This is a genomic window from Fructilactobacillus sp. X7R7C1 (assembly GCF_059901065.1).
Window position 1 is genome coordinate 288,358 of record NZ_JBWXVF010000002.1, and the last position, 57,671, is coordinate 346,028.

The window sequence follows — 57,671 nt, forward strand, 5'->3', positions numbered from 1 at the left end:
TAATGCAGTTGATCGCGCAATTCAGCTGCCCGCTCATACTCCATGTTATTTGATGCCGTATTCATTCGTTTAGTCAGTAGTTGTCTAGCAGGTCCCACACTACCGTTTAAAAATGACTTGATTTTCTTGATTTGAGCATCGTACTCTGACTTAGGTACTTTCTTAAAGCAAGCCCCCAAGCACTGTCCCATGTGGTAGTACAAACAAGCTCGTTTTTGATACCCATTACAACGTCTGAGTGGATACATCTTTTGTAAGAAATTCAAGGTTTCATCTGCAGCATAGACGTTTGGATATGGTCCAAAATAATATCCACCATCATTTTTAACGGTATTAGTAATCAACATTCGGGGATCACGTTCATTAGTAATTTTAATGTAAGGATACCCACTGTGTCCTTGCTTTAAACGAACGTTATAATAAGGCCGATGCTTCTGAATCAAAGTGATTTCAAGTAAAAATGCTTCTTTGTCATTTGAAGTAATGATTGTCTCAAAATCAGCAATGTTTCGCACTAATTTGGCTCGTCTCCCATACTGAGTACTCTTGAAATAAGAGCGAACTCGATTCTTTAGGTTTTTTGCCTTACCAATATAAATAATTTTGCCATCTTTATCTTTCATAATGTAACAACCGGGTTGATCCGGAAGTAACGTTAATTTTCGTTCAATTAAATCAGATGCCATAAACTCCCTCCTTTCCGATAAATACTACTGTTACAATTATAATGAATTAGTTACAGTTTGTATAACAAACTGACATGAAATGATTTTTTTGCTATGATGAGTTTAAAGGAGCGATCGATATGGGACTAAAAATTAGAAGAAATGAAGATCTTGATGCCATGTTCAGTAAATTCGCTAAAGAGAATCCGAAAGATCCTAACCGTACCAAGTTTTTGAATCATAAAAACAAAGAAGACCAGCGCGAATCAAAAAAGAATAAAATATTAGATCAAGACAAAACCAAATAAACACAAAATCAGCTGTTCTCACAGCTGATTTTTTATTACTTAATTTGTTGCTCAATCCAGTTCCAAATTTGATCTGCTCCGACCTTGGTTTTAGCAGAGAACATTATCAGCGGTTCATCTGCTTCAAGCTCCAACCCTTTTCGCAACGTCTGTTCTTGTTTCTTGATCTTACTTTTAGGAATTTTATCAACCTTAGTCGCTACATAAAGCACGGGAATTCCATAATACTCTAACCAATCACGCATCTGAATATCGTACTCACTCGGGGCGTGTCTACCATCAATTAAATTGATCACTCCCCGGAGCTGTTCACGTTCCGTTAGATAAGTCTCAATCATTTGAGCCCATTTTTCCCGTTCTGTTTTAGAAACCTTCGCATAGCCATATCCTGGAACGTCAACAAAATAGAGTTCATCGTTAACGCGATAAAAATTCAAAGTTTGAGTTTTTCCCGGTTGGCCAGACGTATGAGCGTAATCCTTCCGGTTAATCAACACATTCGTTAGTGAAGACTTGCCAACGTTAGATCGACCCAAAAAGCCAATTTCTGGATATCCAGTAGTGGGATACTGTTTGGGATCAACTGCACTCATTACTAGTTCAACATCATTTACGTCCATTATTATCTCCGTTTAATTACTTTGTTTCGCTTTTTAAGACCATCTTTGGTTCTTTACCACTATTTACTGAATCTGGGGTAACAATCACTTCTTTAACGTCATCACGACTTGGAAGTGAATACATAATATCTCTCATCACACTTTCAATCATAGAACGAAGACCACGAGCACCCGTATTTCTAGCAATGGCTTTTTTTGCCATGGCCTTAAGTGCAGCGTCTTCAAATTTAAGTTGGACGCCCTCGAGTGATAAAAGCTTTTGGTATTGTTTTACTAACGCATTTTTAGGTTGAGTAAGAATCTTAACCAGATCATTTTCGCTTAACTTATTCAAAGCAGTCAAAATTGGAAGACGACCGATAAACTCTGGAATTAATCCAAAATTCATCAGGTCCTCAGGAATTACTTTTTGCATAATATCTTCATCAGCAACGTCTTGGGTCTCATGATTATCAACCCCAAAACCAATTGTTTTATCACCTAAGCGTCGTCTAACAATATCTTGAATTCCATCAAAAGCCCCACCAACAATAAACAGAATATTCTTCGTATTAATCTTAATAAACTCTTGGCTCGGGTTCTTTCTACCACCTTTTGGTGGGACATTAGCGGTCGTTCCCTCTAAAATCTTTAAAAGAGCCTGTTGAACTCCTTCACCAGATACATCTCTTGTGATTGAAACATTTTCGGCTTTTTTAGCAATTTTATCAATCTCGTCAATATAAATGATTCCCTTTTCAGCCCGATCAACGTCATAGTCAGCGTTCTGTAAGAGTTTCAAAAGAATATTTTCAACATCTTCTCCAACATATCCAGCTTCAGTCAACGTCGTAGCGTCAGCAATTGCAAAGGGAACGTTTAAAATTTTAGCAAGTGTTTGGGCCAGATAAGTCTTCCCCGATCCAGTTGGTCCAATCATCGCAATATTACTTTTCTGAATCTGAGCATCATCATAAGCATGTCGTTCTTGGTTACCATCTTCACTTTCATCATTATCTTCAGAATCATTCAAAGCCTTAATTCTCATATAATGATTAAAGACAGCCACCGCTAGCGTTTTTTTGGCTTCATCTTGACCAATCACATACTCATCAAGTTTTTTAACAATTTCACTTGGGGTAAGCACATTGATGTCTTCAGCATTGGTCTTGTTTAATTCATCACTCATGATCTGTTCACACAAATCGATACATTCATTACAAATATATACACCGGGTCCAGCAACAATTTTTTTTACTTGGTCCTGTGACTTTCCACAAAAGGAGCAAGTAATGGTCTCATTTTGATTTGAATCATCATACATGGTATCTCTCCTTTTTGTTAATTCGTTGTTAATTCGTCTCGTTGCCTGCAATTTGAAACTATACCATACTAATAGAACCTTTTAAAATAATTTGCTCTACAAAAAAAGACCCGCTCTAACAAGCGGATCCCATCTTGTATAAATTATTTCTTATTTTCTTTACTGGAATCCTTTTTTTCAGAAGCCTTCTTGGTAGTTGATTTTGGTTCTTCTTTAGCACTGTCAACCACAATGTCAACGGCTTTTTGAATACCAATATCATGTTTTAACATGTCATCAGATAATGCATTACGAACGGCTGTTTCTTCCATTCCGTATTGTTTAGCGAGGTTGCTAACTTCTTTTTGAATGTCTTCTTCACTAGGATCAATCTTTTCAGCTTTAACAATTGCTTCTAAGACCAAATTAGTTTTAACTCGACGATCTGCACCATCAGCAAATTGCTTCTTTAAGTCCTCTGGCTTAGTACCAGTGAGTTTGTAGTACATTTCAGCGTTAATACCCTGCTGCTGCATTCCAGCTAAGTACTGGTCCATCTGACGTTGAACGTCATCATTAATCATAACTTCTGGAATATCTTTAACACTAGCATTATCTACTGCTTCACTAATAGCCGTATTTTCCTTGGCATCATGAGCGGCTGATTCTTTTTGTTCCTTAAGTTCTTTTTTAACTTTGTCTTCCAATTCAGAAAGAGTATCAACATCTTCATCAACATCTTTAGCAAAGTCATCATCAAGCTTAGGAAGTTGTTTCTCTTTAACTTCATGGAGTTTAACCTTAAAGGTAGCTTCTTTGCCAGCTAATGACTTTTCTTGATAATCCTTAGGGAAGGTAACTTTTACTTCGACATCATCGCCAGCCTTTTTTCCAATCAATTGATCTTCAAATCCTGGAATGAATGATCCTGAACCAAGTTCAAGAGAATAGTTATTTGCTTTTCCACCTTCAAAAGGCTTGCCATCAACAAATCCCTCAAAATCAATGGTAACAGTGTCACCTTTTTTGGCAGGACGATCAACTAGAACAAGTTCAGTTTGAGATTGACGCATTTTATCAATCTTAGCATCAACGTCTTTCTTGTAAACTCGAGTACTTTCCTTTGGAACGCTTAGTCCTTTGTATTGACCAAGTTTAACATCAGGTTTGACACTAACAGTAGCCTTTAAGACCCAAGGCTTCCCTTTTTCAATTGAATCAACACTAACGTCAGGTTGACCAACGGGTTCAATGCCAGCGTCTTTAATTGCTTCACTGTAAGCATCTGGTAATAACAAATTCAAAGCATCTTGGTATAAAGCTTCTTCACCATACATTTGGTTAAATACTTGTCTTGAAACTTTACCCTTACGGAATCCAGGAACTTTAATATTTTTCTTATTCTTTTTGAAAGCTCGATCTAATCCTTCTTTAATCTTATCAAGACCAATTTCAAAAGTTAATTCCCCATCATTGGTACCTTTTTTCTTCCAATCTGCCATAACATTTCCTCCAACATGAAAAATATTTACACACTTTTCCAAGTAATAGTATTCAAATAATATTCTAACTTAAGCGTCCTCAAAAGTAAACAGCGACGCTAAAACGGCCATAGCAATAAAAAAGAGATTGAAGACATTGTCTTCAATCTCTAAATAAAAATACTAATTAATCATCGATTTCGGTAACAACACCGGCACCAACGGTATGTCCACCTTCACGAATAGTGAACTTAGTACCCTTTTCAATGGCAACTGGCTTAGTTAAGTCAACATGGAAAGTAACGTTGTCTCCAGGCATTACCATTTCAGTTCCCTTGTCTAATTCGATAACACCAGTAACATCAGTGGTGTGGAAGTAGAATTGAGGACGATAGTTTGAGAAGAATGGGGTATGACGTCCACCTTCTTCTTTGGTTAAGATATAAACTTGACCAGTGAACTTCTTGTGGGTTTGAATTGAACCAGGTGCTGCAAGAACTTGTCCACGAACAACTTGGTCACGATCAATACCACGAAGTAATGCACCGATGTTGTCACCGGCTTCACCCTTGTCAAGAGTCTTTCTGAACATTTCAAGACCAGTAACAGTAGTCTTCAATGTGTCAGGAACTAAACCAACAATTTCAACTTCGTCGCCGACTTTGATGCTACCACGGTCAATACGACCAGAAGCAACAGTTCCACGACCAGTGATGGTAAATACATCTTCAACAGGCATTAAGAATGGCTTGTCGTCATCACGTTCTGGAGTTGGGATGTATTCATCAACAACATCCATTAATTTCATGATGTTTTCTTCTTGTTCTTTGTCACCTTGAAGTGCTTTCAAAGCTGAACCACGAACAACCGGAACATCGTCACCATTGTAACCATATTCTGAAAGCAACTCACGAATTTCCATTTCAACTAAGTCGATCAATTCGTCGTCATCAACCATGTCAGTCTTGTTCAAGAAGACAACAATGTGGTCAACACCAACTTGTCTAGCAAGCAAAATGTGTTCACGAGTTTGTGGCATAGGACCATCAGTTGCGGCAACAACAAGAATGGCACCATCCATTTGGGCAGCACCAGTGATCATGTTCTTAACGTAGTCAGCATGTCCTGGGGCGTCAATATGTGCATAATGACGCTTTTCAGTTTCGTATTCAACGTGGGCAGTATTAATAGTAATACCACGTTCCTTTTCTTCTGGTGCAGCATCGATATCAGCAAAGTCTTCAGCCTTAGCCAAGCCTTTTTCTGATAATACTTTAGTGATTGCTGCAGTTAAAGTAGTCTTCCCGTGGTCAATATGGCCGATAGTACCAATATTAACGTGGGGCTTTGTTCTTTCATAATGTTCTTTTGCCATTTATGAAACCCTCCTGTCATTTTCGTAAGATAAACATCAACAAAACGCCAATGTCTCTTTATTATTAATTATACTACATTTCCCCTAAAAGGCAAAATTGTCACCTTTTTGGGAATTCACTTTCATATTATATCCACTGACAAATTATTTGTAAACCAGATATAGACAATTTCTTAAATTACTTTAGTAATAAATTCATGATTTTATCAATTTTCACTAACCAATGATCAATTGATTTCATTTTTTCATCATCCACTACCATATTCGGATTAATGATATGCCGATGAATAGCGGTTACCCATTCATCAGGTTCCTTAATCACATCATCAATAAACGGATACAAAATCTGAGCATCATATTCGGCCGCGTTAGAAATTTGCTGATAACGAATTGGATCATTTTGTCCATAGCGTTCCCTAATTTCCTTTTGCATTGCTTGATACGCACTAGAATCCAATTCATCAACAAGCTGTGATGGTGTTAAAGTATACGTTTTTCCATCCATCCAAATATATTTAACTGGTTTATCATACTTTAACTTAGCTAAATTATTAAGTAACTGATTTCTCCATACCGGATTGACATCTGGATCTACTAGGTTAAACTGTGCACCCTTCAAATATTGCTTATACGGGAGTTCTTCAGCCTTTTCCATTATGTCGCGCTGCTTGATTCCCGTTTGTCCACCCATGTGCATAAAATGCTTCAAGTTAGCCCGGTTAGATTCAGCTTGCTCATAGTCATTGATTCTCTCTAAAGATTCGATTTTGCTTTTGACATCATCCTTATCTAATACATCAATTGAATCAACAATTATTCGTAATGGGATAAACTTCCGGTTTTTTAAGTAAATATTTATTAATAATTTAACGTCATTTTCAACAAAATAATTAAAGTTATCTTCTAATAATCGATATGATTCAACGTACTTTTTTTCATTAAAGAGCGAGTGTCCCAACAAATCAATCACATTGTAATCGTCAACTTCATCATACAAAGCCAACAATTCCTGTGAACTTTTCTGATAATGTTTTTTCCTAAAGTCTGTTTGTGCTTTTTTTAATCTTGCCTTTTGATGATCATTCAATCTATTATCCTCACATAAGAAAACAAAAAAATTGAGCCGGGGCTCAACTTCTTTAGTCTTCTTGATCGTTTTTATTGTTAGCTTTTTTTCTTCTATGGTGTTGATTGACTTCCATAATAACTGGAAGAATCACTGGTCTTCTCCCAGTCTTTTTGTATAGAAATTGTCCAAGATCTTCTCTAACATCCTGTTTTAAATGACCCCAGTCAAACTCCTTGTTATTAAGGTTATTCTGGACTGCTTCAGATACAATACCAGCTGCTTCTTTAAGCAAGGATTTATCAGAATTAACGTAAACAAATCCCCGAGCCATGATTTTGGGCTCTGAAATAATTTTCTTCTTCTTGCGGTCGATAGTAACAACTGCCACGAAGACACCATCTTCCGATAACACTTTTCGATCTCGTAATACAATGTTTCCAATGTCTCCGACACCAATCCCATCAATCATGGTGTCAGAAGCTGGGACAGCTTCTGACAAAAACATGTTTTCACCATCAAACTCAATTACATCACCTTTAGCGGGTAAAATAACGTGTGATGGTTTCATCCCAACTTCCTCAGCTAGCTCTTTTTGTGCTTCCATTAATCGATATTCACCTTGGATTGGAATTAAGTAATCAGGATGAATTAAATTAAGGAGCAGTTGAAGATCATGCTTGCTGGCATCCCCTGAAATATTCTTTTCATCAGCAATGCTCGTGACCTCTCCACCAGCTTTATAGATCATATCGCGAGTCTTAGCCCATGGAGTGTCCATTGCACGGGATGGACTGGTAGCAATCAAGACCAGGTCACCTGGCTGAATATCAACGTCTCTGTCTCGGTTATCAGCCATTCTTTGAAGTGATTCCATTGGTTCACCGTTCTTACCGGTTTGTAGAATCAAAACTTCATGCGGATTCATTTGCTCTAACTCTTTTGCAGATTCAATAAACAAATCGTCAGAAGGTAACGTTAACTTGCCAAGTTTCAACGCAGTATCAATAACCTCTTCTAGACCCTTGCTGGTTAGATAAACTCTCCTACCTGACTTAGACGCAGCGTTTAATACTTCTTGAATTCTTAAAATATTATTAGCAAGACAAGCAACGATCACACGACCCTTCTGATAGTGAAAAGTTTCATAGAGATAGTCTCTGATCTCTTTCTCGTCAGTACTCTCTTCCGGATTGTCAGCATTTCTTGAGTCACTTAAAAGTGCCAACACGTGTTCTTTACCAATATCAGTAAGAGCTGAATAATCCGTTTTGTACCCGTCAGCAGCAGTCTGATCAAATTTAAAATCACCAGTATAAACAATGTTTCCGAGTTCAGTACTAATCACGATCCCAACTGAGTCAGGAATTGAATGAGTGGTATCAAAGAAACTAACCGTGCCATCCTCAAATACAATTTCGCTTTTACTATTAATGACGTGGAAATCATTAAATTTCTTAGTCTTCTTATTATCGGCAACCGCCAACTTTGCCAAACCAATCGTTAACTCCGTTCCAAACACGGGAACGTTAAATTCACTTAAAAAATATGGAAGTGCACCAATTGCATCTGCGTGACCGTGGGTAAGAAAAACCCCGACAATTTTATCGGCGTTATCCCTTAAATACGAAAAATCTGGGATTACAAAATCAATTCCTAACATTTCGTTTTGAGGGTATTTTAGTCCACAATCCAAAATAAAAATACTATTATCATTAATTTCAATGGCATAAAGATCCTTGCCATTTTCTCTCACTCCACCCAGTGGAATGATTTTGATGTTCTTTTTCATAATTACTTGTTCCTCTCAAAAAATTACTTACGATTAAAATTAACTATTTTATGCGAAGCTTGGCCTCTAAGCGCTCATGATATCTGTTAACAGTGTAACATATTTATATTAAGCACTAAATTATTTATGTATAAAAAAAGAGCGGAAAAAATCCGCCCTATTAAAATCAAGATTAACGACGTAATCCTAATTCCTTGATTAATTTACGATAACTTTGTACATCATTGTTACGTAAGTAAGCAAGAAGATTTCTTCTGTGACCGATCTTCTTCATAAGTCCACGTTGTGAATGAAAATCCTTTTTGTGGGTCTTCATGTGTCCATTAATTTCATTAATATCAGCAGTCAGTACAGCAATTTGTACTTCTGTCGAGCCCGTGTCACCATCGTGTTGAGCAAACTTTTTAATAATATCGTTCTTTTGTTCTTTAGTTAAAGCCATTATTACATTCCACCTTTCTAATCTAATCCCTCAATCTGAGTAATACGTCAGTGACTCGCAAAACTAAGATTAAGTTACTTATTTAATATAACCTAAAAGAAAGCGTTATTCAAGTTATCATTAAAAAATTAGTCTTGTTTTTAGTGCTATTGCAATTAATCAATGGATTTTGTATAATTAGGAACGTCAAAAGATGTGAATAATTGAATTTATTTCACAAGGTGGAGGTGAACTTAATGCCAGTAATTAAATCTGCTATCGAACGTATGCGAACTAACGAAGAAGCTAGAAAGAAAAACGCATCTCAAAAGAACGAAATGAGAAGTGCAATCAAAAAATTCGAAAAAGCTGAAGCTTCTGGTGCCGATGATTTAGATAGTGTATACCGCAGTGCTGTTGCAGCAATTGACCATGCAAAATCTAAGGGTCTTATCAAAGCTAATAACGCTAACCGTAAGAAGTCTCATTTAGCAAATAAACTTGCTAAAAACGATAACTAAAAAAAGAATCCGATTAATCGGATTCTTTTTTTATACTCTGATTTAGTTTAACGGCAAACATTTCAAACAACAATTCTGGATCAATACTCGTACTTTTCAGTTGCTCTTCAATTTCTACCAAACTAATATATGCATCTCGTAGATATTCTCTAGGATACTTGCGATTGTTCCTGATTGCTAATTTTACTCGATACGGATGGACCCGTAAAGAACTTGCTAAATTCCCCTGACTATAGCCAAAATAATCTAAAATTTTAACTTGCAGTAATAATCTGAACTGACTAACTAAAATTGCATTGATTTGAATTGGCTCATGCTTCTGAGAAATTAAATCATGATAAAACTCGATTGCTTGCGTTGTTTTACCACTCATTAAATAATTAATTAAATCAAAAACGTTTTGATCCATCGATTTTGATACTAACGAATCGACCGCATCAAGCGTTATTTTTTTATCATTGATTTTGTATAAAAAGAGTTTATCTAATTCATTCATAACACTAGCCAAATTACCCGAAGTTCGAGAAAGAAGTTCTTCAAGTGCATTTCGATCGATCGAATATCCACTGTTCTTAATCTTACTTTGCACTAACTGCTTAATTTCCCTTTCAGAAAACCGATTTAAGTCGATTACTTCCGCACGTTTTAAAAGCTCCTTACTAACCTTTTTTCTAGCATCTAACTTTTGATATGGAGCAAAAAAAGCCAAAGTTGTTTCATCAGGAGCATTCTTCAAATAATTTATGAGTTCTTCTGAATGATGAACGGTTTTGCTTTTATTTTTTTCACCGGTTAAAAAATACGGATTCTTAATGAAGACTAGTCGTTTTTTTCCAAAAAAAGGAATTGACATCGCATCATTTAGTGCAACGGAAAGCGATGTTTCTTCCATATCATAAGTAGCAAAATTCATTGTCCGTTCATCATTTGGGATCAGAGACTTTAGTTTCTTTTGAATTATATCGATCCAATAATCATCATTTCCAAGGATTAAATAAATTGATTTAGGATCACTATCAATCTGATTAACTTGTTCTACGACACTCAACGACGTGCCACCTTCCACTTTGTTTCAAATTTTCCAATTTTGTTATTATTTTTGAATTTATATCTAATCATACCATTCTTTTTGGTACTGATAATTGCAACATGTTGTTGGTTCATTGTATCAATAGTTTCCTGATTTGGATGATTATAACGATTATGACGACCCGCAGATATCAGAGCAACTTTAGGATTAATTGCCCTGATAAATCTAGGATCGGATGAAGTCCTACTTCCGTGATGACCTAGCTTGATCACATCAACTCGCAAATCAGGATATTTTTGGATAATCTTAAGTTCTTCCTCTCGGTTCAAATCACCCATAAAAATCCACTTCAAACCGCCAATTTTACCAAAAAGTACCATGGAATCTTGATTTTCACCAGACCCACTTTTCATCGGATGAACAACTTGAAATGGGGAATTTTTAATTCGATTTCCAGTCTTGGCATCAAGCAACTGAAACTGTCCTTGATACGGTCTAATTCGCCTTAAAAAGCTTTGATTATTAGTCATCCCCCACGGAACATAAACCCGATCAACCTTCATTTTACTTAAGAAGGCCGGCAAATCACCAACATGATCAGCATCTTGATGACTTAAACAAACATTATCAAGTTTTGAAATCCCAATGCTTTTTAAATATTGGATTGAAGTATCATTGGCTTGATAAATTTTGGCCCGCTTCTGTTTGCCAAAGAAATTAGGCTTTCCACCAGTGTCAATCAACGTAATCGAACGATTAAATGGCTCTCTAACAAGAAAACTATCCCCTTGATCAACATCAAATGCATCAACTTCTCCATTCATTGGAAAATGAATCATCACAAAACCAATGCTAAAAAATAACACTAAAAGAATCATTCGCTTCATAGTTACTTTTTCAATGAGTAGTAAAGAAATTATTACCATTAATAAAACGATCCATACGTTTAGTTTCCCGATCACCAAATTTCCTGGAAGCCTTGAAAGAAAATTTAAAAGCTGGTCAAATGTCTTTAAGGTTGTATCAATTAATGAAACAATCAAATCAAATTTTAAAAATGACAGCAAATATCCAATTAACACAATCGGAAATATAAAGGTTGAAAAGAAAGGGACAAATAACAGATTGGCAAACAAAGATAATGCATGCCATTCATACATATGATACAAAATAATCGGTAAACTAATTAAGTTAAGTAGGATAGTTTGTTTTAAAAACCCACAGTTTTTCGTCAGGATTAACCCAAGTGATAATAAATATGAAAGCTGACACCCAAACTGAAAAATAAACAATGGATTAATCAGCAAGTTGATCATCACCGCACTGGACCAGATATCTAAGGGAGATATGTCAAGATACACTTTATCTAGACCCAAGCGTTCTTCGGCCATTATAATTGCCCGAAGTAAACTAGCTCCTGCACCAGCAATTACAAAGTAAAATGGAAGAAAAATGATTAAGAATGAATTAACCTGCTCCCTTCTCAATCGCAAAGTCGTCATAATCCACGTAATCAAACCAATTAAATAATAAACGTGCATCCCCGAAATTGTGAATAAGTGGATGAGGCCCAAGCGTTGGACCCCGGTCAGTTCTTCTCTAAAATCACTACTCCGACTTCCATAAATGATACCCAAAACGTACATCCGTAGATGTTTAGGTAATTGATCACACGTTTTAATCATTTGAAACCTTAAGTCGTGAACCCGATCACCTAAACCTTGATTGCTACAAATCTGACGGTATTTAATTTGATCACATTTAATTTCACTCACAATTCTCTTAGCGCGATTAAAACTCTTGGAGTCAAATTGAGCAAAATTGGGTGGTGAATCAATCAAACTAAGTTGGCCATCAATCATAAATTCGCTGGTGTGATTAAGATGAAGCAAAGCATCTTTTTCACTCTTATTTTTTACAAACCCATAAATTAATACCCGCTGTTTTAGCCGGGGAATTTCTACAACTCCACTATACGTATCTCCATGAAGCTGTAATTCATCTGGATGGACCTTAGCTATCCAAATCGAAGTCGTTTCTGTCTTAGGTATCACCCTAACTTGTCGGTTAATGTGATTTTGCCAAATTCCAAAAAATATCAGTGGAATTAGCAGTGAGATGACACTTTTTGAAAAGAAACGGGGAATTCTTAAAAGAAAGATACGAATCAACCATAAAATTAATAAAACAATTCCAATTACGTGATTTCCAAAAAATGCGAATGCACCAAGCACCCACAAAATGGATGTAAAAACCAAAAAATTCTTTTTAATTATTTATCGACGGATAAGAATGATTCAAACGGTAGATTATTAACATCATTTTGATTAACATCAACTTTTTCTAAAGAGACATGTTTCATGTCCAATAACTTTTTAGCATACTCACTGTTATGATAATTTCTTAAATACTTGATTTTAATGATCCCGGCCTGAAGTAACATCTTTGTACACTGCAAACAAGGTACATCAGTGACGTATAACTCAGCATTATCAGTTGACTCACCAAACTTAGCACATTGTAGAATGGCATTCATCTCGGCGTGGATTGTTCTTTGACAATGACCATCTACTAAATAACACCCTTCGTCAATACAATGGACATCTCCTGATACTGAACCGTTATATCCACAAGCAATTACTCGCTTATTTCGCACCAATACCGCACCGACAGATCGTCGATTGCATGTACTTCTGGACGCAACTAACATCGCTTGCAACATGAAATATTGGTCCCACGGAATCCTCTTCTTTTTCATAACTGTCATCACCTTCACTAGAATAGTTAAATCTAGTATACCAATATTTATCTATCACAGTTGCTTCAAACAGTAATCGAACTTTTCAAATTTGCAACGGTCTTATCACCAAATCCAGGAACGTTTTTCAAGTCCTCAGGCTTTTTAAATGGGCCACTTTGTTTCCGATAAGCAATTATTTTATCAGCCTTCTTATCACCAATCCCATTTAGCTGTTGAAGTTTAGCTTTATCTGCTTCATTAATATTAACCTTTCCGCTATCAGAACCCTTATCACTTCCAGCCGAATTGCCTGATGAATCACTAGCAACTTGATTGGTCTTTGGTAATCCATTAATTTCTCCACGAATTGGGACATAAACAACCTGTTGATCAGACAATTTTTGCGCCAAATTAATGTGTTTAGCATCCGCTGAACGATTAAAACCACCTGCTAATTCAACTGCATCAGAAACACGCATGTTTTTACCAACCTGATAAACTCCTGGTTTATTAACTGCTCCCTTTACATCAACATACACTTGTTGGTGATCATCATTCCCATTGCCTGCCGAATTCTCTGCGGTTGATTTAGTAACGTTTTTTCTGCGATTTGCTTTGGCTGTTGTTTGCAAATTAGTACGTGGTGCTTGCCCGCTACTATTTTGAGATGCAAAAACACAATATCCCAGCAGTCCTACCACAATAATTATCAATCCTCCAATAATTCTGTACTTGTATTCCTCAATAAATTCATATAACTTATCCATCTTTCTCTCCTTTCACATTTAAATACGAAAAAAACACAGCTTTTAGCTGTGTTTTTGATTTAAATAATTCAAAGCGTCATCAAAAGATGTGACCGGAACAATTTTCATTTTAGGGGCATACCTTTTGGCAGTTGCTTTAGCCACTTGGTAATTAGTCTTATGACCTTGCTCCATTCTCAAAATTGGCTCAGTCGGTTTAACGTATGGACAAAAGAAAACCTGTGCGCCACTCTTATTAGCAGCAATTATTTTCTTATCCACTCCACCAATTTCGCCCACTTGACCATTGGCGGCAATCGTCCCAGTTCCTGCAATTCGTTTGTAATCGTAATTCGTATGTTTTAATTCACTATATACTTGCAGGGCAAACATCAGACCACCAGAGGGTCCACCAATTTTTCCTGGGTTAATATTGGCCTTAGGATCAGTTTTAACACTCATATCATCAATCATTCCGATTCCAATCCCATAAAACCCCTTGACCAGTTGTTTCTTTGTGCCGATCGCCTGTTTATCTTTTCCATTCCGTTTAAAAGTAATTTTAAGTTGCGCATGCTTGGGTAAACTTTGAATGTACTTTACATATTCGGGACCCTTATATAATTTTTTTCCATTTATTGATTCAACCAAATCACCAGGCTTCAATTTATTGGCGAAATCGGATTGCGGATAAACGTTTAATACATACACACCATGATAACTTTGCTTAATTTTACCATGAGCTTTGTGGTAGCCAACATAAATTGCATTATTGATAGCCGTCTTCATATAAATATCTTGTACGTTATCATACTCTTGATTACTTTGATTTCCCATCACATCTGACGTTTTCTCAATTGAAACATGGGGATTCACTTTTGAATACAAGTAAGTGATTGGTCTAGCCTGCGACATTGAAACTGCAGTGATCATAAACTTATTCTTCTTATTTGGTTTAATTCCTTGAATTTTAACCATTGGTTGAATGTTAACGGCTTCACCAGGCGCTTCAATCAAAGCATTAAGCGGCCAAAAAAGGAACCACAATATAAAAATAATGATCCCTAGGAAAATCAAAAAATATCGGTTATGTTTAATCCATTTCCAGATTGTCTTCACTGATTTCTCTTCTCCTTTAATGCCTCACACACAACGTTAGGAACAAATTTTGATACATCTCCACCAAAATGATTAATCTCTTTAACCATTGAAGACGAAATCAATTCATAATCATGGTTGGCAAACAACAACACGGTCTCAATTTGCGAATCCAACATTTGGTTTAAACTAGCAATTTCCTGTTCGTTTTCAAAGTCTTTAGTATCCCGAATCCCTCGGATCAGGATATTGGCATGTTCTGCTTTTAAGAAATCAACCGTTAAATTAGAATAGACCTTAACAGTAACGTTTGAATAGCCAGCCACACACGTTTCAACCATTTCTTTCCGTTCTTTAGGGGTAAACAAACCCACTTTACTCGAATTGTCGCCAATGGCAACGACAACTTCGTCAAATAGTTGCGTTGCTCGCTTAATAATATTCAAATGTCCATTGGTAATGGGGTCAAAGCTACCCGGATAAATGGCTTTTTTCATAATTTTTCCCTTTATATTAAAATTTGATAGATTGATATCACCGTTAAACCATAATCTTTTTGTTTAATGAGGCGATAGTTTTTAACATCATCAGACATATCAGTTTGATTGTCAGTCTCACAGATTACCATCCCATTATGACTTAACAAACCACTATTGCTAATTTCTTCTAGTTGTTTAACCATCTGTTGCTTTTTATATGGGGGATCCAAGAAAATATAGTCAAAGAAATGACCTTCTTCTTTCAATTTAACCAGTGCTGATTCGGCATTCATCTTCCACACAGAAAAATCAGCAGCATTCGGATCAATCGCAACGTTCTGTTTAATAGTTTTATACGCAGCATACTGTTTATCAATTAAAACGGCATGATCCATTCCCCTAGAAATGGCCTCAAGGGAGACGGCTCCTGATCCGGCATATAAATCCAGAAAATTACCGCCATCAAAGTATGGTCCGATCATGTTAAATAACGCTTCTCGCACTTTGTCGGTTGTTGGGCGCGTCCGATTCCCAGGGACTGGTTTAATTTTACGTCCTCCAAATTTTCCTGAAATTATTCTCATTTTTGTTTCCTACTCTTCAACGTTATTTTCAGCATTAATCTCACCAAAAGTAAGTGCCAAGTCAACGGTTTTAGAGACACCAACCTTTTTAACAAACCTAAGTTTACTAATTTCTTGGATAGTCGTATCTAAATCAAAACTATCAACAAAAATAATAACATAATGCATCTTTTTCGATACAAATCGAATATCACCAAATCTCTTTAGGTTTTTAATTTGACGAATCGAGTATGTTGAAACAATCAATTCCGTTCGGTCAGTTAATTTGGCCATGATTTCACCTTACTTCACTTTTTTATTACTACGTTCTCTTTTTTCTACTCTACTAATATAAAGGACTAGTCCAAGACAAATGGAAAGTGCCATTATACTTGAACCCCCGTAACTGATAAATGGAAGTGCAACTCCAGTTAAAGGAATCATACCGACCGCACCACCAGCATTAAATAAGGTCTGAATAAAAATGTAAGCTGCAGTTCCATAACAAATCGTACTATAAAAGGTATCGTTAGTTCGACTACCAACTGCGATGATTCTTAAAACAAGATACAACAAGAGTCCCAAAACAACTAAAATACCAACGATCCCAAGTTCTTCGCCAATAACTGCAATTATAAAATCAGTATTTGGCTCTGACAAGTAACCCATCTTTTGAATACCGTTACCAATCCCGACACCAAACCAACCACCGTTACTAATTGCATAATAAGAATTCACCAATTGATGCCCGGTAGTCTGAATGTACTTAAAGGGGTCGGAAAAACTAATTAATCGTTGAAACTGGTAACTATGAAGATGATCTAAAATTCCATCAAAGGGTTTAATCCAAATCCTAAAACCTAAAATAAAGATGCCAATTACAACAATCCAAATTCTTGAAGCCTTAAAGTTACTTCCGGCTGCCAGAATCATCATTAAAATAATGAATAAGTTAATTGCAAAACCACCGGTATCAGGTTGGAAGAAAATTAAAACGAGCATGATAATTGGAAGTAAACTTGGCTTAGCAACAGTTCTAAACTCTTTAAATAACCCAACGTTCTTAAAGAATGGTCTTTCGTGTGCTAAAACATTTGCGTAATACAAGATGAATAACGGCTTACAAAATTCAGCCGGTTGAATACTAACTGGTCCAATTCTGATCCATCCGGCTGCCCCATTCGTACTAGTACCAAAAAACTTCAAAAACACTAAAACAACGGCCATAAAAACCATTGCTAACACATAGAACTTTAAGTTACCCTCAAGCAATTTACTTCTTAGCCTTGAAAAAAACAACAGAACAATAAAACCAACAAACACAAATATCGATTGCAGAATCAGATAACGAAACGCCATATTAGTATGAGCGCTTAGCCCTTCACTAGATGAAAAGACCATGACAATTCCAATCAAACTCAGTAATAGGTACGGTACCATAATGTACCAGTCTAGCTGTTTTAAGTATTTAATCATATTAATCTCCAACTGAATATGTAAAATCCATGAATTAATACCTCTCATTATACTAGTATCACCAAATAAAAAAAGACTATTTAGCAATGGTTAAATAGTCTTAATTATTTTAATTAATTGTGACGACGCTTCTTAGCTGCCTTTTCACGTTCATTAGTATTTAAAATTCTCTTTCTCAATCTGATATGATCCGGAGTAACCTCACAAAGTTCATCCTCATTTAAGAATTCAAGTGATTCTTCAAGGGTCATATGAACTGGTTCCTTAACCTTCGCAATATCTTCGGATCCAGCCGCACGAACGTTGGTCTGATTACGACCACGGGTAATATTAACCGAAATGTCATTATCTCGTGCGTTTTCACCAACAATCATACCTTCATAAACATCAGTACCAGGATCAGTGAAAATCTTACCACGGTCTTGGACAGCCATGATGGCATAAGTAGTCACTTTACCGGAATTAATTGAAACCAAGGTCCCATTACGACGACCAGGATTCCAATTTTTGATAGCTGGAAGGTATTGACTGAATGAATGGTTCATAATTCCGTATCCACGAGTCAATGACAAGAATTGGGTGCTGTATCCAATTAACCCACGTGATGGAACTAAGAAAGTCATTCGAACCTGACCATTTCCAACGTTTTCCATGTTTTTCATCTCACCTTTACGTTGTGACAAGGTATCAATGATTGAACCAGAATATTCTTCTGGGGTATCAATTTGAACGGATTCAAATGGCTCACACTTAACTCCGTCAACATCCTTATAAATAACTTCAGGACGAGAAACTTGAAGTTCATAACCCTCACGACGCAAGGTTTCAATCAAGATTGAAAGATGAAGTTCCCCACGTCCAGAAACAACCCAAGCACCTGGATCATCAGTGTCTTCAACTCGAAGAGAAACATCCGTATGAAGTTCCTTCTTCAGACGATCGCCAAGTTGACGAGCAGTCAGATACTTCCCGTCTTGACCTACAAATGGTGAAGTATTGGTTCCAAAAGTCATCCGAAGGGTTGGTTCGTCAATTCTCAAAACAGGAAGTGGTTCCTGCTTATCAGGGCTAACAACGGTTTCACCAACGTTAATGTCTTCCATTCCAGAGACAGCAATTAAATCTCCGGCCTTAGCCTCATTGATCTCAACCTTTTGAAGACCAATGAATCCCATCAATTTAGTAACACGGAACTTCTGAGTGCTCCCATCAAGTTTCATGAGAACAACATTATCCCCAACCTTGATCTTACCTCTGAAGACACGGCCAATCCCAATTCGACCAACGAAATCGTTATAATCAAGCATTGCAACTTGGAATTGTAATGGATCGTCTGAATTATCGATTGGTGAAGGGATGTTTTTGATAATGGTATCAAAAACCGGCTTCATAGTGTGTTCCTGCTTTGAAACGTCAGGATCATAACTTGAAGTTCCGTTCATAGCAGAGGCATAAACTACTGGGAATTCCAGTTGTTCTTCATCAGCACCTAATTCAATGAATAAATCAAGAACTTCATCAACAACTGCTTCAGGTCTTGCACCAGGCTTATCAACTTTGTTGATTACAACGATTGGAGTCAAATGTTGTTCCAAAGCCTTCTTTAAAACAAAACGGGTCTGTGGCATTGTTCCTTCGGCTGCATCAACAACCAAAAGGACACCATCAACCATTCGCATGATACGCTCAACTTCTCCACCAAAGTCGGCATGTCCTGGAGTATCCAAAATGTTAATTTGTTTGTCGCCATATTTAACGGCAGTATTTTTTGACAGAATGGTAATTCCACGCTCACGTTCAATCGCGTTAGAATCTAACGCACGATCTTGAATCTCAGTGTGATCATTCAATGTGTCAGATTGCTTTAATAATTCATTAACCAAGGTCGTCTTACCATGATCGACATGGGCAATGATGGCAATGTTTCTAATATCGTCTCTTGTTTTCAAAAATGTTTCCTCCTCAAAAAAGCAATTCAAAAATTTGCAATTTGATAAGTTAATAACCCAACTTCGATAAAAAAGCTGTGAGTCCATCACAGCTTTTGATTAACGCTTCGTCGAAATTTTCAGAATATCTTTTTGCGCCTTTTTTGTCGCTAACAAAACTGTGTTTGATGATAGCATATTTATGGGCTTGCCGTCAATAGTAGAAACGGTCATCCCAAGCGTTTCAGCAAGAACACGACCAGCAGCAATATCCCAAGGCCTTAAATGCGAAATATAACCGATTGTCTCCCCGCAAAGAGCAGCAACGATTTCGATCCCAGCACTACCATAAATTCGATAACCAGAACTAGCCTCTGCAATTTCTTGCATATGATAAACATCCCTAATAACAAGCGGACCACTCATTCCAATCAATCCATCTTCAAGATAACCGTTAACTGGAGGATTCATTGTCTCAGAATTAACATAGATACCAATATCAGGGCCACCATGATACAACTTGTTATTTATAACATCATAAATGAACCCGAGGGTTGGTACGCCATCGACATAATAGGCAATCATCATTGCGAAGTGATTACGTTGCTTTACAAAATTCATCGTTCCATCGATTGGATCTACAATCCAAACCTGTCCGTTTAAATTGTCAATTTTGTCACCTAAGCCCTCTTCACCGAGAACTTTACTGTCAGGTTTAAGTGCTTTTAGCTGTTTTACAAAAAACTTTTCGTTGTCTTTATCAATGTTTGTAACTAAATCTTTCCTTCCAGTTTTTTCATCTACGTCTAAATGACCATTTAATCTTTCCATGACAAACGCACGTGCGGTTTTTAAGATTTGGCAAACATCTTGATCAATTTTATTTAAATCATCTACTGTTGTGATGGAAATCATTCCTTTCGCTTAATGGTCTTTAAATCCGAGTTTTCTTTTGCTAATTTAATAACATGGTACACATCTAAACCAGACTGCTTTTCAAAATCTCTTTGTAAATTATTTTGTTCGACTCTTGCCGGATTAATCTCACAGAAGCGTCGATAACTATCCATTAGCTTCTTTCGATTAACTCCCTTATTATAAGCCATTTCAATATTTTCAAAGAAATGACAAACATCAATTAATTCTTTTCGACTCCAATCATCAACAATGGGATAAGAATAACTATCATTAGTTTTTCGAGGCATTTTTTCCTCCATTAATCACGGCTGCAATAATATTATTGGCCCATTCAACGTCAGAGTTTAACTTTTTTTGTTCGTCCTCTGAAAGCTGAAGTCGAATCGATTGAGCTGCTCCATTTCGATTAATTAGTTTGGGGCTAACATCCAGCTTTAGCTCATCTTTTTCTTTATCAACATTTACAACTGAACAAATTAACGATTGGCCCTCATACATCGAAAAAAGTAGTCGGACAATAGCCTTACTTTGGATCATTTCATTAATAACAACCCCCTGATCATCAATCACTTCCTGAACTTGAGTAATGATGTCACTACTATAGTTGTTACTATCATCAGCCAGGTATGAAAGCAAGGTTGCAGGACCAATGTAAACCCTACTCCACGCGACTAAATTATTAGTATTTAATCCTAAGACATTGACATTAATATCATCAGCACTAACGTCAAAATTCCTCTGGAGCTCATTCTTTAGTAGCATTTCTTGGGGAAGAGTTCCAACGCCAATGATATTTTGATTATCAAGTCCAGAAAAACTTGCTGCAAAATACGTAAAAACTTCATCATGTGGGGCATCAATCACTATTTTACCGCGAAATCCATTTGAGACACAGTCATTGATTAAATTCCTTAGTTTATCAATTTTCGGTCTCAAGTCTTCTGCAATTTGAGTAGCATCCGTCAACTTGGGATTATAGAAATCAATGTTTGGCAAATACAATAATGCATCGAAATTATTTAATTCTGGCTTACTTGCAATCTGGATTGACAAGTTATGACACATCTTACTAGAAAAGACGGTTGATCGAACTTGTTCACTGTCGTCTACTTGGATAGTAACGGGAAAGTCTAAAACAATTAAAGCGTTCAAAAGTGATAAGATCCTGGTTATGCTTCCTTTAATTAATATTTTTGGTTGCATTCCAATTCCTCCATTCTTTGTTTTTAAAGAATTTATTAATTTTTTGCTTGTTAATAAAATACCATTTCAAATTTCTTTTTGCACATAAGAGTAAATTAAAATACTGAAATACCATGAAATTAACTGGTTTTGCGATTTATGATAAAATAACTGGTAGAAGTTGACATGAATTAGGAGGTAAAACGTTATGTACTTAATGAAAGACATAACTCGAGAGGGAAATCCTGTGTTACGGGAACAAAGTCAACCCGTTAAATTTCCACTTAGCGATGAAGATCGTAAATTAGGCGAAAAAATGATGAATTACTTGGAAGTTAGTCAGGATCCTGAACAATGTAAAAAGTACCATTTGCGAGCAGGAGTTGGTTTGGCAGCTCCACAAGTTGGACAATCCAAATCAATGGCTGCTGTTTTAACCCCACCAGAAGGCGAAGACCAAAAATCGCCCTTCAAGGCAATTATGATAAATCCAGTTATTATCTCAAACTCCGTTCAACGTGGTGCATTAACTGAAGGTGAAGGATGCTTATCGGTCGATCGTGATGTCCCTGGTTTTGTTCCGAGGGCAGACCGTGTTACGATTAAATATCAAGATTTGAGCGGTAAAGTTCACCAAGTCAGGTTAAAACACTATCCAGCCATCATTGCTCAACATGAAATTGATCATCTTCATGGAACTTTGTTTTACGATCATATCGACAAAGATGATCCATTTTCCAAAACCGAAGATGAAGTATTTTTTGATTAATACTGTGTTTTTTGTGGGAGACGTTACTACGTCTCCCTTTCTTTTTCATTTAACTTATCCAAATCATTTAAATATTCATGAGTTGCCGGATTAATAACATTGGCTACATCAAAAACCATTACGCTTTTGTTCAACCAACAGTCAGTCACAATCAACGTTTTTTTATGATTGGAATCAATAAAACCATCTGAAATAGCATATTCAGATAGTTTTTGATTGAAAAGGTCCCGTAAAAGATCCGCATCATCATAGCCCTCTTTTACAACGCAACGATATTCAAAAACCATCACTCCCCTACCCCAGAAATCAGACAGTACTTGTGACCCAACGTAACTTTGCACAATTTCACGTTTGTCTTCAACCTCAAAATATTTGACCACTTTATAAATTTCGTCATCAACGCTATGCTTCATTTTTAACTGATATCTTTTGGTTGGTAGAGTGACAAAAAAATAGTGCAAACAGTTATAAATTAAAAAAGCAACGACAATTGCAACGACCAATTCTAAAAATATTTTCACTGTTCTTCTCCCATTATTGATTATTAGGTCAATTTATAGATCAATTCTAACATGAAACATGTTTGTCGATTCACATGATTCTATACTTATTTACCATAATATGCTAAAATATGATTAATTGTTGCGTTCCTGCAACCTAATGTACGAAAAATAACATTAAATCAACAAAAAAGGAGTAATTATATTGATTTACAAGGTTTTATATCAAGATGAAAATAATTCTAACCCTAAACGTGAAGCAACTAAAACGATTTACTTAGAAGCTAAAACCGTTGCTGACGTTAGAACTAAACTTGAACAACACACAAAGTACAACATTGAATTCATTGAACCGCTCGAAGGGAAGCACCTTGAATTTGAAAAAAATGATCCCGGTTTTAAAATTACGGAGTTTAACTAGTTATGAAGAAATTAAACATCAAAAATAACGAAACTGCTATTTATGGTGTTGGTGGACTCGGAGAAATTGGTAAGAATACTTATGGTGTACAATTCCAGGATGAAATCATCTTAATTGATGCTGGAATCAAGTTCCCAGAAGATGATCAATTGGGAATTGACTATGTCATCCCAGATTATCAGTACTTAATTGATAATAAGGACAAAATTAAGGCACTTGTAATCACCCATGGTCATGAAGATCATATCGGTGGTGTGCCCTTTCTTTTAAAGGTTCTCAACGTTCCAATTTACGCTGGCCCGCTAGCATTAGCATTAATCAAAAACAAATTGGAAGAGCACGGCTTGTTAAAACAGGCTGAACTTCACGAGATTAATGATAAGTCAGTTTTGAAATTCAAAAAGACGAGTGTTTCTTTTTTTAGAACCACTCATTCGATACCAGATACAATGGGAGTCGCTGTTCATACGCCTGACGGTGTCATTGTGGAAACGGGAGATTATAAGTTCGATCTCACGCCTGTCACTAATCAGCCGCCTGATTTACAAGCCATGGCCAAACTGGGTGAGGAAGGTGTACTCTGTTTGATGGCTGACAGTACCAATGCCGAAAAGCCGGTTTGGACTAAGTCAGAAAAATGGGTTGGAAAATCCGTTCGTCATATTTTTGACGAAGTCAAGGGCCGTATTATTTTTGCTACCTTTGCTTCGAACCTCTCAAGAATTAAAACGGCTATTGATACGGCACTAGCTCATGATCGTAAAATTGCTGTATTTGGTAGAAGTATGGAAGCAGCCATTGTCAATGGTAGAAAGCTTGGTTATCTAGACGTTCCCGACAGTGCCTTCGTCGATGCTCAAGAGTTAAAGCACTTACCGGCAGATAAGGTTATGATCCTGTGTACCGGCTCTCAAGGTGAACCAATGGCTGCTTTGGCTCGAATTGCTAACGGAACTCACCGACAAATTTCGATTCAACCAGGTGATACGGTTGTCTTTTCAAGTAACCCAATTCCAGGTAACACATTAAGTGTCAACCGGGTCATTAATGAGCTTGAAGAAGACGGCGCTAAAGTCATCCACGGTAAGATTAATAACATTCATACTTCTGGACACGGTGGCCAAGAAGAAGAAAAACTAATGCTTCGTTTAATGAAGCCAAAGTTCTTTGTTCCGATCCATGGTGAATACCGAATGTTAAAGATCCACACTAAACTTGCGCAAGAATGTGGGGTCCCTGCCGACCATTGTTTTATCCTAAAAAATGGCGAAGTACTTGCTTTAACAAAAGATAGTGCTCGTGTTGCTGGATACTTCAATGCTGGTGATGTTTATATTGATGGTAATGGCGTTGGAAATATTGGAGACAAAGTCCTAAGAGATCGTCAACTTCTTTCAGAAGAAGGTTTAGTAGTGGTGGTTGCTACCATCAACTTAAAGAACCAGGAAATCCAATCTGGTCCTGACCTTCTCTCACGTGGATTCGTTTATATGCGCGAATCAGGTGAATTACTTGATGAAGGACGAAAGTTAGTCTTTAGAACCATCCGTCGTGCCATGAAGAATAAAAATGCAGACGAAAAATCAATTAGTAAAGCAATTGTCAATGATTTATCAAACTTCTTATATGAAAAAACACAAAGAAGTCCCCTAATCTTGCCAATGCTAATCATGAACAATTAACAATAAGGGCTGAATCCAATTGTTTGGATTCAGCCCTTATTTTAGTCTCATATATTATTATTAGTCTTAATAACAAAAAGGTACGCTTAGTAAGCATACCTTTTTTAATTATTTATACTTAACGATTTTGTCAATTTCATCTAATTCATCTTGAGTAAAGTCAAGATTATCTAATGCCTTCAGGTTATCATCTAAATGATCGACTTTTGACGCACCAGTGACCACACTGGCAATCGTTGGATCGTGTAATAGCCATGCTAATGACATTTGGGCAAGTGTCTGGTCACGATTCTGTGCAATATCGTTTAATTTATTTAGTTTATTAACAGCACTTTCATCACCATTAGCCAAAATAAACTTGTTAGTCTTATGCAATTTAATGTTACTTGGAATCCCCTTTAGATACTTACTAGTCAAAAGGCCCTCTGCCAAAGGACCGTAAGCAATAAAGCCATCATGATTATCTGCTAAGGTCTTAAGGGTCCCATCATCTTCCGGCTCTCGATTAAGCATATTATATGAACTCTGGTTAACTACAAACGGAGTCTTCAGTTCCTTAAATAATTTAATCATTTCAGCAGTCTGATGGCCATCATAATTAGAAATCCCAATGTAAAGTGCTTTACCTGCACGAACTAATCCATCAAGGGCTTCAGCAGTCTCTTCTAATCGAGTATTAGGATCAAATCGATGGGTATAATAAAGATCCACATAATCAAGTCCCATTCTTTGAAGACTTTGATCTAGCGCAGTAACGAGGGTCTTCTTTGAAGAATAGTTACCATAAACACCTGGCCACATATGAAATCCAGCTTTAGTGGTGATAATTAATTCATCACGGTAAGGCTTTAAATCGCGTCGATAAACTTGGCCAAACATTCTTTCAGCAGCACCTGAACCGGGCCCATAGTTATTAGCTAAATCAAAGCTAAAGATTCCCTTGTTGAAAGCATGGAGCATTACCCTTTCACTATCTTTAAAATTAGCATCGTCACCGAAGCTGTGCCACATTCCAAATGATAATGCGGGTAACTGCAGTCCCGTTGTTCCTGCACGTCTTACTTTCATATTATCGTAACGATCATCTTTTGCTCTAAATACCATTAGAATCCCTCCAAATTTATATTACTTAAACAATTTACTTGTTGATTGTTCGTTCTCAATTAATTTTAAGGCATCACCAATCAGCTTGCCAACTGAAACGATCACCATCTTGTCAACTCTCTTATTCTGTGGAACGACAATTGAATCGGAAACGATCACCTGTTTAATGGATGAATCGGAAAGATTTTGTCTCGCTTCTTCAGTAAGAACAGGATGAGTAGCAACTACATAAACCGCTTTTGCTCCCGCATTCATAATCGCTTGAGCAGTGATTTTCATCTTCTCACCCGTCACAATCATATCATCAACAACAATTGCCTTTTTACCCTTTACATCACCAATAATCGTACTAGGAACCTGACTTAGATCCTCAGGATTTCGATTATCAACAATTGCAATCGGAAGGTTCAAGTAGCCAGCCATTCCTCGTGCCTTGGCGACACTATTATAATCGGGTGAAACCACAACGGCGTCATTACTAATATCATGTTCTTTTAGGTAATTACCCATTAACTCAAGTGACCGCAAGTGATCCACTGGGATATCAAAAAATCCCTGAATTTGTGCCGCATGCAAATCAAGAGTAATGACTCGATCTACCGCACTAGATTCAAGAAAAGTAGCAATTAATTTTGCAGTAATTGGTTCTCTTGAACGCGCTTTTCGGTCAGATCTTGAATATCCATAGTACGGGATTACCACGTTAATAGTATGGGGACTAGTTCTTCGAACCGCATCAATCATAATCATCAGTTCCATCAAATTATCATTAACAGGATCAGAAAGCGATTGAACGATGTACACATCATCTCCACGAATACTTTCATCAATTGAAATTTGAATTTCACCATCACTAAAATGATTGATGGTTGCTTTACCAAGGTCCATTCCACTATATTCAGAAATCTTTTCTGCTAACGGACGATTCGAATTCAACGCAAATATCTTTGCCGACTTTTTTTCTTTTTTTGTTTTCACCATCAAGTTTCCCCTCATAACCAACTAATTACTACCTACATTATAATCGAATTTAATTCATTTATCATTATTAAAATTTTGAGGGGTAATTCCCTGCATCCCAATCATGGGATCAATTGTATTTTCAATAATCTGATCCTCCGATAAAATAAAATCTGAGGGAGTTTTCTTTTTAAAAGTCGGTCTACCCTTTTTTGAATTTCCAATTACCTTTGGAGTAAACTCTTCGTCAATCACGTATTGTAACCGTTGCTTCAAAGTCGTTTTCCGATTAACCGATTCATTTTCAATACATTCTTCAAATGAATTTGGATCTCCAATCATAATCAACATTTTCGAAGCTCTAGTAACTGCAGTATACAATAAATTCCTTTTAAGCATCCTCTTATACTGAGGAACAATCGGTAAGATAACCATTTCGAACTCACTACCCTGAGCTTTATGAATCGAGGTACAGTAGGCAAGTGTTAACTGATTCCAGTCATTTCGAGTATAGGTAACCTCATTTTGATCAAACGCAATGACCAGTTTATCTAGATAATGCTTATTATCGCTATTAACTTCAATTCCAACGACTTTACCAATATCACCGTTAAAAATGTTATTCTCAGGGACATTTACAAGTTGAAGAACCTTATCGCCAATTCGATAAGTGGTTCCCCTAAAGTCAACTTCTTTCTGAGAGTCAGCCGTTTTAGGATTCATAATGTTTTGAATCTCAACGTTTAAACGATCAATCCCTGCAGTTCCACGATACATTGGAGCCAGTACTTGTACATCCGTAGAACTAAATCCTTTCGTTTTGGCCTTATTAACAATCTGCTTAATTACCGAATCAACTTGTTGGGTATTACAATTAATAAAGCTACGATCCCTTTGGTTTTTTAAAAGTGTTTTGGGCATCTCACCATTCTTGATATCATGAGCTAATTCTACAATGGTTGATCCGTCATTTTGACGGTGAATTTGGTTTAATTCCACGCTAGGAATTGTGTGAGAACGGAGTAAATCATAAAAAACCTGACCGGGACCAACCGACGGTAACTGATCTTTATCACCAACAAAGATCACCTTCATACCGTTTGGAACCGCCTGGCATAAAATTTTAAATAAGTCTGTATCCACCATCGACATTTCATCAACGATTAACAAACCACCCTCCAAATCATTGGCAGCTTCTTCATCGCCATGACCAGTAAGACCTAGCAAGCGATGAATGGTACTGGCAGGAATTTTAGTTGACTCACTCATTTTCTTGGCAGCTCGCCCAGTAGGAGCTGCTAATAATACTGGATATGCTTGTTCTTTATAGTCATTAATATCTAAAGATAAATCATTAGCTTTGGCAAACGTTCTAACAATTCCGTTGATAATAGTCGTTTTCCCAGTTCCAGGACCACCAGTAAGCAAAAATGCAGGGTTTATCATTGCTTCATTAATGGCTTTTTTCTGAGAGTCGTCATACTCAATTCCGACCTCACTCTCAACTTTGCCAATTATCTTAGAAAAATCATTAGGTTGATCCTCCGCCTTTTTGCCACCCTGCTCAATTCGCTTGATGTTTTCAGCAATGCGTATCTCGTCATCGTATAGATTTTTTAAATAAATTTTATCTTCATCAACGACAATTTTTTGGTCTTTAGCTAAATCATACAATTCTTCACCTAACTTCTTATCGTCAATACTCTGCGTTCGATCGGTTTCAAGAATTCGAGTGCTTTCTTGCATCAATTCTCTAGTGTCAGAATACGTATTACCACTTTTAATGGATAAAGAGTCAAGAGCTGTCAGTAATCCGGCACGTAACCGTCCTTTATCGTTGTAATCTACTCCAACCTTATTCGCAATTCGATCAGCACGCTTAAAGCTAATTCCAGAAATATCTTCAACGAGTTGGTAAGGATTATTCTTAATGACTTCTAAAGCCTGCTCTTTATACTTTTTAAAGATGGCAGAAGCTAAGCTACTGCCGAAGCCATAACTATTCAGCCCAACGATGGTTTGTTCAACCCCATTATTTTCGTGAATTGCTTTTGTAATTACATCCTTTTGCTTCTTGGTTAATCCAACTGAATTTAAAACCGCCGGGTTTTCTAAAACCTTCTCAATTAAATTCGTTCCCAATTTGCTAACAACTTTTTCGGCAGTCTTCGGCCCGATACCAGTAAATTCATCACCTGATAAATAATTAACCAAACCCTTTTTGGAAGTTTGACCAACCCGCTCGTAATTTTCAGCTTGAAATTGCTTTCCATACTTAGGATGGTCAACCAACTTCCCAATAAAACGATAAGTGACATCATCACTAATATCCGCAAAGTTACCAGTGATAACAATTTCATCTTCATGCCAATCTACATTGGTTTCATTAACCTTTACCAGCAAAACTTTGTAGAAACTATCTGAACTTTCAAAAAAAGTTGTCTGAACTTGTCCCTTCACAAATGGTTGCTCGTTTTGAGATGAATTATTCAATTTTTCGTTCGTTTGAAATAAATCCATGGATTCAGACAATTATTTTCTCCTATTTTTTGGAATCATTTGGTTTCGAGTCATCAGGGTGCTCATTTTTTTGTTTATTTAATTGAACGACTTTTTCAATGTCTTTTATCTGACTTTGTTTGGCATCAAAATTTTTCTTATCGTACTTTTCGGCTTTCTTGAAATAATCATCAAATGGTTCACCAATCACCATCGCAATTAATCCCCGATCGAAATTAGCTTTCCCATCATTTGGATTACTTTTTAGAACTCGATCGTAAAAATCGGCTGCTTGATCGAAATCACCAAGTGCCATTAGGCACTCCCCCATCATTCGATTAATTTCAGAATCTTGCTTTGCTAATTCTTGAGCCGTTAATAAAAACACTAAAGCTCTCTTATAGTCCTTTTTCCCCATATAACTTTGAGCCAACATCACGTAAGCGTCTTTTTTTAACTCAGGATCATTCACCTGCTGAAACTGTTGAATGGCTTTTTCATATTCACCAGCAGAATAATATACGTTACCTAAACCATATAACAGCGTGCTTTTTGCTTTTTTATTTGAATCGCCAAATAAACCCAAAGCCTTCATTAATAACTCTTCAGCCTGGGTATAACTTTTAAGCTCAACTAAAAACACACTTAAATCATAGTAAGTTCGGTAGTCCTTTGGGTGATCATCAATATCTTTTACTAACTTATGAAGTGTTTCCTCCGCTTGCTTTTGACGGGGATCTTCCGTTGGTTTATTTTCTCGTCCATTATCTGTCATAGCCTTACTCCTATTACACTAAATCTGATTTTTCAATTTCCCTATCTAAATAACTGGTGTCATTCCAATCCACCAATCGATACGTTTTGCCATGATTACTAGTTTCAATAACGGTAGTACTTGTATTAGCCAATCCACCACGTTTCCGTAAATCTCTCAGAGGGATTCCTAATAATGAATTAATCAAAGCATTTAGAGCTGCTCCATGACTAACAATTAAAATATTATCGTTACTATTGTAATTTTGCGTAATTTCACCAATTTTACTTTGCATTCGTTTAATTAATGCAGGGAAATCCTCCCCACCAATTGCTTCAGGACGATATTGATCTGGATGGTTACGAAAGGCATCAAATTCTTCTGGGAATTTCTTTTGCACATCAGTAAATTTCATCCCTTCCATCTTACCGAGATGAAACTCTTCCAAGCGACTGTCCAGTGAAATGGAGATTGGAGATTTTAACCATTTTTGAATATGGAAAGCGGTAATTCGTGCTCTTTTGATAGGGCTTGCATAAATATGTGCAAATTGAACACCCGAAAGAAATTTACCCGCTTGATCCATTTCATGGTAACTTTCGTCAAGAAGCGGTGAATCACCTCCGGCACCTTGATACCTACTTTCAAGATTCCATTCGGTCTTCCCATGTCTCACAAAATAAAGTCTCATTTAAATCCCTCACACACATTGATATAGCTTTATTATGCCAGTTTAGAATTAAATTATCAAAAAAGTCCGACTCAAAACGAGTCGAACTTTGTTTAAATATTATACATATTGTAGTTCATGATCATTTTTAAACGCGGCATCAATCGTAGCGGTTCCTAAACATTCTTGACCGTCATAAAAAACCACTGCCTGTCCGGGAGTAATTGACCGAACTGGTTCATCAAAAGTTACCTTAACATGATTATTATCGTCATCAATATGAACGGTAACCCCAGTATCCTTTTGACGATACCTAAACTTAGCCGTGCAGTGAAAATCATTTCCTCGCGTATTGGAATCAATCCAAGAAAGACCAGAAGCAGTTAAATAATCAGCATATAAATGTTCATTGTCATAACCCTTTCCAACGTACAGAATATTCTTAGAAAGATCCTTACCAACAACAAACCAAGGTCGATTATCATAACCATCTCCACCAATACCGAGACCTTTCCTCTGACCAATTGTATAATACATCAGCCCATTATGATGACCCTTAACTTCACCATCAAAGGTCATCATTTTACCTGGTTTAGCAGGAAGGTATTTGCTAAGAAAATTATTAAAGTTGTTTGGACCAATGAAACAAACTCCCATTGAATCCTTTTTGTCGGCTACCCAAAGGTTAGCTTCTTTAGCAATTTTTCTAACCTCAGGTTTAGTCATTCCACCAACTGGAAACATTACTCGATCCAATTGATCCGCTGAAAGTTGACTTAAAAAGTAAGTTTGATCTTTATTAAGATCTGTGGAACGTAATAAATGGTTGTGTCCTTCTTTATCACGTTTCAACTGAGCATAATGCCCCATTGCAATATAATCGGCACCAAGATCCATTGCATACTCGAGAAAAGCTTTGTACTTAATCTCAGTATTACAAATTACATCAGGATTAGGAGTACGTCCGCGTTTGTATTCCGCTAAAAAATACTTGAAGACCCGGTCCCAATACTCATGTTCAAAGTTAACAGAATAATATGGGATGCCGATTTCGTTAGCAACATGAGCAACATCCTTGTAGTCTTCAGTAGCGGTACAAACACCATCAGCATCGGTGTCATCCCAGTTCTTCATGAAGACTCCAACCACATCGTATCCCTGTTGTTTTAAGAGGTAGGCAGCAACTGAAGAGTCAACTCCACCACTCATACCAACAACAACACGTGTTTTACTGTTATCTTGCATAACATCACCATCATTCTTTAGATTCTGAAAATCTACGATTTGAAGGTCGCAATTCCAGTATTTACTATCATACTCTACTAACTAACATTCTTGCAACTTTTCACTCTTCTACACTTTTTGAAATACTTTTCTTAAAATCATATTCTGCATAATGAAATTAAACTGATCACGTTCTTCTTGATGATTATCATTAGAAAAGATATCCACATCATTCATTTCATTACCATCAACGACTGCCATCTTAAATTCACTCATATCAGAATTAATTGTAATCTTAAGCTTGATCGCCCTTTTATTGAATGGGGTCTCTGGGTCCATGGATTTCTTATAGGAAAAATTGCCACTTTTAGTGGTGTTAAAACCAAGGTCAAGTAAAGTGTATTGTTTGATTCCTGGATTCAACTCATATTTGTCAGTTCCACCCTTTAACTGGACTACCTTTGAAAATGCCATTACTTCTTGTTTCCCTTCTTCAAGCGATTAACAATCGCCGTAATCTCAGTAACTAATTTTTGAATGTCTTCATCAGTGGTATATGCCCCAAAACTAACTCGAATGGATTCTGAAAGTCTAGGACTATCTTTTCCAAACATTGCAGTTAAGACATGAGAAGGTTCCAAACTACCAGCGGTACATGCTGATCCACCTGACACGGCAATCCCCGCTAAATCTAAATTAGTCTGCATAACATAGGTAGAAATTCCCTTGATCCAAATGTTTAAGACGTGTGGCAGAGTATTATCACTCATCGATCCGTTTACATCGATGTCAATTCCGTTATTAGTTAATCCATCAACTACTTCACGCTTAAATCGTCTAAAATCTTCTCTTCGTTGCTTTTTCTTTTCACTAGGAAGGTTTCTAACGGCCGTCGCAAATCCTGATATTTGGGGAATATTTTCGGTTCCGGCACGTCGTTTGTCTTCCTGATCGCCACCCATAATATAACTGGTAAAATTAATTCCATTTCGTCGATACAAAAAACCAATCATTTTTGGACCATTTAACTTATGAGCCGATGTAGATAGTAAATCAATATGATCCCTTTTGACATCAATATCAAGTAGACCATAAGCTTGCACAGCATCAGTATGAAACCAAGCCTGATGATCTTTAAGTAGTTCCCCAATTTCATGAATCGGATTCTTACTACCCACTTCATTATTTCCCATCATGATTGAAACCAAAATCGTGTCATCATCAAGCGCATTCTTCAGATCAGTTAAAGAAATATTACCTTGCTTGTCAACCGGCAAATAAGTAACTCTAAATCCATGATCTTCTAAATATTTCATTGGTTTTAAAATTGCTTCGTGTTCAATCGAAGTTGTAATAATGTGATTACCAAGACTCTTTCGAGCCTCAGCGGTTCTAATTACTGCCGTGTTATCACTTTCGGTTCCACCACTTGTAAATACGATTTCGTTATCGTCCGCATTAATACTTTTAGCAATCACATGTCGACTATTTTCCAAAATTTCTTTGGATTGTCTCCCAAGCTGATATAGAGTTGAAGCATTTCCAAAATTGTTTTTAAACTTATCATACATATCATCCAGCACTTCGCTGGAGACTGGTGTGGTTGCGGCGTTATCTAAATAGATCTCACCCAATTAAATCATCCTCTAAGCTTCTTTAGTATTCTTAAATAAATTTAATAGCATCTGTGCCGAACGTTTTCCCGCGTCAACAACAAACTCGTCAAAACTCTGATTAGCGTTTTCATCACCAACATCTGACATCGCTCTAATAACGACGTACGGAATATTAAACTGGTGGGCAACTTGTCCTACTGCGGCGCCTTCCATCTCAGCCGATAAGGCATCTGGAAAATTTTTCAGAATTTCATTGATCATTTTTTGTCCAGCAATGAATTGATCTCCGGTAACAATCAAACCCTTTTTAGGGTTAATTCCGGTATCTTTTGAAGCATCGGTAATTTTATTAATCCAAGTGTTAGAAGCGTCAAATCGAGCTGGCTGACCGGGTAATTGACCGTATTCATATCCTGCAGCAGTAGCATCAACGTCATGATAAGCAGTTTGAGTAGAGATTACTAAGTCCCCAACGCTCAGTCCTTCCCCAATGCCAGCTGCTGATCCAGAATGAATGATTACATCAACATCAAAATTCTCAAGTAAAAGAGCCGCTGTAATTCCTGCTTCAACTTTGCCAATCCCAGATTTTACTAAGACAACTTTTTGACCATCGATGGTCCCTTCATAAAACTTGATGCCATTAATATCTTTTTCTCTCTCATTTTTTAATGCTGATTTTAAAGATTTAATTTCTTCATCCATTGCACAAATAATTCCAAATGTTTTCATTTTCCCAAATTCTCCTAAATTATCCAACGAATCTCATAATTGCTAGCACGAGCACAATTAATAACAATAATAATAATATAACGACATTCAATCTTCTTCCGAGTCGTTTACGTTTGTACTCAGAAGCATCTTGTCTTTCTCTTTCATATGAGTTCGGTTGATCGGTATAATAATTCCCCGAAGATTCATCGGATTGACCCTTATTAGCACGATGAAACAATCGGTCAAACCAGCTTCGCTTTTTCAAACGGGCATGCCGAGTCTCTTGATTTTCTGATTCATTATCATAACGAGTACGGGGATCTCTTCTCCCGCTATCACCATACATGCGCTGATACTCAGATCTAGTCATTTCAGACCGATCTTTTTCCCTATCATTAACTACCATATATTGACCGCCTATTTCTGCATCAGTTCCCAGTATTGGATTGCCATAATTGTCTTAGCATCAATGATTTTGCCACTTTTCATCATTTGTTTGGCTTCATCTAGCGTATACTCATTAATTTCTAAAAATTCACCAGGATCTCTAGGTAACTTTGTCTTCACTGGGGTTAATCCCTCCACTAAGTACAAATACATATACTCATCAGAAATTCCAACTGATGGATAAAATGAATAAAGCTCTTTAATTTCCTTAGCGTTATATCGAACTTCTTCATTTAATTCCCTTTTAACGGCATGAATCGGTGAATCATTGTCGCGATCATCCAATTTACCTGCAGGGATTTCAATCATCACTTGTTTTGCTGGGGCGCGCCATTGTTTCTCTAAAATCATTTTATTGTCTGAGGTGATTGCAAGCATTGCTACTGATTTACAGTGGTGAATAATCTCTCTAGAGGCTAACTGTCCATTTGGAAGCTTAACTTGCTGTTCTTCTACTTGAGCAATTGGTCCATTATAAACCGGTTTACTACTAATTACTTTTTCTTCAAAATCCATAATAATCACCTTCCAAAAATAGTTTAACCATAATATAACCCCAATGCAATTGCTTTAATCTTGATGTAAAACCACCTTAGCAGCCTGGAAACCGTGTTGTCCCATGGCTTTTACAAAATCAACTTGATCACCAGGCTTAATTTGCTTTGGATTTCCAGAAATAATTCCAGTAATATGCATGAAAATGTCATCAGAATTAGGAACCTCAATGTACCCAAATCCCTTATCCCTTTCGTAACTTTTAATCGTACCTTTCATTTCGTTTTACCCCTTTGTTAATAAAAAATCGGGATCAAATCCCGATTCCATTACTTTTCATCAAATCCGTCTGTTGCTGTTTCTGGAAACTCTTCTTTAACAATCTTAGCACAACGACCACAGAACTCTGGGTAATCTGGGTCAGAACCAACATCCTGCTTAATGAGACGACAACGAACACAGGTCTCACCTTTGGCATGCTCTACTTTAATTGCTAAATTATCATCAAATCGATCTGCATCTGAGTCAACTTCATCAATTGATTTAACCTCTAATTGAGAAACCATCAAGATTTGAGCAATATCAACACCTAAATCGTTAAACAGCTTCTTAGTTGCATCATCAACATACAAAGTCAATTTAGCTTCAGACGGTTTACCAATGACTTTACCATCTCGAGCTAGTTCCATGGCTTTCAACACGTTCTTTCTCAACTTCATAAATTGATCCCACTGATGACTAATTTCATCTTCATTGTCAAAGTGCTTAACTTCTGGCATTTCAGCCAACTGAACAAATTCTTCTGGTTCATTTAAGAAATTCCAAATTTCCTCGGTCGTGTGGGGGATGATTGGAGTCATTAATTTCGTTAAAGCAACTAGGACCTCGTATAAAACCGTTTGCATTGAACGGCGTCTGTGACCATTCTTGGGATCAATGTACAAAATATCTTTTGCAAAATCCAAGTAGAAAGCCGACAAATCACTAGTAATAAATGACAGTAACTCCTTGTTAATACTCATGAAATCGTACTTGTTGTAGTCATCTTTAACGTTTTTAATTAATTGATTCAAGCGAAGCATCATGTACTGATCAGCAGGGTTCATGTCTTCATACTTAACCGAATCTGATTCTGAATCAAAATCACTTGTATTAGCTAACATATACCGAATTGTATTTCTGATCTTTTTATAACTATCAGAAACGACCTTAAAATTACCCATTGATACCCGTACATCAGCTGAAGTATCAACAGTGGTAACCCACAAACGAACAATGTCAGCTCCCATTTGCTTGATAACATCACTTGGGGCGATCGTATTTCCAAGTGATTTACTCATTTTGTGACCTTTTTTATCCAGGGTAAATCCTTGTGATAAAACATGTTTGTAAGGTGCAATGTCGGCATAGGCAACACTTGTAATCAGACTAGAGTTAAACCAACCACGGTATTGATCGGATCCTTCAACAACAAGATCAGATGGATACGTCAATTCAGGGCGTTCAGCCAAAACGCCCTGATGAGAAGTACCCGAATCGAACCAAACATCCATAATGTCATTTTCTTTGGTAAACTTACCATTTGGTGAATGCTCACTAGTAAACCCGCCTGGTAAAAGATCATTGGCTTCCCTTTCAAACCAAATATCGGAGCCATATTTACCAAACAGACTAGCAACGTGTTCAATCGTCTCATCAGTAATGATTGGTTCTCCATCTTCACCATAGAAAATTGGTAGTGGAACTCCCCAAACTCGCTGTCTAGAAATGACCCAGTCACTACGATCACGAATCATGTTATAGAGTCGCTTTTGGCCCCAATCAGGGTTAAATCCAACCGTATCGACGGCATCCAAGATTTCTTTTCTAATCTTATCAACTGAGGCAAACCACTGTGGGGTAGCACGATAAATGACCGGCTTTTTGGTTCGCCAGTCAAAGGGATAACTATGTTTATAAGGCATGTAATGAATTAACTGTCCCTGTTTTTTTAACTTATCCAAAGCAATTTGGTTAGCATCCTCATAAAAGACACCTTCAAAATCAGGACCAGCTTCTTTAGTGAGGTATCCTTTAGCATCTACAGGAGCAAATACATCTAAACCGTATTCCATCCCAATGTTATAGTCGTCCTCACCAAATCCAGGAGCAGTGTGAACTAACCCAGTTCCGGAGTCATTAGTAACAAAATCGCCGTTCATTACAACCAGTTGACGGTCTTTATCAAACGGATGTTGGGCTTTAATGTTGTTTAAATCCTTTCCTTTGACCGTCTTTAAGGTTTTGATGTCTTCCCAGCCGAACATTTCTGCGTCTTTATCAAGTAAATCGGTTCCGATAACATATTTTTTCGGGTCATCATCGTGTTGAATAATCGAATAGTTAAAGTCGGGTTCAACGGTAATTCCCTCAGAACCAGGAATCGTCCAAGGCGTCGTAGTCCAGACAACCATATAAGTATCATCATCTAAAATTCCATTTCCATCAATCACTTTTTCAGCAAAAAATGCCGACGGAGAAGTCACATCATGATACTCAACTTCTGCTTCCGCTAGTGCGGATTCCGATGACCAAGACCAAATTACCGGCTTAAGTCCCTTATAAATCAAGCCCCGATCAGCCATTTTACCAAAAACACGTACTTCAGCCGCTTCATATTCGGGCATTAAAGTAAGGTATGGATTATCCCAGTCCGCTGAAACACCTAAACGTTTGAATTCATCACGCTGTCGGTCAACTTGTTTTAAGGCATAATCGTGACAAAGTTTACGAAAATCATTCGTAGACATCTCTTTGCGATTATAGCCCTTCTTTTTAAGTTGCTGTTCAATTGGTAGTCCATGAGTATCCCATCCCGGAACATAAGGAGCACGGTATCCATTCATGGATTTAAATCGAACAATAATGTCTTTGGTGATTTTATTCATGGCGTGTCCCATATGGATATCACCGTTAGCATACGGAGGTCCATCGTGTAATACAAACGATGGTTTGCCTTCATTCAGTTTTTGCCGTTGTTGATAAAGTTGATTATCTTCCCATACTTTTTCCCGTTCAACCTCTTTAACGGGAAGATTTCCTCTCATTTTAAACTTAGTTTTACCCAAGTTTAGCGTATCCTTAATTCTCATAGTATCCTCCTCAAAATAAAAAGACTTCGCCCTAATAGGGACGAAGTCTTCGTGGTACCACCCAAATTCAAAATTAACAACCGTTAATTTTCTCATTGCATCATAGACTATTAACGAAGTGATCTTTTGCTAATAATTACTTTTTTAGGCTCACACCAACCCTAATTCGCTGAAAAGACCATTAGCAACTTTCTATCTTCAATCTATCATTATTTATGTAGCTTATCATTGGGATAAATTTCAACTGTCGGATCCGTGTATGGTCCTGAAACCGACTCTACAACAAATTGATCACCCTTTGAAGAATCATTACTAGATGAGTTTACACTGCCAATAGCCTGCTTGTCAAGATTCTTCACAGCATCTTGAATCTCATCATAATTGCTAAAATTACTTGAATCGAGTAATTTATTCCAATCTTCACTCTGGGCAAAGTCTAACTGACTTTTAAGCATTCCAATCATCTTTTGACGGAAATCCTTCACACTATTTCTAAAATCATCAGTCGCAATCGAAAGACTTTGAGCCTGTTTCGAAGTGTTACCCATGATTTCATTTGATTGAGCAGTAGCTTCAGTTAAAATAGAATCGGCTTGCTCTTGAGCCTTTTGTTTGATTTCATTTGCATCACTTTCTGCGTCCTTTTTAACCTTATCAGCTGCTTCTTGGGCAACTAAAATCGATTGGTTCAAAGAATTTTTTAAATCATCATAGTAAGTGAGGTCTTTTTTGGTTTTCTTTAATGATCTTTTAAGCTCCTCATTCTCATCTTGCAGAATTTGGTAATCTTTAGTGAGTTGATCTAAAAAGTCATTGACTTCATCAATGCTGTATCCCCTCATTTTTAGTGAAAACTTTTTATCATGAATATCTTGAGCCGTTAGCGTCATAATATCCCTCCTCATTTATTTTTTATTACGTTTAATTCAGCTTTTAATTTTCCCTTTTTCGAGTGGCCATTGTATCCCACTACCTTTATTCTACCGTATCCTCTGACAGAAATCATATCAGAAACTTTAATTTCATAATTTGATTTAGTAAACTCAAACCAATTTAAGCGAACTTTTTCATGCTCGATTAAACCTTTAGCCATACTTCTAGAGATATGAAAACCAATCGAAATAACAACGTCCAAACGAAATGATGGTAAAGTAACAAAATCTACTATCCAGTCATCTTTTTGCTGAACAATTTGACTAAAATTAATTTGGCTTAAATCAACCTTTACTTTACCAATACGATCAACTGATCTTATCAAATACTTAGCCATTTCATTCTCACAAATAAATTGCCAACGTTCTCCGTCGGTCAAAATATCGCCGAGAACCTTACGTTCAATTCCACTTCCCATCAAACTTCCAAGAACTTGATTGTGGTGGATAGACGCAAACTTTTCTGGATATTGAATCTCAATTAGTGATAATTCATAATCATCAAACTTCGGCACAAAATAGTCTGGATAAATCAGACCTCGTTTCATCTCAGCATTTTGATATCCACCAAACGTCGACAGCTTCAAACTAGGATAACGATTTACCAAAGTCTGAAGTAAATAGCACTCCCTTGAGTTGAGAAAACTAGTAAGAACTGGACGATACTCAGAATTCGCACTATCAATCCAATCACTTGCAGTTTGAAGGAACGGTAATTCGGATTTTCTAAAATGTTGTTCAATATTCTTTTCAACACCCATTTTATGCGACCAAACTTATGATAATATTTCCAATGTAGGTTACACCAAACTGTAAAAGTTGAAGTACAACTAAGGCCAATATTGGCCCAAATCCTAACATCCCAATGTGAGCAAAATTAAAGTACTCTAAAAAAGGATTCACAATCCGACCCAAAAACTGACCAAATCGAGACTGTGAGGCACCTGGAAACCATGTCAGTAAAGCATCGATTACGATTGCCAACATATAAATCTGAATTGCATAATTAATAATCTGTGCAATCCAATTAATTACTGTAATCAACTAAATCATCCTAACCGACTATTGAACTTTTCGTCCATTGCGCCATCAATATCAAAATTGTTAGGAGCACAGAGAAAAATTTTCTCATCAATTCGTCTTATTTTTCCATCAATAGCGTAAATAGTCCCATTTAAAAAATCAACGATTCTTTTGACGGACTCATTACTAACCCCGTCCATTTTAACAATTACAGCATTCCCACCAATTAATTTACTGGCAATACTTTTTGCGTCAGCATAAATTCGGGGTTCCATAACAGCAATTTTACTATTAGAAATATCACTTTTACTCATTGATACGACCTTACGCGGATTATTTTTTACAGATCGAACGCTATCAACATTATTTTGGTTTGAGTCGTCGTCTTCATAAGTCTCGTTATTATCATCGAGACCAAAAAAACGCTTAAAATTATATGACATTACTAGCTCCTCTCCGAATACTATTGCTTATTATTTCGGTTCCGATATCTGAAGAATGGAGGGACATTATCATTGTCGTTTCCACTATCATTATTATTTGAATCAGAATTATTTCCAGCTTCAAATGGTTCAAAGTCTTGCTTTTCCACGTTCGAAAACTTGTCATTATCTGATGAATCAGCATTTCTAACTTCGTTTTGGTTATCACTAATGTCCCAGTTGTGAAGCGGATCATCATTACTAGAATCAGCTGAATTATCTTTAGTAGCATTATCAGTCTTGGGACTAGCAAAGGTACTCGAACGATTCTTCCTAGTTAGTGCTGGGCTAGCAGAACGGTCTGGATCCCCAGTCTGAATTCCAGTAGCAACTACTGAAACTTTAACTTCATCTCCCATGTTTTCATCGATCGAAGTTCCAAAGAAGATATTAACATCATTTGACGTTGCATCAGATACGATATTAGCTGCATCTTGTGCCTCAGCAAGTGATAACTCTGGTCCAGCAGTTACATTCAGCAAAACTTGTTGAGCTCCGTCGATTGAAACTTCCAATAATGGTGAATTAATGGCCTTTTTAGTTGCTTCTTCAGTTCGGTTTTCACCGGTTGCTGCACCCACTCCCATAAGAGCGGATCCTTGATTCTGCATTACACTTGTTACATCAGCAAAATCCAGATTAACAACCCCGGGACTAGTAATTAAATCAGTGATTCCTTGAACACCCTGACGTAAGACATCATCGGCATCCTTAAAGGCTTCCATCATTGGAGTCTTTTTATCCACCATATCTAGTAAACGATTATTTGAAACCACCACTAAAGTATCAACGTTTTGCTTAAGGGCTTCAATTCCTTCAGTAGCGTTATGATCACGTTTTGGTCCCTCAAAAACGAAGGGACGAGTCACAACTCCAACTGTCAACGCACCAGCATCTTTAGCAATTTTGGCAACAATCGGAGCTGCCCCAGTTCCAGTTCCTCCGCCCATTCCTGACGTAACAAACACCATGTCAGCATCGTGTAAGGCATCAGTAATGGCTTCTTCACTTTCTTCAGCTGCTTTTGATCCAACTTCTGGGTTTGATCCAGCTCCTAATCCTTTGGTGAGCTTGGGTCCAAGATTAATCTTAGTTTCTGCTTTAGAGCTTCCTAAAGCTTGTAAGTCAGTATTGGCAGCAATAAATTCGACTCCTTTAACGCCCTCTTCGATCATTCGATTAACGGCGTTTCCACCACCGCCACCAACTCCAATGACCTTAATTGTTGCACCATTATTTTTATTTGCATCCATTGAATAGTCCATATTTTATCAATACCCCCGCGTTACTCGAAAAAGTGGTGTACAATGCCACTTAATTTTTCGCCTAAATTCTTATCACTCTTTGGTTTCTTTTCACGTTTTTGTTTTGCAGTTTTATTCTGACGTTTTTGCTTAAAGGGAATGGATCCAGATACGCTTGATTTAGATTGAGGTTCAACTTCTCTGGCATTTCCGTTGTCATCATAGGCGAATTCACCATGGTCAAATGCTGAACGTACTAACCGTTCAATTTGACTTAAATTACCACCATAATTAACTAATGATAATGCTAACGATAGTGAGGGATGTCTTAAACCAATTTGGTCGGGAATATAAACCCTGACATTAACACCAAAGGTATTAGCGGCTAATTCAGCAATCCCTGGCATAGAAGCTACTCCACCAGTTAGCACAATCCCACCAGGGAGACTTAATGCATCAATTCCATCAAGATCATCTTTGAGTCTGCCAAAGATTTGATCAATTCGTGCTTCGATAATTTCAGCTAATAATTTTTCACTTACATTAACTGGTTGTCCTTGGCCAACAACTTCGACTGGAAACTCATTATCTTCACTAGCTTGATCAACATCAGCATATCCATATCCCCGTTTCAACTTTTCAGCGTTAGCGGCAGAAGTGTTTAATACTGAAGAAATATCTTTAGTTATGTATTGTCCACCCTCAAGATCAACATTGGCGTATTTGAGTTCAAAGTCATGAATAACCGCAACCGTTGATTGTCCTCCACCTAGGTCAATCAATATTGTTCCAAACTCTTGCTCTGATTCACTTAAAATATATTTTCCTTCAGCCTGGGGATCGACAACCAATGCCTCAATATTCAAGCCAGCATTAGTAACGGCTTTTTTAATATTATGAATAATAGTCTTAGGCCCACTAATCATTCGGCCATTCATTTTCAGACGATTTCCAACCATGCCCCGTGGATCTTGGATACCGTCAAAGCCGTCCACCATGAATTCATCTGGAGTTAGATCGATCACTTCACGTTCAGGTGGAAGGTTGGTGTCAATAGCAGACTCAGAAACGTCAACAACATCATCGTTTGTGATTTCCTCAGACTGGTCGGGGAGTTCAATCATCCCAGAACATTTATCAATTTTAATCTGATCAGCTGGGATGCCCACAATTACATTGCTAATTTTGACACTTGCCTTTTCTTCAGCCTGACTAACGGCCCGCTCAATAGCATTTGAAGCCTTATCAATATCAACAATAACTCCACGACTAACACCAGTTGATTTTTCATTACCAACTCCGATTACATTCATTTGACCATTAGCTTTTTCAGCCACAATCACTTTAATCGAAGTAGTTCCAATATCTAAACCAATGTACAAATTTGAATCGTTCATTATCTGGAACCTCCATATAAGGTCTATTGAAACAGATTATCCAATATACCATAATCTCACTTAATTTTAACACACATGATGAACGTTAATAAAGAGCTCTCATTCCCCCAAAGGATAGGAATATGCTCCCACTTCCATGTTAACCACGCTCTTTTGTTTCAGGCTCTTCGCAATTGCAGGATAGTAAGCCATCTTATCTGCCATAGTACTGATTTTGACGTAAATCTCATTTCCATCTTTCATCAAAATTTGAATCCGCTCCGGATTGCTTTTAGTATTAGCATTTTTTAACTCTTTAATCTGATTCCTAATTGATGGACTAATCTTTTTGTATTGCTTTAACACATTTCTAATTTCATTTCCTGGCTTAAATCCAGAAACAGTGCAGATATTGTTAGGATCATTAATTTTCACTGCTTCATCGGAGATATGACCTGATGGGTAGACGGGATAATACTTCCCAGCTTTAAAAATGTACTCCGGATTCGAATATCCATCTACCCTTACCATCAATTGATTATGCTTTTTAAAAGAAAAATCAACGTGTTTAACCTGCGCATTATGAGCTAACACATAACTTTGGGCTTTAGCTTTGTTTCTCTTTACCATTATCAGCGAATCCCCGACTTGAAATGGAATCTGATCTTTAATGTTTTCGCCCTTGAGTTGATGATTAGTTCGAATGTTAATCGATGAAACCCGACTGTATGGCAGTACCAAATAGAGCGAAACTAAAGCTACTACTATAAACAATAATAAGATTGGCAAAAATCCTCTAATTAATTGTTTGCGTTGTTGCTTTCTAATCCCAGGAATTTTGTGTCCAACTCGATACCGACTATTCTTCCTTTGTTTTCTCTCCTGGTACTTCTCCAACCGACCTGATGAATTGGAATCATTATCGCTAGTTTTCATTAAGATCACCCGTTAAGCTTTTTTATGATGCTTCTCAATTGCCTGCTCACAAACGCCTAAAAGTTTGTCAGCGGCATCACGAACTCCCATATCATATGAGTTAGTAGCCATTTGCTTTCTTAATTCAGTGTTATGCATTAAAGAATCGACTTTTGTCACTAAAGATTGCCCATTCAAATCTTTTTCAGTCAAAATCATCGCGGCATTATTTTTTACGAGACTCATTGCGTTCTTAGTTTGATGATCCGCGGTAACATAGGGACTTGGAATTAAAATGGCCGGAATCCCAATGGCAGTTATTTCTGCAATACTAGTGGCACCAGCACGTCCAACAATTAAATCAACTTTAGGCAGAACCGCTGGCATATTTGAAATATAAGGTAAAACGGCGATATTGTCGTTAATTTTAACGTTTTTTAAATCATTTTTAACACCTTGATATCGCTTCTGGCCGGTAACAAAAACAACTTGGTATTTTCGTCGGTCAAATTCAGGGATCGCTTCTACCGTTGATGAATTAATTTTTAGTGCTCCCTGGCTTCCACCAAATATCAACACCGTTGGAACATCATCTTTTAAACCAAACTCACTCCACTTAAAATCGCTTTTCATATTAGCCACCTGCTGCGCCCGTGGATTGCCAGTGAAAATAACTTTATTTTCGGGAAACTGTTTTCGAGCATCGTCAAAAGCAATGGCAATTTCATCTACATAACGACTCAAAAAGCGATTAGTGAGACCAACAACACTATTTTGCTCATGAATAACGGTTGGAATTCCTAACTTAGCTGCAGCATATACTACAGCTCCACAAACATACCCACCGGTGCCAACCACAACATCAGGTTTAAACTTTTTAATGATTTTTTTTGATTCTTGGACGCTTTTTAAAAACAACCAAATCGTTTTAAAATTATACAGACTAAACAACTTCCGCTTGAATCCTTGAATTTTTAAGGCATCAAATTTTATTCCCCTTTCTGGAACAATTTTACCTTCCAATCCGCGATCGGACCCAACGTACAAAACCTCTGAATGAGGCTTTTGAGCTTTTAACGCGTCAATTAGGGCAAGTGCTGGATAGATATGTCCACCAGTTCCTCCCCCGGATACAATCATTCTCATTATTTAGTCTCCTTTTTACCAGTTAACTTCTCTACATCTTTGATGAATTCATCCCCACGATCACGATAAGTTGCAAATTGATCCCAACTTGCGTTAGCCGGTGACAGCAATATGATATCACCTGGTTTACTCATCTTAACCGCCTCTGGTACGGCTTCATCAAGGTCTTTAACTTTTTTAATTTGTGGAACACCGGCTTTTTTGGCAGCATCTTCTAACAAGTCAGCGGTTTCACCAAATAAAACAATTCCCGCTAAATTAGATTTAAAATCAGGAACCAGTTTATCAAAAGTATAGCCACGATCTAGCCCACCTGCTAACAAAACGATCGGTTCATCAAATCCTCTTAGAGCCATTTGGGTGGCCTCAATGTCGGTTGCCTTAGAATCGTTATAGAACTCACGATCGTCAGCAGTTAAAACGTATTGAACACGATGTCTAACTCCACCAAAATTCTTTAATACTGAAACAATCGCTTCAGTAGAGATTTTATACAGTTTAGCTACCGCAATTGCGGCTAAGGCATTTTGAACGTTTTGTTCACCCGGAACCCGAATGTCTTTTTTGTGCATAATAAATTCATCTTTAAAGTAAATATCGCCATTAGAAACGTAGGCTCCATTTTTGTACTTATCAGTGAGTGAAAATGGAACGATTTGAGCTTTACTACGCTTGCTTAATTCTCGCCATTCAGCACTATCAAAATTCATGACAAGAAAATCATCTTTGGTTTGATTTTTAGTAATCTGCATCTTAGCATTTACGTAATTTTCACGTGTTTTGTGGTAATCCAAATGGTTGGAAAAAATATTAGTAATGACAGCAATATGCGGATGAAGTTTAGGAGTCCCCAGTAACATAAAACTCGAAATTTCTAATACTAAGACATCATTCTTATTAACTTCTTGAGTTACCTTGGTGGCAGGAATTCCAATATTTCCACCATCTAGGGCCCTTCCATCTCTTTTGCCCGCTTGCAACATTTTAGTAATCATGGTGGTAGTGGTGGTTTTTCCGTTACTACCCGTGACCCCAACAATCGGAGCATCTGAGATTTCTGCTGCAAGTTCCAATTCCACAATGATCGGAATGTTTTTATCTTGAGCGGCTTTAACCAAATCATTATCGTATGGAATGCCAGGATTTTTGACCATTAGATCAATTCCATCTAATAGGGAAAGAGGTGATTTACCTGCTACTACTCTTACACCATCTGCTTTTAATTCATCATATTCTTTAATTTGATCAGCTGGTTTCGCATCGGTTAAAGTGACATTTGCTCCCAGCTTAACCAATAGTTTAGCAGCATTGGTTCCACTCATGCCAGCCCCAAAAACTAAAATATTTTTATCTTTATAATTGTCCACGTTTTTCATAATTAAAATTAAGCTCCCTAAAAATTAAATCATTGTAATAACGCCAGTGATCGCAGTAAACAAACCTACTAGCCAAAAGACAATATCAATCTTCCATTCACTCCAGCCCATCAACTCAAAGGTATGATGAATGGGAGTCATCTTAAAAATTCTTTTTCCAGTTAGTTTAAATGATGTAACTTGTAAGATGACACTGGCAGTTTCAACAACGAATACTAATCCAACCCATAATAACGAAAGTTCATGGTGAAGCAAAATTGAAACGGCAGCTAAAGCACCACCCAATGCTAGGGAACCCATGTCACCCATAAAGATCTTGGCAGGCTTGTGATTAAAAAGCAGAAATGCGATAAGCGCACCTGCAACTGCCATGCAAAAAATTTCAACCTCAAACTGGTGTTGGAAATGAGCGACAACGGCATAAGCTCCAAAAGCTATAATTGATAATCCACTTACCAATCCATCCAATCCATCCGTGAGGTTAACGGCGTTAGAAAAGCCCGCAAGCCAAAAAATGATAAACAAAACATAGAAATACCCTAATGGAATCTCGCCGAGGTTAAAAAAGCGAATTGACATTGGAAATCCATCAGCATAGTAAACCCAAGCAAATACCAGTGCTCCAATGACTTGAAGCAAGAACTTTTGCCAAGCTTTGAATCCTTCATTTTGACGCTTAAAAAGTTTAATTGAGTCATCCCACATCCCAATTAGTCCATAAAAAACAAGAACAAAGATTAGGATGAGTAACGTTGACTTCAATTGGCTAACTACTAATCCATAGATCAAGCACGTAATGACGATTGCAATTATGAAACCTAATCCTCCCATTGTGGGTGTTCCACTCTTACTTTCATGCCAGCTGGGACCTTCCTCCCTGATCATCTGACCTTCATGCTTTGATCTAAAATAACTTATTAATACTGGCGTTAGTCCCAGTGTAATAATAAATCCTCCAATTAGTGGAATTAACCAATCCATCACTTTTCATCCTCTCAAAATTTATTTTAATTTAACTGTCAACGTAGCTTTGGGGGTAATTCTTTGACCTACATTGATACTCTGACTTTCTACTTTTCCCTTACCGCTAGTACTTAATTTGATACCCAATTGATCACTAAGCGTTTGAACGTCTTTTTCGCTCCAACCTTTAAGACTAGGCATCTTTAATACTCCGCTAGTGATCAAAATAACGTGATTATCTCCTGAACCAGCACCAATCGCCGTTGGACTTTGCTTAGTAACCGTGTCACCATCACCAATCACAATTGGCTCCAAATGACTTTTACTAAGTTGGTCTTTAGCCACATCAGTCTTTTGACTAACGACATCTGGAACTTGCGCATTATCAGCTGTATTTTGGGTTAATGCCCGCTGCATAACTGGATTGAAGATTTGCGCCATCAATTGGGTAGCGGTCTTTCCACCGTTTAAAGTGGGTTGTTTCATACTTACGTACATAATGTATCTTGGGTTTGAAGAAGGTACCATTCCAGCAACCGAATACAGGTAACTATCGTCACCATTCTCATAACCGCCAGATCCATTACTTACCTGAGCAGTACCAGTCTTTGCAGCTACTCGATATCCAGGAATCTTGTAATCTTGACCGATCCCATATGGCTTATAAACAACATCTTCCATATGCTTTCGAACAGCTTTAGCAGTTGAGGGTTTAATGGGATGTCCCAACGTTTCTTCCTTATAATTCTTAACCACCTTATTGTGATCATTGGTTATATCATCAACAAACCTTGGCTTGATCATTTTGCCGTTATTAGCAACTGAAGTCATAGCTTGCACCATCTGCAAGGCAGTTACTTGAATACCTTGACCAAAGGCAGTATTAGCCTGTTCAATTGGTAACTTAAATTGCATATTCCCCGAATCATCATCACCAAAAACTGAATTAGTATTCTTCAGAAACTGGAATCGATTAATGTAATCTTTCCAAGTATTTGGCCCCATCTGTTGTTCCAAATGTGCCATGGCAACGTTACTAGACAAGGCAAATCCCTTATTATAAGTGATCATTCCCCATCCTGTTGGTAGCCAATCTGGCACAATCTTACCATCAATATCATATTTACCTGATAGATAGCGCTCATTTCCATGGAAATTACCACTATCAATTGAAGCGGCTAGCGTAAAAATCTTCATGGTTGAACCTGGCTCAAAAGCATCTTGGGTTAATGTATTCCGCCAAATTCCACCTAATCCCTTGCCAGTTGTAGCATTGAAAGTTGGTCGTTGAGCAGCGGCTAAAACTTTCCCAGTCTTAGCATCAATCAGCATGGCATTCATACTCTTTGGATGAACCTGTGATTGTACCTCACTCATCTGGTTTTCAAGTAGAAATTCTAATCGAGAATCAATTGTGGTATGAACACTATTCCCGTTAACCACTGGTCGTTCTTTTTTATTATCATCAGGTACTTCGTAACCATAATTATCATGTCTTACTTCTTCATACCCATTTTTCCCACTCAGAACTTTATTAAATGACTTTTCAAGGCCCATTTGTCCCACTAAGTTTGTTTCCTTAGTCTTGTTATTGGTAACTGGAGAAGCCAACCCAACAATGTGAGATGCAAAGACCCCATTTGGATATAATCGACTCTGTTGTTGAACAAATTTGATGCCGGGCAAATGATGAGAAACAATTTTTTGTTTATCAACTAAAGAAATGTTTTTTCCCGGATTTCCAAATTCAACCTGAAAGGCTTGTTTCTTTGGTTTAAGGGCCTTAAGGGCATCTTTGTAACTAATCGGCAAGTTTTCAGAAAGGACCCTAGCGGTTTTTTCAGGATTAGTTACGTAATCTGGTTTATCATCTTTAGTCTTTTGCGACTTGTTTAAAATAGCATAAATCGAGTAAGTACTGGTATCCTCAGCCAACGCTTGATTATTGTTATCATAGATGGTTCCACGTTTAGACTTAATCACGTTAGTTTGGGCATACAAACTCTTTGTTTGCTGTGCCAAATTAACGTGATTCGCACTTTTGAAAATTGCTTTTTTAAAAAAAAAGCCGAAAATCAACAGGAAAACTACAATTACTAAAATCCGAAAATACATCCCAAATTTTTTTCGATTAGCAATCGCATTTTTCCGATTTTTTATCTGCTCTTGTTTTTTATTCATTTTGTGACGTTCCTTATTTGATCATTTGAAAGTTTTAATCCCGATCCTTTAGCAACCTTATCTAAACGTGAACTACTTTGAAGTTCATCAATCTGTTGCTTAAGTCCGGTATTGGTATTATGTATTCTTGTTGATCGACTCTCAGTATCTTGCAACGTTTGCTCGGCACCTGAAAGTGAAATCCTTGTCCAAACCAATGCGACCGACATTAAGAATATCATCGCACATCCAACTACTAAAATTGTAATTTCCAGCTTAGGACTGAACTTATGTTCTCTTTGGGGAGTAGTAACACGCTTTGAATTGATCTGATTTCTTCGATATGTTTCATACGCGTTTCCATTTGAATATTCTTTTTTTGCTAGACCATTTTGTGCCAAAGTTCCCACCTCCTATTTAATTTTCTCAATGATTCTGAGTTTGGCACTGTGCGATCGATGATTTTGACTAAGTTCATCAGCACTGGGTAAAATTGGTTTTCTTTGGACCATTTTAAACTTTGGTTGCATTGAATCCGGTATGACCGGTAAATCATGGGGTAAATCTTGAATGGTGGTTTTTTCTTTAAAAATCCCCTTTACCAAACGATCTTCAAGCGATTGAAACGTGATTACACTAATCCGACCATGAACATTTAACATGTCTAACGCCTGCTCAAGTGAATCTTCTAAAGCGCCTAACTCATCATTAACGGCAATTCGTACGGCTTGAAAAACACGCTTAGCTGGGTTACCACCATGTCTTCGTGCTGGAGCTGGAATGGCATTCTTAATGATTTCAGCTAACTGACTTGTAGTATCAATTGGATGATCAGCTCTATTTTTTTCAATACTACGAGCAATTTGCTTAGAAAATTTTTCCTCACCATAACGATAAAAAATTTTCACTAACTTTTCATACGACCAGTGATTAATAACTTCCCAAGCATCTAGATCATTTCTTTGATCCATCCGCATATCAAGACGAGCATCCTTTTGATAACTAAAGCCCCGCTTGGCATCATCCAATTGTGGTGAAGAAACTCCTAAATCATAGACAACCCCATCAATTCCAACGACATCATAACGTTTCAAGTCACGTTTAAAATTTCTAAAATTATCATGAATAAAAGTGATTTCATTATCTTTTAAGAACTTTTCTAAATGGGTTTGATTATAATCGATGGCAACTTGATCTTGATCAAAAGCGTATAAATGGCCATTTTTTAGTTCCGACAAGATCTTAGAACTATGGCCTCCACCTCCAAGAGTACAATCAACATAGATTCCATTGGGCTTAACATCCAAACCACGAATAGCCTCATTTAATAAAACCGTTTGATGTTTAAACGTAGACATTAAAATTCACCTCAAGTTAGACATCAAGTAAATTTTCAGCAATATCGCTGAACTCACTCGCAGCCTCATCCGTATAACTATCCCACTTAGAAGCATCCCAAATTTCAAATCTAGTCGATACTCCAGCCAAAACACAGCTTTTGGTCAGGTCGGCATACTTACAAAGAGCGGTCGGGATATTGACTCGGCCTTGTTTATCAATATCACATTCAGTGGCCGCAGAAAAGAAAAAACGTGCAAACATTCGCGCATCTTTTTTGTTAAAGGGCAGTTCATTAATCTTATCCTGAACTTTTTGCCATTCATTCTCGGTATACCCAAAAAGACAGCCATCTAAACCACGAGTAATGACAAATTTATCTCCTAATAAATCTCTAAATTTAGCGGGAATGATGAGACGTCCCTTGGCATCGATGTTATGTCGATATTCGCCCATGAACATAATTCATCATTCCCTTCTCCCCTAAATATAAATTTAGTTTACCACAATAAACCACTTCCTACCACTTTGCCTCCATAAAAATCCACAAAAAATAAAAGCACTCCGGAAAACAAATCCCAGGAATGCTTTTATATCAGTGTATTATAATAATTTTTACAATCAAAGAAAATATAAAAATAATTATCCAATAAATGTCACTTATTCGCCAAAAATTAACTAAAAATTGTTTTGGCAACAACTGTCCTTCATCGATCACTCGGTAAAACAAAAAGATAATCCCAATTATCATCCAAGCCAAAATGAATAATGGCAAAAACGAAAATCCATGACTCGTCATAGTAATGACATGAACTAACCAAATTCCAATGATTGGAAATGAATCAAGAACACTCAGCCGTTGAAACATCCGATTTTTAGTAATGCGCTTAAAAAAAATAATAATAAAACCAATAATAATGAAAAGTAATAAAGGCTTAATTAATGACTCCACTAATAAATGTAGATTAGATATATAATTGACCATTTTTAACCTCGTAAATTAGGTATAATAAGTGATTTGCAATATTTTTAGTTCAAAGTTAGAATTGTGACAGTATGAATACTGAAAGTGGTGGATACTTTGAATAAATGGAAAGATAAAACAACGTTTCAAAAGATCTTAATGATCTTTGTTTGGTTAATGATTATTGCAACCATTTTATCAGTGGTTGCTGGATCAGCAGCTGCTTTCTTTGGTGGCATGTAAATTAATAATATCGTTTTAGGGCATTCTGAAGCAAATTCAGAGTGTCTTTTTATTTTTCATCATCAGAGGAAGGCTTCTTATAGACGTCTCTAGGTTTACTTCCATGCTGTGGTCCAATATACCCACGTTGTTCCATATCATCAACAATCCGAGCCGCCCGATTATAACCAATTCGAAACTGACGTTGAATCATCGACGTACTGGCTTTTTGTTCTTTTACAACAAATTTCAGAGCATCATCAAATAGATCATCCTCATCATCGTCTTTTTCTTCTTCTTTAATTTCAGCATCAGTAACCATCATTGAGTCATCATATTCTGGCTCAGCTTGTTTCTTGACAAAATCAATCACGTTTTCAACATCACTATCAGAAATAAAGGAACCTTGGACACGCGCTGGAATGTTTTGATCGATCGGGAGATACAGCATATCACCCCTCCCAAGTAATTTTTCAGCTCCATTCGTATCTAAAATTGTTCTTGAATCAACTCCACTTGATACCGCAAAAGCGATTCTTGATGGGACATTAGCTTTAATCAATCCGGTAATAACATCAACTGACGGACGTTGAGTTGCCAAAATCATATGAACCCCAGCTGCTCTTCCCATCTGAGCTAGTCTAATGATGGCACTCTCCACTTCATTTGAGACCGTCATCATTAAATCAGCTAGTTCATCAACAACCACTACAATGTATGGGAGAGTTGGAAGAGCCGTACCTTCAGTCCGATTCTTTTCTTGAATATACTTATTATATCCACTAATTTTACGTTGACCTGTCTGGGCAAACATCTCATAACGATGTTCCATTTCATCAACCACTTTATGAAGAGCGCGAGCGGCTTTCTTAGGATCTGAAACCACTGGGCTTAAAAGATGAGGAATCCCATTATAAACACCCAACTCAACTTTCTTAGGGTCAATTAACATAAATTTAACCTGGTCGGGAGTCGCTTTTAAAAGAATACTAGTGAGAATTGAATTAATTGCAACCGACTTACCACTTCCAGTTGATCCCGCAATTAACAAATGAGGCATCTTGGTAATATCGCAAGAAACAACGTCACCGTTAACGTTTTTACCCAAAGGAACATTTAGAATACCATGGTTGTTACCAGTCTGATTTTCAAATACATCCCGAAACGAAACGGTCGAAATTGCTTTATTAGGAACTTCGATCCCAATTAAAGATTTGCCTGGAATTGGTGCTTCAATCCTGATGTCTTTTGCTGCTAATGCAAGTGCAATATCATCACTCAAATTGACAATTTTAGAAACTTTTACACCAATTGCTGGATGCAACTCATATTCGGTAACCGATGGTCCTAAGCTTACATTTTTTACCTCAGCATCAACCCCGAAACTCTTTAAAGTCTTTTGTAGAATTTTCGTATTTTTATCGATCGCATTATATTCTGCAGTCTGATCTTGCTCTGGCACTTTAGTAAGGAGATTAGTTGAAGGAAGTTGATAGTGGTTACCAGAAGAATTATTTTCAAAAGTTGGTAAACTCGTTTTGGTTTCATTATCAAAATGATTCCGTTTAGGCTTCTTACTTGCAACCGTTATGTGAGGAGTATTCTCATCTTGTTTAACACCAACATGTTCCGTTGGCTTATTGACTGGAACAGTTGGTGAATTAACGGATGCTTGAGACTTCGAACTGTTCTTCTCATTTTCTTTTTGATGTCCTAGATAATCTTGAAACTGATTTGTCTTTGCTGATTGCTGCTTTTGTAATTTTCGATTATTTCGTCGCTCTTGATTATTCAGGTGCGCCCGATTAAATGACGCAATAATCGCAGTAAACCACTTAGCTGACCAAGTCAAAAAGCCTTTGAGCCACTTAATAACTGGTAGTTTAAAGAAGATGATCGCTCCAACGACCATTAAACTGTAAGCAAGGATCAAAGTCCCAACTAACGAGATAAGGGTATCGAAAAAAGATAATAACGTAGCGCCAATCATCCCACCCCCAACGTTACTAGTAGAGACACCGTTAGTAATATCAGAAAGTAACGCATTGAAGGTGGTGGACACAAAGTTAACATGGGAATTTAAAGAATTCGAAAAGGTAATGGATAAGTTTAAAATCCAACCAATAAATGCTATCAAAAAACCCAAAATATAATGGTAATCGATTCGAGGAATCTTAATTCCCAGAAGCAATAAGATGCCAAAAACACCTAGAAAAATTGTCAAAACCTGGTAGGCGTTCCCAACCACTAACCGAAATACATTAGCAAACAGGGTCCCCGCCATTCCTAAGCTGAAAAATCCTAAAACGGCTATCAACATAAAAATCAAACCAATGATATTTAATTTCTTTTCACCGCAAAAGTTCTTTAATTTGTTCCAAACAGAATTTCTTTTTTTCCTTGGACGACGTTTTCTCGTTATTTTACGCTTTGTAGTTTTACGTTTTGTTTTTCGTTGAGCCAACTAAGGCACCCCTTCGCATTATTTTAATTTATCGTGCTCATAAGTATGAGTCACTTCAAGTCCAGCAAATTTCTGTTGCCTTAAAGCCTCATATATTACAATCGCACAAGTGTTCGATAAATTCAATGCTCGAATATGAGAATCATCTTGAGGAATTCTAATAGCTTGTTTGGAATACTGACGTTCAAAGTTTTCGGGCAATCCCGTCGTTTCTTTTCCAAACAAAAAATAATAATCCACGTTATCATCACTATAATTAGGATCTGTATACACCTTTTTCCCAAACTTTGAAACCAAAAACAACCTTTGCTTGTCTGGAATGGTTTTTAAAAATTCAGGAAGATTTTCGTGATAATTGATCTTAACCTTATCCCAGTAATCTAATCCAGCTCTCTTTAAGTGTTTATCATCAACCGAAAAACCCAACGGTTTAATTAAATCAAGAACGGTATCAGTTCCCGCACATGTTCTTGCAATATTGCCAGTATTAGCTGGCATTAATGGTTCAAATAATGCAATATGATTAGTCATTTACATCCTCCAATAATTCGTTCAATAACTTTCTTTTTCAATTATATCACGCGTCTAATTCCATTTAAGCGCAAAATCGATGTCAATTCAGATCCATAATAGTTATAATTGTTGCAGGAGGTAGTTTATATGACAATCGTTGAACCACTTGTATCAAAATTTAGAGAGGTATCTGCTGAACTTGAAAGTTCTCAATTAAAAATTGCAATTAATCAGGAAATGATGACCCCCAGTCGTGGATTTATCGCAGAAGCATGTAAATATGCTCACGAAAAAAAGCGAAGCATCGACGTCTTAATTTCATCAAATAATAATACTAGTACCTTTAATGATTCTGAGATAAAAATCATGGAAGATGATCTTTTTCAATGCCAAGAGTTAGGTGTTGATGGTGTCATTATTGGTGCTTTAAATGACCAAAATAAAGTCGACTTAGAGGCCATGGAAATTTTGATGGCGGCCGCAGGCGGCATGCAACTGTATTTTTCACCTGTATTTGATCAAATAATTGAAAAAAATTGGACTGATACTCTGAACTGGATTGATAACAATAACTTTGCTGGAGTAGTTGCATCAACCAGAATAGAAAGTTTATCTGCAAAAATAAAAAATTATCAGAATCTTCAGTTAATTCCACTCGTAGAGTCCAAAGATGAATTGGATAAGGTCCAAAAGATTGCTGATCCCAATATTATAATTAACAAAAAATAGCTTCAGCTATAAAAATAATCCCGTAACGCTAAAAACTAGCGTTACGGGATTATTTGTTTTTCTCCAATCAATGAACTTTCTTAATGTTCAAAATGACGTGGTCCTCTGAACTTGTGCCATAGAAAAGCACCAACTCCAGCAACTACCACCACAATAATTCCTCCAACTACCCAGGGAGTAATGCTCCCATCTTTTTTCTCGTGCTTAGCATCATTTTTGTCATGATCTTTTTTTGCCTTTTTGTTTTTCTGATTCTTCTTATCAGATTGATTCTTTTTATCCTTGGCATTCTTATCAGCATTGGGTTTTTGGGAATTACCTTTGGCCTTTGATTGATCCTTGGCTTTTTCATTTTGCTTTTTTTCATTTGTCTGATTATTACTAGTAGCATTTTTCTGGGTGCCAGTAGCTGAACTATCACTAGTCCCGTTATTATTTTTACCATTAGTCTGACTACCATTGGAACTCACACCAGCATTAGCACGGTTAGGTTGTTTATTATTTGCCGTACTGTTACCAGTTGATGAATAAATAATCGTCATTTCCATAATATCTGTCGAACTATCACTACCACCAAATGTCATTTGGGGACCATTACTATTATTTTGTCCATTTTGAATACTAGAATACTTGTATCCAGGAATGTTAGGAATCGACGCAATATAGGTACTACCAGTTGCTCCCATGGCGGTGGTTGCAGGACGAATTACGTGACCATTTTGATCAACGTAGTGAACTACAATCTCCCCTTGACCACTATTACCCTGCGCAAATTGAGTAGTTTGCGCATTAACATGTCCCACATTAGGCACAAACACTCCAATGGTGACCACTGCAAAACTAATTAAAATTAGTGAGGTTACTTTCTTTAAGTTCATAATCCATACTCCATTTCATTTATTTGAAAATGTTTAAGGGTGTTTCTAAAAATTATTTTCACCTAATTAATTTTAGTTCAAGTCGGCAACGTAACGATATGCACCTGAAGCTGCTCGGTATCTTAACCATGTGTATCCATTAGCAATTACTTTGCCATCATAAACAACGCTTTCTCCAGCATCATATTGTCCCACAACTTGTGAACTAGTACTTGGTGAAGTTCTAATGTTAGTAGCGTGTCTGAAAGTAAATCGGCCAGAAGTGGGAG

General features: G+C 37.0%; 61 protein-coding genes (2 of these 61 only partly in view). 7 read left to right on the forward strand and 54 right to left on the reverse strand.

Annotation, left to right across the window (positions count from 1 at the left end; all coding sequences use genetic code 11):
* On the reverse strand, positions 1-686 hold the start of the coding sequence (uvrC, locus tag AC6UDC_RS04415) for an excinuclease ABC subunit UvrC (RefSeq protein ID WP_500696613.1). The gene continues 1,123 nt to the left of window position 1, outside the view; 686 of the gene's 1,809 nt are visible here — the first part of the coding sequence; its start codon is at positions 684-686; the stop codon falls past the left edge of the window.
* Between the two features lie 119 nt (positions 687-805).
* Here uvrC and AC6UDC_RS04420 point away from each other — a divergent pair, with 119 nt between their 5' ends.
* Positions 806-973 (forward strand): SPJ_0845 family protein, encoded by a 168-nt coding sequence (locus AC6UDC_RS04420; protein ID WP_500695557.1) that lies wholly within the window; start codon positions 806-808, stop codon positions 971-973.
* Positions 974-1,008: 35 nt separating this feature from the next.
* On the opposite strand, the gene yihA is transcribed toward AC6UDC_RS04420, so the two are convergent.
* The 7 genes from yihA to rpsO all read right to left on the reverse strand — a co-directional run bounded on the left by yihA (position 1,009) and on the right by rpsO (position 9,031).
* On the reverse strand, positions 1,009-1,593 hold the full coding sequence (gene yihA, locus AC6UDC_RS04425) for a ribosome biogenesis GTP-binding protein YihA/YsxC (protein WP_500721487.1): 585 nt from the start codon (positions 1,591-1,593) through the stop codon (positions 1,009-1,011).
* Between the two features lie 16 nt (positions 1,594-1,609).
* Positions 1,610-2,896, reverse strand: a complete 1,287-nt coding sequence (gene clpX / locus AC6UDC_RS04430) for an ATP-dependent Clp protease ATP-binding subunit ClpX (RefSeq protein ID WP_500695556.1) — start codon at positions 2,894-2,896, stop codon at positions 1,610-1,612.
* 143 nt (positions 2,897-3,039) lie between these two features.
* Positions 3,040-4,377, reverse strand: a complete 1,338-nt coding sequence (gene tig, locus AC6UDC_RS04435) for a trigger factor (protein ID WP_500721490.1) — start codon at positions 4,375-4,377, stop codon at positions 3,040-3,042.
* 166 nt (positions 4,378-4,543) lie between these two features.
* Positions 4,544-5,731: an elongation factor Tu gene (tuf, locus tag AC6UDC_RS04440; protein WP_500693891.1), complete on the reverse strand. Its 1,188-nt coding sequence runs from the start codon at positions 5,729-5,731 to the stop codon at positions 4,544-4,546.
* A 178-nt stretch (positions 5,732-5,909) separates the two neighbouring features.
* Positions 5,910-6,818: a hypothetical protein gene (locus tag AC6UDC_RS04445; RefSeq protein ID WP_500721494.1), complete on the reverse strand. Its 909-nt coding sequence runs from the start codon at positions 6,816-6,818 to the stop codon at positions 5,910-5,912.
* A 52-nt stretch (positions 6,819-6,870) separates the two neighbouring features.
* Entirely contained in the window at positions 6,871-8,589 is a 1,719-nt protein-coding gene (locus AC6UDC_RS04450) for a ribonuclease J (RefSeq protein WP_500699406.1), read from the reverse strand.
* Positions 8,590-8,761: 172 nt separating this feature from the next.
* Complete coding sequence (gene rpsO / locus AC6UDC_RS04455; RefSeq protein WP_500693894.1) at positions 8,762-9,031, reverse strand: 30S ribosomal protein S15; 270 nt, start codon at positions 9,029-9,031, stop codon at positions 8,762-8,764.
* A gap of 236 nt (positions 9,032-9,267) precedes the next feature.
* On the opposite strand from rpsO, the gene rpsT reads away from it, so the two are divergent.
* Positions 9,268-9,531 (forward strand): 30S ribosomal protein S20, encoded by a 264-nt coding sequence (rpsT, locus tag AC6UDC_RS04460; RefSeq protein ID WP_500695552.1) that lies wholly within the window; start codon positions 9,268-9,270, stop codon positions 9,529-9,531.
* Between the two features lie 13 nt (positions 9,532-9,544).
* Here rpsT and holA read toward each other — a convergent pair whose 3' ends face one another.
* The 13 genes from holA to AC6UDC_RS04525 all read right to left on the reverse strand — a co-directional run bounded on the left by holA (position 9,545) and on the right by AC6UDC_RS04525 (position 21,712).
* Positions 9,545-10,579, reverse strand: a complete 1,035-nt coding sequence (holA, locus tag AC6UDC_RS04465) for a DNA polymerase III subunit delta (protein ID WP_500693896.1) — start codon at positions 10,577-10,579, stop codon at positions 9,545-9,547.
* Positions 10,576-12,615: a DNA internalization-related competence protein ComEC/Rec2 gene (locus AC6UDC_RS04470; RefSeq protein ID WP_500721496.1), complete on the reverse strand. Its 2,040-nt coding sequence runs from the start codon at positions 12,613-12,615 to the stop codon at positions 10,576-10,578. The genes holA and AC6UDC_RS04470 overlap by 4 nt, the downstream gene beginning before the upstream one ends.
* A 218-nt stretch (positions 12,616-12,833) precedes the next feature.
* On the reverse strand, positions 12,834-13,319 hold the full coding sequence (locus tag AC6UDC_RS04475; RefSeq protein WP_500695550.1) for a ComE operon protein 2: 486 nt from the start codon (positions 13,317-13,319) through the stop codon (positions 12,834-12,836).
* Between the two features lie 65 nt (positions 13,320-13,384).
* Positions 13,385-14,068, reverse strand: coding sequence for a helix-hairpin-helix domain-containing protein (locus tag AC6UDC_RS04480; RefSeq protein WP_500693899.1), 684 nt, complete (start codon positions 14,066-14,068; stop codon positions 13,385-13,387).
* A 42-nt stretch (positions 14,069-14,110) separates the two neighbouring features.
* Positions 14,111-15,166 (reverse strand): SepM family pheromone-processing serine protease, encoded by a 1,056-nt coding sequence (locus AC6UDC_RS04485; protein WP_500693900.1) that lies wholly within the window; start codon positions 15,164-15,166, stop codon positions 14,111-14,113.
* Complete coding sequence (gene coaD, locus AC6UDC_RS04490) at positions 15,163-15,642, reverse strand: pantetheine-phosphate adenylyltransferase (RefSeq protein WP_500693901.1); 480 nt, start codon at positions 15,640-15,642, stop codon at positions 15,163-15,165. Before coaD ends, AC6UDC_RS04485 begins: the two co-directional genes overlap by 4 nt.
* 11 nt (positions 15,643-15,653) lie before the next feature.
* On the reverse strand, positions 15,654-16,208 hold the full coding sequence (rsmD, locus tag AC6UDC_RS04495) for a 16S rRNA (guanine(966)-N(2))-methyltransferase RsmD (RefSeq protein WP_500695548.1): 555 nt from the start codon (positions 16,206-16,208) through the stop codon (positions 15,654-15,656).
* A gap of 9 nt (positions 16,209-16,217) precedes the next feature.
* Positions 16,218-16,481, reverse strand: a complete 264-nt coding sequence (locus AC6UDC_RS04500; RefSeq protein WP_500721499.1) for a YlbG family protein — start codon at positions 16,479-16,481, stop codon at positions 16,218-16,220.
* Between the two features lie 9 nt (positions 16,482-16,490).
* The gene (locus AC6UDC_RS04505) at positions 16,491-17,663 is read right to left on the reverse strand and encodes an FtsW/RodA/SpoVE family cell cycle protein (RefSeq protein ID WP_500706381.1); all 1,173 of its coding nucleotides are present in this window, start codon (positions 17,661-17,663) and stop codon (positions 16,491-16,493) included.
* 113 nt (positions 17,664-17,776) lie between these two features.
* Entirely contained in the window at positions 17,777-19,612 is a 1,836-nt protein-coding gene (typA, locus tag AC6UDC_RS04510) for a translational GTPase TypA (RefSeq protein ID WP_500693905.1), read from the reverse strand.
* A gap of 99 nt (positions 19,613-19,711) precedes the next feature.
* Positions 19,712-20,503, reverse strand: a complete 792-nt coding sequence (locus AC6UDC_RS04515) for an inositol monophosphatase family protein (protein ID WP_500721576.1) — start codon at positions 20,501-20,503, stop codon at positions 19,712-19,714.
* Positions 20,503-20,796: a UPF0223 family protein gene (locus AC6UDC_RS04520; protein WP_500711102.1), complete on the reverse strand. Its 294-nt coding sequence runs from the start codon at positions 20,794-20,796 to the stop codon at positions 20,503-20,505. The genes AC6UDC_RS04515 and AC6UDC_RS04520 overlap by 1 nt, the downstream gene beginning before the upstream one ends.
* The gene (locus AC6UDC_RS04525) at positions 20,780-21,712 is read right to left on the reverse strand and encodes a Rossmann-fold NAD(P)-binding domain-containing protein (protein ID WP_500721501.1); all 933 of its coding nucleotides are present in this window, start codon (positions 21,710-21,712) and stop codon (positions 20,780-20,782) included. The genes AC6UDC_RS04520 and AC6UDC_RS04525 overlap by 17 nt, the downstream gene beginning before the upstream one ends.
* A 187-nt stretch (positions 21,713-21,899) precedes the next feature.
* Between AC6UDC_RS04525 and def the strand changes: the two genes are divergently transcribed.
* The gene (def, locus tag AC6UDC_RS04530) at positions 21,900-22,460 is read left to right on the forward strand and encodes a peptide deformylase (RefSeq protein ID WP_500693908.1); all 561 of its coding nucleotides are present in this window, start codon (positions 21,900-21,902) and stop codon (positions 22,458-22,460) included.
* Between the two features lie 26 nt (positions 22,461-22,486).
* Here the strand turns inward: def and AC6UDC_RS04535 are convergent, their stop codons facing one another.
* Positions 22,487-22,981, reverse strand: coding sequence for a hypothetical protein (locus tag AC6UDC_RS04535; protein WP_500721503.1), 495 nt, complete (start codon positions 22,979-22,981; stop codon positions 22,487-22,489).
* Between the two features lie 184 nt (positions 22,982-23,165).
* Between AC6UDC_RS04535 and AC6UDC_RS04540 the strand changes: the two genes are divergently transcribed.
* The gene (locus tag AC6UDC_RS04540) at positions 23,166-23,381 is read left to right on the forward strand and encodes a DNA-directed RNA polymerase subunit epsilon (protein WP_500693910.1); all 216 of its coding nucleotides are present in this window, start codon (positions 23,166-23,168) and stop codon (positions 23,379-23,381) included.
* A gap of 2 nt (positions 23,382-23,383) precedes the next feature.
* Entirely contained in the window at positions 23,384-25,063 is a 1,680-nt protein-coding gene (gene rnjA / locus AC6UDC_RS04545) for a ribonuclease J1 (RefSeq protein ID WP_500693911.1), read from the forward strand.
* A gap of 108 nt (positions 25,064-25,171) precedes the next feature.
* On the opposite strand, the gene AC6UDC_RS04550 is transcribed toward rnjA, so the two are convergent.
* The 28 genes from AC6UDC_RS04550 to AC6UDC_RS04685 form a co-directional block, all read right to left on the reverse strand.
* A complete protein-coding gene (locus tag AC6UDC_RS04550) occupies positions 25,172-26,167 on the reverse strand; it encodes an aldo/keto reductase (RefSeq protein WP_500721506.1) in 996 nt (331 codons plus the stop codon).
* Between the two features lie 21 nt (positions 26,168-26,188).
* On the reverse strand, positions 26,189-27,148 hold the full coding sequence (locus AC6UDC_RS04555; RefSeq protein ID WP_500721509.1) for a ribose-phosphate diphosphokinase: 960 nt from the start codon (positions 27,146-27,148) through the stop codon (positions 26,189-26,191).
* 54 nt (positions 27,149-27,202) lie between these two features.
* Positions 27,203-29,659, reverse strand: coding sequence for an SF1B family DNA helicase RecD2 (recD2, locus tag AC6UDC_RS04560; protein WP_500721512.1), 2,457 nt, complete (start codon positions 29,657-29,659; stop codon positions 27,203-27,205).
* A 10-nt stretch (positions 29,660-29,669) separates the two neighbouring features.
* On the reverse strand, positions 29,670-30,401 hold the full coding sequence (locus AC6UDC_RS04565; RefSeq protein ID WP_500693915.1) for a tetratricopeptide repeat protein: 732 nt from the start codon (positions 30,399-30,401) through the stop codon (positions 29,670-29,672).
* 13 nt (positions 30,402-30,414) lie between these two features.
* Positions 30,415-31,071 (reverse strand): histidine phosphatase family protein, encoded by a 657-nt coding sequence (locus tag AC6UDC_RS04570; protein WP_500721517.1) that lies wholly within the window; start codon positions 31,069-31,071, stop codon positions 30,415-30,417.
* A 99-nt stretch (positions 31,072-31,170) separates the two neighbouring features.
* Positions 31,171-32,295, reverse strand: a complete 1,125-nt coding sequence (gene mnmA, locus AC6UDC_RS04575; protein WP_500693917.1) for a tRNA 2-thiouridine(34) synthase MnmA — start codon at positions 32,293-32,295, stop codon at positions 31,171-31,173.
* 108 nt (positions 32,296-32,403) lie between these two features.
* Positions 32,404-32,748, reverse strand: coding sequence for a hypothetical protein (locus AC6UDC_RS04580; RefSeq protein ID WP_500721519.1), 345 nt, complete (start codon positions 32,746-32,748; stop codon positions 32,404-32,406).
* On the reverse strand, positions 32,748-33,908 hold the full coding sequence (locus AC6UDC_RS04585) for a cysteine desulfurase family protein (protein ID WP_500721522.1): 1,161 nt from the start codon (positions 33,906-33,908) through the stop codon (positions 32,748-32,750). Before AC6UDC_RS04585 ends, AC6UDC_RS04580 begins: the two co-directional genes overlap by 1 nt.
* A gap of 12 nt (positions 33,909-33,920) precedes the next feature.
* Positions 33,921-34,622, reverse strand: coding sequence for a 5'-methylthioadenosine/adenosylhomocysteine nucleosidase (locus AC6UDC_RS04590; RefSeq protein WP_500701166.1), 702 nt, complete (start codon positions 34,620-34,622; stop codon positions 33,921-33,923).
* 19 nt (positions 34,623-34,641) lie between these two features.
* Positions 34,642-35,010: a hypothetical protein gene (locus tag AC6UDC_RS04595; protein WP_500699385.1), complete on the reverse strand. Its 369-nt coding sequence runs from the start codon at positions 35,008-35,010 to the stop codon at positions 34,642-34,644.
* An 11-nt stretch (positions 35,011-35,021) separates the two neighbouring features.
* Positions 35,022-35,567 carry an NUDIX hydrolase gene (locus AC6UDC_RS04600; RefSeq protein ID WP_500693922.1) on the reverse strand — a complete coding sequence of 182 codons (546 nt, stop codon included), beginning with the start codon at positions 35,565-35,567 and terminating at the stop codon, positions 35,022-35,024.
* A 54-nt stretch (positions 35,568-35,621) separates the two neighbouring features.
* The gene (locus tag AC6UDC_RS04605; RefSeq protein ID WP_500693923.1) at positions 35,622-35,825 is read right to left on the reverse strand and encodes a cold-shock protein; all 204 of its coding nucleotides are present in this window, start codon (positions 35,823-35,825) and stop codon (positions 35,622-35,624) included.
* Between the two features lie 50 nt (positions 35,826-35,875).
* On the reverse strand, positions 35,876-38,677 hold the full coding sequence (gene ileS, locus AC6UDC_RS04610) for an isoleucine--tRNA ligase (RefSeq protein ID WP_500721524.1): 2,802 nt from the start codon (positions 38,675-38,677) through the stop codon (positions 35,876-35,878).
* 209 nt (positions 38,678-38,886) lie between these two features.
* Positions 38,887-39,567 carry a DivIVA domain-containing protein gene (locus AC6UDC_RS04615; RefSeq protein WP_500693925.1) on the reverse strand — a complete coding sequence of 227 codons (681 nt, stop codon included), beginning with the start codon at positions 39,565-39,567 and terminating at the stop codon, positions 38,887-38,889.
* An 11-nt stretch (positions 39,568-39,578) separates the two neighbouring features.
* Positions 39,579-40,370: a YlmH family RNA-binding protein gene (locus tag AC6UDC_RS04620; protein WP_500721527.1), complete on the reverse strand. Its 792-nt coding sequence runs from the start codon at positions 40,368-40,370 to the stop codon at positions 39,579-39,581.
* A gap of 1 nt (position 40,371) precedes the next feature.
* On the reverse strand, positions 40,372-40,653 hold the full coding sequence (locus AC6UDC_RS04625) for a YggT family protein (protein ID WP_500699379.1): 282 nt from the start codon (positions 40,651-40,653) through the stop codon (positions 40,372-40,374).
* A gap of 5 nt (positions 40,654-40,658) precedes the next feature.
* A complete protein-coding gene (locus AC6UDC_RS04630; protein WP_500693927.1) occupies positions 40,659-41,075 on the reverse strand; it encodes a cell division protein SepF in 417 nt (138 codons plus the stop codon).
* 20 nt (positions 41,076-41,095) lie between these two features.
* Positions 41,096-42,379 (reverse strand): cell division protein FtsZ, encoded by a 1,284-nt coding sequence (gene ftsZ, locus AC6UDC_RS04635; protein WP_500706367.1) that lies wholly within the window; start codon positions 42,377-42,379, stop codon positions 41,096-41,098.
* 20 nt (positions 42,380-42,399) lie between these two features.
* On the reverse strand, positions 42,400-43,755 hold the full coding sequence (gene ftsA / locus AC6UDC_RS04640) for a cell division protein FtsA (protein WP_500721530.1): 1,356 nt from the start codon (positions 43,753-43,755) through the stop codon (positions 42,400-42,402).
* 99 nt (positions 43,756-43,854) lie between these two features.
* Complete coding sequence (locus AC6UDC_RS04645) at positions 43,855-44,670, reverse strand: cell division protein FtsQ/DivIB (RefSeq protein WP_500721532.1); 816 nt, start codon at positions 44,668-44,670, stop codon at positions 43,855-43,857.
* A gap of 12 nt (positions 44,671-44,682) precedes the next feature.
* Entirely contained in the window at positions 44,683-45,795 is a 1,113-nt protein-coding gene (gene murG / locus AC6UDC_RS04650; protein ID WP_500706363.1) for an undecaprenyldiphospho-muramoylpentapeptide beta-N-acetylglucosaminyltransferase, read from the reverse strand.
* Positions 45,795-47,171 carry a UDP-N-acetylmuramoyl-L-alanine--D-glutamate ligase gene (gene murD, locus AC6UDC_RS04655; RefSeq protein ID WP_500721536.1) on the reverse strand — a complete coding sequence of 459 codons (1,377 nt, stop codon included), beginning with the start codon at positions 47,169-47,171 and terminating at the stop codon, positions 45,795-45,797. Before murD ends, murG begins: the two co-directional genes overlap by 1 nt.
* Positions 47,172-47,195: 24 nt before the next feature.
* Positions 47,196-48,152 carry a phospho-N-acetylmuramoyl-pentapeptide-transferase gene (gene mraY / locus AC6UDC_RS04660; protein ID WP_500701174.1) on the reverse strand — a complete coding sequence of 319 codons (957 nt, stop codon included), beginning with the start codon at positions 48,150-48,152 and terminating at the stop codon, positions 47,196-47,198.
* A 21-nt stretch (positions 48,153-48,173) separates the two neighbouring features.
* Complete coding sequence (locus tag AC6UDC_RS04665; protein ID WP_500721539.1) at positions 48,174-50,315, reverse strand: penicillin-binding transpeptidase domain-containing protein; 2,142 nt, start codon at positions 50,313-50,315, stop codon at positions 48,174-48,176.
* Positions 50,312-50,695, reverse strand: coding sequence for a cell division protein FtsL (locus AC6UDC_RS04670; protein ID WP_500693935.1), 384 nt, complete (start codon positions 50,693-50,695; stop codon positions 50,312-50,314). The genes AC6UDC_RS04665 and AC6UDC_RS04670 overlap by 4 nt, the downstream gene beginning before the upstream one ends.
* 12 nt (positions 50,696-50,707) lie before the next feature.
* Complete coding sequence (rsmH, locus tag AC6UDC_RS04675; RefSeq protein WP_500693936.1) at positions 50,708-51,652, reverse strand: 16S rRNA (cytosine(1402)-N(4))-methyltransferase RsmH; 945 nt, start codon at positions 51,650-51,652, stop codon at positions 50,708-50,710.
* Between the two features lie 16 nt (positions 51,653-51,668).
* Positions 51,669-52,094 (reverse strand): division/cell wall cluster transcriptional repressor MraZ, encoded by a 426-nt coding sequence (gene mraZ / locus AC6UDC_RS04680; RefSeq protein WP_500696584.1) that lies wholly within the window; start codon positions 52,092-52,094, stop codon positions 51,669-51,671.
* A gap of 133 nt (positions 52,095-52,227) precedes the next feature.
* Positions 52,228-52,617 (reverse strand): DUF3397 family protein, encoded by a 390-nt coding sequence (locus AC6UDC_RS04685; RefSeq protein ID WP_500693938.1) that lies wholly within the window; start codon positions 52,615-52,617, stop codon positions 52,228-52,230.
* A 96-nt stretch (positions 52,618-52,713) separates the two neighbouring features.
* On the opposite strand from AC6UDC_RS04685, the gene AC6UDC_RS04690 reads away from it, so the two are divergent.
* On the forward strand, positions 52,714-52,839 hold the full coding sequence (locus AC6UDC_RS04690; protein ID WP_500693939.1) for a DUF4044 domain-containing protein: 126 nt from the start codon (positions 52,714-52,716) through the stop codon (positions 52,837-52,839).
* A gap of 49 nt (positions 52,840-52,888) precedes the next feature.
* Here the strand turns inward: AC6UDC_RS04690 and AC6UDC_RS04695 are convergent, their stop codons facing one another.
* Positions 52,889-55,282, reverse strand: coding sequence for an FtsK/SpoIIIE family DNA translocase (locus AC6UDC_RS04695; RefSeq protein WP_500699356.1), 2,394 nt, complete (start codon positions 55,280-55,282; stop codon positions 52,889-52,891).
* 18 nt (positions 55,283-55,300) lie between these two features.
* Positions 55,301-55,813 carry a tRNA (cytidine(34)-2'-O)-methyltransferase gene (locus tag AC6UDC_RS04700; protein ID WP_500695525.1) on the reverse strand — a complete coding sequence of 171 codons (513 nt, stop codon included), beginning with the start codon at positions 55,811-55,813 and terminating at the stop codon, positions 55,301-55,303.
* Positions 55,814-55,942: 129 nt separating this feature from the next.
* Between AC6UDC_RS04700 and AC6UDC_RS04705 the strand changes: the two genes are divergently transcribed.
* Positions 55,943-56,524: a copper homeostasis protein CutC gene (locus AC6UDC_RS04705; protein ID WP_500721543.1), complete on the forward strand. Its 582-nt coding sequence runs from the start codon at positions 55,943-55,945 to the stop codon at positions 56,522-56,524.
* Between the two features lie 80 nt (positions 56,525-56,604).
* Here the strand turns inward: AC6UDC_RS04705 and AC6UDC_RS04710 are convergent, their stop codons facing one another.
* Together AC6UDC_RS04710 and AC6UDC_RS04715 are read right to left on the reverse strand one after the other, a co-directional pair.
* On the reverse strand, positions 56,605-57,402 hold the full coding sequence (locus AC6UDC_RS04710; protein WP_500696581.1) for a MucBP domain-containing protein: 798 nt from the start codon (positions 57,400-57,402) through the stop codon (positions 56,605-56,607).
* 72 nt (positions 57,403-57,474) lie between these two features.
* Positions 57,475-57,671, reverse strand: the end of a protein-coding gene (locus AC6UDC_RS04715; protein WP_500721546.1) for an SH3 domain-containing protein. 2,329 nt of this gene lie beyond the right edge of the window; the window shows 197 of its 2,526 coding nt (coding positions 2,330-2,526); its start codon lies off the right edge, out of view; it ends in the stop codon at positions 57,475-57,477.

Excerpts from the sequence above, each read along its gene's own strand:
- AC6UDC_RS04555 (WP_500721509.1), bottom strand. The coding sequence starts at position 27,148 with ATGGTGAAAACAAAAAAAGAAAAAAAGTCGGCAAAGATATTTGCGTTG.
- AC6UDC_RS04550 (WP_500721506.1), bottom strand. The coding sequence starts at position 26,167 with ATGGTATTTAGAGCAAAAGATGATCGTTACGATAATATGAAAGTAAGA.
- clpX (WP_500695556.1), bottom strand. The coding sequence starts at position 2,896 with ATGTATGATGATTCAAATCAAAATGAGACCATTACTTGCTCCTTTTGT.
- rpsO (WP_500693894.1), bottom strand. The coding sequence starts at position 9,031 with ATGGCTTTAACTAAAGAACAAAAGAACGATATTATTAAAAAGTTTGCT.
- AC6UDC_RS04525 (WP_500721501.1), bottom strand. The coding sequence starts at position 21,712 with ATGCAACCAAAAATATTAATTAAAGGAAGCATAACCAGGATCTTATCA.
- AC6UDC_RS04505 (WP_500706381.1), bottom strand. The coding sequence starts at position 17,663 with ATGATTAAATACTTAAAACAGCTAGACTGGTACATTATGGTACCGTAC.
- ileS (WP_500721524.1), bottom strand. The coding sequence starts at position 38,677 with ATGAGAATTAAGGATACGCTAAACTTGGGTAAAACTAAGTTTAAAATG.
- AC6UDC_RS04450 (WP_500699406.1), bottom strand. The coding sequence starts at position 8,589 with ATGAAAAAGAACATCAAAATCATTCCACTGGGTGGAGTGAGAGAAAAT.
- mraY (WP_500701174.1), bottom strand. The coding sequence starts at position 48,152 with ATGGATTGGTTAATTCCACTAATTGGAGGATTTATTATTACACTGGGA.
- AC6UDC_RS04605 (WP_500693923.1), bottom strand. The coding sequence starts at position 35,825 with ATGAAAGGTACGATTAAAAGTTACGAAAGGGATAAGGGATTTGGGTAC.
- AC6UDC_RS04500 (WP_500721499.1), bottom strand. The coding sequence starts at position 16,481 with ATGGCCAAATTAACTGACCGAACGGAATTGATTGTTTCAACATACTCG.
- AC6UDC_RS04520 (WP_500711102.1), bottom strand. The coding sequence starts at position 20,796 with ATGCCTCGAAAAACTAATGATAGTTATTCTTATCCCATTGTTGATGAT.
- rnjA (WP_500693911.1), top strand. The coding sequence starts at position 23,384 with ATGAAGAAATTAAACATCAAAAATAACGAAACTGCTATTTATGGTGTT.
- AC6UDC_RS04665 (WP_500721539.1), bottom strand. The coding sequence starts at position 50,315 with ATGAATAAAAAACAAGAGCAGATAAAAAATCGGAAAAATGCGATTGCT.
- ftsA (WP_500721530.1), bottom strand. The coding sequence starts at position 43,755 with ATGAACGATTCAAATTTGTACATTGGTTTAGATATTGGAACTACTTCG.
- tig (WP_500721490.1), bottom strand. The coding sequence starts at position 4,377 with ATGGCAGATTGGAAGAAAAAAGGTACCAATGATGGGGAATTAACTTTT.
- rsmD (WP_500695548.1), bottom strand. The coding sequence starts at position 16,208 with ATGAGAATAATTTCAGGAAAATTTGGAGGACGTAAAATTAAACCAGTC.
- AC6UDC_RS04570 (WP_500721517.1), bottom strand. The coding sequence starts at position 31,071 with ATGAGACTTTATTTTGTGAGACATGGGAAGACCGAATGGAATCTTGAA.
- AC6UDC_RS04700 (WP_500695525.1), bottom strand. The coding sequence starts at position 55,813 with ATGACTAATCATATTGCATTATTTGAACCATTAATGCCAGCTAATACT.
- AC6UDC_RS04580 (WP_500721519.1), bottom strand. The coding sequence starts at position 32,748 with ATGGCATTTTCAAAGGTAGTCCAGTTAAAGGGTGGAACTGACAAATAT.
- rpsT (WP_500695552.1), top strand. The coding sequence starts at position 9,268 with ATGCCAGTAATTAAATCTGCTATCGAACGTATGCGAACTAACGAAGAA.
- AC6UDC_RS04475 (WP_500695550.1), bottom strand. The coding sequence starts at position 13,319 with ATGAAAAAGAAGAGGATTCCGTGGGACCAATATTTCATGTTGCAAGCG.
- AC6UDC_RS04565 (WP_500693915.1), bottom strand. The coding sequence starts at position 30,401 with ATGACAGATAATGGACGAGAAAATAAACCAACGGAAGATCCCCGTCAA.
- ftsZ (WP_500706367.1), bottom strand. The coding sequence starts at position 42,379 with ATGGACTATTCAATGGATGCAAATAAAAATAATGGTGCAACAATTAAG.
- mraZ (WP_500696584.1), bottom strand. The coding sequence starts at position 52,094 with ATGTTCATGGGCGAATATCGACATAACATCGATGCCAAGGGACGTCTC.
- AC6UDC_RS04480 (WP_500693899.1), bottom strand. The coding sequence starts at position 14,068 with ATGGATAAGTTATATGAATTTATTGAGGAATACAAGTACAGAATTATT.
- AC6UDC_RS04615 (WP_500693925.1), bottom strand. The coding sequence starts at position 39,567 with ATGACGCTAACGGCTCAAGATATTCATGATAAAAAGTTTTCACTAAAA.
- AC6UDC_RS04590 (WP_500701166.1), bottom strand. The coding sequence starts at position 34,622 with ATGAAAACATTTGGAATTATTTGTGCAATGGATGAAGAAATTAAATCT.
- rsmH (WP_500693936.1), bottom strand. The coding sequence starts at position 51,652 with ATGTCTACGTTTAAACATCAAACGGTTTTATTAAATGAGGCTATTCGT.
- AC6UDC_RS04630 (WP_500693927.1), bottom strand. The coding sequence starts at position 41,075 with ATGTCATATAATTTTAAGCGTTTTTTTGGTCTCGATGATAATAACGAG.
- mnmA (WP_500693917.1), bottom strand. The coding sequence starts at position 32,295 with ATGCAAGATAACAGTAAAACACGTGTTGTTGTTGGTATGAGTGGTGGA.
- AC6UDC_RS04685 (WP_500693938.1), bottom strand. The coding sequence starts at position 52,617 with ATGGTCAATTATATATCTAATCTACATTTATTAGTGGAGTCATTAATT.
- AC6UDC_RS04420 (WP_500695557.1), top strand. The coding sequence starts at position 806 with ATGGGACTAAAAATTAGAAGAAATGAAGATCTTGATGCCATGTTCAGT.
- murG (WP_500706363.1), bottom strand. The coding sequence starts at position 45,795 with ATGAGAATGATTGTATCCGGGGGAGGAACTGGTGGACATATCTATCCA.
- AC6UDC_RS04595 (WP_500699385.1), bottom strand. The coding sequence starts at position 35,010 with ATGGTAGTTAATGATAGGGAAAAAGATCGGTCTGAAATGACTAGATCT.
- def (WP_500693908.1), top strand. The coding sequence starts at position 21,900 with ATGTACTTAATGAAAGACATAACTCGAGAGGGAAATCCTGTGTTACGG.
- tuf (WP_500693891.1), bottom strand. The coding sequence starts at position 5,731 with ATGGCAAAAGAACATTATGAAAGAACAAAGCCCCACGTTAATATTGGT.
- coaD (WP_500693901.1), bottom strand. The coding sequence starts at position 15,642 with ATGAAAAAAGCCATTTATCCGGGTAGCTTTGACCCCATTACCAATGGA.
- AC6UDC_RS04705 (WP_500721543.1), top strand. The coding sequence starts at position 55,943 with ATGACAATCGTTGAACCACTTGTATCAAAATTTAGAGAGGTATCTGCT.
- AC6UDC_RS04620 (WP_500721527.1), bottom strand. The coding sequence starts at position 40,370 with ATGGGTGTTGAAAAGAATATTGAACAACATTTTAGAAAATCCGAATTA.
- AC6UDC_RS04645 (WP_500721532.1), bottom strand. The coding sequence starts at position 44,670 with ATGAAAACTAGCGATAATGATTCCAATTCATCAGGTCGGTTGGAGAAG.
- AC6UDC_RS04710 (WP_500696581.1), bottom strand. The coding sequence starts at position 57,402 with ATGAACTTAAAGAAAGTAACCTCACTAATTTTAATTAGTTTTGCAGTG.
- murD (WP_500721536.1), bottom strand. The coding sequence starts at position 47,171 with ATGAAAAACGTGGACAATTATAAAGATAAAAATATTTTAGTTTTTGGG.
- yihA (WP_500721487.1), bottom strand. The coding sequence starts at position 1,593 with ATGGACGTAAATGATGTTGAACTAGTAATGAGTGCAGTTGATCCCAAA.
- AC6UDC_RS04600 (WP_500693922.1), bottom strand. The coding sequence starts at position 35,567 with ATGGATTTTGAAGAAAAAGTAATTAGTAGTAAACCGGTTTATAATGGA.